Source organism: Halobellus ruber, assembly GCF_014212355.1.
GTDB classification, from domain to species: Archaea; Halobacteriota; Halobacteria; order Halobacteriales; family Haloferacaceae; genus Haloquadratum; species Haloquadratum rubrum.
Genome location: NZ_JACKXD010000003.1, coordinates 337,872 through 395,542, shown reverse-complemented (window position 1 = coordinate 395,542; position 57,671 = coordinate 337,872). Strand labels below are relative to the sequence as shown.

General features: G+C 67.6%; 45 protein-coding genes, 1 tRNA gene and 1 pseudogene (2 of these 47 cut by a window edge). 19 read left to right on the top strand and 28 right to left on the bottom strand.

The annotated features are described in order from the left end of the window. A protein-coding gene (locus H5V44_RS10335) for a hypothetical protein (RefSeq protein WP_185193035.1) crosses the window boundary here: on the bottom strand, positions 1-991 show its 5' portion. It extends 212 nt beyond the left edge of the window; only the first 991 of its 1,203 coding nucleotides appear in the window; its start codon is at positions 989-991; its stop codon lies off the left edge, out of view. A gap of 182 nt (positions 992-1,173) precedes the next feature. Here H5V44_RS10335 and H5V44_RS10330 point away from each other — a divergent pair, with 182 nt between their 5' ends. Further along, on the top strand, positions 1,174-1,356 hold the full coding sequence (locus H5V44_RS10330; protein ID WP_185193034.1) for a hypothetical protein: 183 nt from the start codon (positions 1,174-1,176) through the stop codon (positions 1,354-1,356). Positions 1,357-1,456: 100 nt separating this feature from the next. On the opposite strand, the gene H5V44_RS10325 is transcribed toward H5V44_RS10330, so the two are convergent. Beyond that, positions 1,457-2,407, bottom strand: a complete 951-nt coding sequence (locus H5V44_RS10325; protein WP_185193033.1) for a succinylglutamate desuccinylase/aspartoacylase family protein — start codon at positions 2,405-2,407, stop codon at positions 1,457-1,459. Between the two features lie 72 nt (positions 2,408-2,479). Continuing rightward, positions 2,480-3,217, bottom strand: coding sequence for a creatininase family protein (locus H5V44_RS10320; RefSeq protein WP_185193032.1), 738 nt, complete (start codon positions 3,215-3,217; stop codon positions 2,480-2,482). A gap of 350 nt (positions 3,218-3,567) precedes the next feature. On the opposite strand from H5V44_RS10320, the gene H5V44_RS10315 reads away from it, so the two are divergent. The 3 genes from H5V44_RS10315 (at position 3,568) to ilvA (ending at position 10,452) form a co-directional block, all read left to right on the top strand. Then, positions 3,568-6,201: a GcvT family protein gene (locus tag H5V44_RS10315; protein ID WP_185193031.1), complete on the top strand. Its 2,634-nt coding sequence runs from the start codon at positions 3,568-3,570 to the stop codon at positions 6,199-6,201. A 419-nt stretch (positions 6,202-6,620) separates the two neighbouring features. Continuing rightward, positions 6,621-9,176 (top strand): GcvT family protein, encoded by a 2,556-nt coding sequence (locus tag H5V44_RS10310; RefSeq protein WP_185193030.1) that lies wholly within the window; start codon positions 6,621-6,623, stop codon positions 9,174-9,176. Between the two features lie 10 nt (positions 9,177-9,186). Continuing rightward, positions 9,187-10,452, top strand: a complete 1,266-nt coding sequence (ilvA, locus tag H5V44_RS10305) for a threonine ammonia-lyase (protein ID WP_185193029.1) — start codon at positions 9,187-9,189, stop codon at positions 10,450-10,452. A gap of 69 nt (positions 10,453-10,521) precedes the next feature. Here the strand turns inward: ilvA and H5V44_RS17990 are convergent, their stop codons facing one another. The 5 genes from H5V44_RS17990 to H5V44_RS17830 form a co-directional block, all read right to left on the bottom strand. Beyond that, positions 10,522-12,786 carry a PAS domain-containing protein gene (locus H5V44_RS17990; protein ID WP_185193028.1) on the bottom strand — a complete coding sequence of 755 codons (2,265 nt, stop codon included), beginning with the start codon at positions 12,784-12,786 and terminating at the stop codon, positions 10,522-10,524. 109 nt (positions 12,787-12,895) lie between these two features. Next, positions 12,896-13,867, bottom strand: coding sequence for an electron transfer flavoprotein subunit alpha/FixB family protein (locus H5V44_RS10295; RefSeq protein WP_185193027.1), 972 nt, complete (start codon positions 13,865-13,867; stop codon positions 12,896-12,898). A gap of 1 nt (position 13,868) precedes the next feature. Further along, complete coding sequence (locus tag H5V44_RS10290) at positions 13,869-14,624, bottom strand: electron transfer flavoprotein subunit beta/FixA family protein (protein ID WP_185193026.1); 756 nt, start codon at positions 14,622-14,624, stop codon at positions 13,869-13,871. Between the two features lie 9 nt (positions 14,625-14,633). Then, a complete protein-coding gene (locus H5V44_RS10285; protein ID WP_185193025.1) occupies positions 14,634-17,171 on the bottom strand; it encodes a GcvT family protein in 2,538 nt (845 codons plus the stop codon). Between the two features lie 206 nt (positions 17,172-17,377). Continuing rightward, positions 17,378-17,512 (bottom strand): hypothetical protein, encoded by a 135-nt coding sequence (locus H5V44_RS17830; protein ID WP_281381256.1) that lies wholly within the window; start codon positions 17,510-17,512, stop codon positions 17,378-17,380. A 343-nt stretch (positions 17,513-17,855) separates the two neighbouring features. On the opposite strand from H5V44_RS17830, the gene H5V44_RS10280 reads away from it, so the two are divergent. Both H5V44_RS10280 and H5V44_RS10275 read left to right on the top strand, forming a co-directional pair. After that, entirely contained in the window at positions 17,856-20,033 is a 2,178-nt protein-coding gene (locus H5V44_RS10280; protein ID WP_185193024.1) for a heterodisulfide reductase-related iron-sulfur binding cluster, read from the top strand. A gap of 202 nt (positions 20,034-20,235) precedes the next feature. After that, positions 20,236-20,679 (top strand): universal stress protein, encoded by a 444-nt coding sequence (locus tag H5V44_RS10275; protein ID WP_185193023.1) that lies wholly within the window; start codon positions 20,236-20,238, stop codon positions 20,677-20,679. A gap of 81 nt (positions 20,680-20,760) precedes the next feature. Here the strand turns inward: H5V44_RS10275 and H5V44_RS10270 are convergent, their stop codons facing one another. Further along, positions 20,761-20,916 carry a hypothetical protein gene (locus H5V44_RS10270; RefSeq protein ID WP_185193022.1) on the bottom strand — a complete coding sequence of 52 codons (156 nt, stop codon included), beginning with the start codon at positions 20,914-20,916 and terminating at the stop codon, positions 20,761-20,763. Positions 20,917-21,017: 101 nt separating this feature from the next. Next, positions 21,018-21,413, bottom strand: a complete 396-nt coding sequence (locus H5V44_RS10265; protein WP_221625675.1) for a hypothetical protein — start codon at positions 21,411-21,413, stop codon at positions 21,018-21,020. A gap of 518 nt (positions 21,414-21,931) precedes the next feature. Here H5V44_RS10265 and H5V44_RS10260 point away from each other — a divergent pair. Next, positions 21,932-23,725, top strand: a complete 1,794-nt coding sequence (locus H5V44_RS10260) for a BCCT family transporter (RefSeq protein WP_185193020.1) — start codon at positions 21,932-21,934, stop codon at positions 23,723-23,725. Between the two features lie 233 nt (positions 23,726-23,958). Here the strand turns inward: H5V44_RS10260 and H5V44_RS10255 are convergent, their stop codons facing one another. From H5V44_RS10255 to folP, 3 genes are read right to left on the bottom strand one after another with little or no spacing between them, the layout of a single operon-like run. Then, the gene (locus H5V44_RS10255) at positions 23,959-24,171 is read right to left on the bottom strand and encodes a hypothetical protein (protein WP_185193019.1); all 213 of its coding nucleotides are present in this window, start codon (positions 24,169-24,171) and stop codon (positions 23,959-23,961) included. 26 nt (positions 24,172-24,197) lie between these two features. After that, the gene (locus H5V44_RS10250) at positions 24,198-24,779 is read right to left on the bottom strand and encodes a hypothetical protein (RefSeq protein ID WP_185193018.1); all 582 of its coding nucleotides are present in this window, start codon (positions 24,777-24,779) and stop codon (positions 24,198-24,200) included. A 45-nt stretch (positions 24,780-24,824) separates the two neighbouring features. After that, positions 24,825-27,299, bottom strand: a complete 2,475-nt coding sequence (gene folP, locus H5V44_RS10245; RefSeq protein WP_185193017.1) for a dihydropteroate synthase — start codon at positions 27,297-27,299, stop codon at positions 24,825-24,827. A gap of 269 nt (positions 27,300-27,568) precedes the next feature. On the opposite strand from folP, the gene H5V44_RS10240 reads away from it, so the two are divergent. Continuing rightward, on the top strand, positions 27,569-29,284 hold the full coding sequence (locus H5V44_RS10240) for a formate--tetrahydrofolate ligase (RefSeq protein ID WP_185193016.1): 1,716 nt from the start codon (positions 27,569-27,571) through the stop codon (positions 29,282-29,284). A 44-nt stretch (positions 29,285-29,328) separates the two neighbouring features. Here the strand turns inward: H5V44_RS10240 and H5V44_RS10235 are convergent, their stop codons facing one another. After that, a complete protein-coding gene (locus H5V44_RS10235) occupies positions 29,329-29,886 on the bottom strand; it encodes a hypothetical protein (RefSeq protein WP_185193015.1) in 558 nt (185 codons plus the stop codon). Between the two features lie 216 nt (positions 29,887-30,102). Here H5V44_RS10235 and fdhF point away from each other — a divergent pair, with 216 nt between their 5' ends. Continuing rightward, positions 30,103-32,253 carry a formate dehydrogenase subunit alpha gene (gene fdhF, locus H5V44_RS10230; protein ID WP_185193014.1) on the top strand — a complete coding sequence of 717 codons (2,151 nt, stop codon included), beginning with the start codon at positions 30,103-30,105 and terminating at the stop codon, positions 32,251-32,253. Positions 32,254-32,281: 28 nt separating this feature from the next. Here the strand turns inward: fdhF and H5V44_RS10225 are convergent, their stop codons facing one another. Together H5V44_RS10225 and H5V44_RS10220 are read right to left on the bottom strand one after the other, a co-directional pair. After that, positions 32,282-34,096 (bottom strand): aldehyde ferredoxin oxidoreductase family protein, encoded by a 1,815-nt coding sequence (locus H5V44_RS10225; RefSeq protein WP_185193013.1) that lies wholly within the window; start codon positions 34,094-34,096, stop codon positions 32,282-32,284. Positions 34,097-34,179: 83 nt separating this feature from the next. Further along, the gene (locus tag H5V44_RS10220) at positions 34,180-34,560 is read right to left on the bottom strand and encodes a Rid family detoxifying hydrolase (protein ID WP_185193012.1); all 381 of its coding nucleotides are present in this window, start codon (positions 34,558-34,560) and stop codon (positions 34,180-34,182) included. Between the two features lie 188 nt (positions 34,561-34,748). Between H5V44_RS10220 and H5V44_RS10215 the strand changes: the two genes are divergently transcribed. From H5V44_RS10215 to H5V44_RS10195, 5 genes are all read left to right on the top strand, one after another. Beyond that, on the top strand, positions 34,749-36,056 hold the full coding sequence (locus H5V44_RS10215) for an NAD-binding protein (RefSeq protein ID WP_221625674.1): 1,308 nt from the start codon (positions 34,749-34,751) through the stop codon (positions 36,054-36,056). Between the two features lie 111 nt (positions 36,057-36,167). Further along, positions 36,168-38,033 carry a BCCT family transporter gene (locus tag H5V44_RS10210; RefSeq protein WP_185193010.1) on the top strand — a complete coding sequence of 622 codons (1,866 nt, stop codon included), beginning with the start codon at positions 36,168-36,170 and terminating at the stop codon, positions 38,031-38,033. A gap of 44 nt (positions 38,034-38,077) precedes the next feature. Next, the gene (gene ddh / locus H5V44_RS10205) at positions 38,078-39,007 is read left to right on the top strand and encodes a D-2-hydroxyacid dehydrogenase (RefSeq protein WP_185193009.1); all 930 of its coding nucleotides are present in this window, start codon (positions 38,078-38,080) and stop codon (positions 39,005-39,007) included. Positions 39,008-39,107: 100 nt separating this feature from the next. Beyond that, complete coding sequence (locus H5V44_RS10200; RefSeq protein ID WP_185193008.1) at positions 39,108-40,043, top strand: tetrahydrofolate dehydrogenase/cyclohydrolase catalytic domain-containing protein; 936 nt, start codon at positions 39,108-39,110, stop codon at positions 40,041-40,043. A gap of 320 nt (positions 40,044-40,363) precedes the next feature. Then, a complete protein-coding gene (locus tag H5V44_RS10195; protein WP_185193007.1) occupies positions 40,364-40,528 on the top strand; it encodes a hypothetical protein in 165 nt (54 codons plus the stop codon). Positions 40,529-40,781: 253 nt separating this feature from the next. Here the strand turns inward: H5V44_RS10195 and H5V44_RS10190 are convergent, their stop codons facing one another. Continuing rightward, on the bottom strand, positions 40,782-41,438 hold the full coding sequence (locus H5V44_RS10190) for a potassium channel family protein (protein WP_185193006.1): 657 nt from the start codon (positions 41,436-41,438) through the stop codon (positions 40,782-40,784). Positions 41,439-41,622: 184 nt separating this feature from the next. Between H5V44_RS10190 and H5V44_RS10185 the strand changes: the two genes are divergently transcribed. From H5V44_RS10185 to H5V44_RS17570, 4 genes are all read left to right on the top strand, one after another. Beyond that, the gene (locus tag H5V44_RS10185; RefSeq protein WP_185193005.1) at positions 41,623-42,318 is read left to right on the top strand and encodes a DUF7114 family protein; all 696 of its coding nucleotides are present in this window, start codon (positions 41,623-41,625) and stop codon (positions 42,316-42,318) included. Between the two features lie 72 nt (positions 42,319-42,390). Continuing rightward, a tRNA-Thr gene (locus tag H5V44_RS10180) sits at positions 42,391-42,462 on the top strand. A 196-nt stretch (positions 42,463-42,658) separates the two neighbouring features. After that, positions 42,659-43,147, top strand: a complete 489-nt coding sequence (locus H5V44_RS10175) for a site-specific integrase (RefSeq protein WP_221625673.1) — start codon at positions 42,659-42,661, stop codon at positions 43,145-43,147. A gap of 162 nt (positions 43,148-43,309) precedes the next feature. Then, a complete protein-coding gene (locus H5V44_RS17570; protein WP_246403927.1) occupies positions 43,310-43,576 on the top strand; it encodes a ribbon-helix-helix domain-containing protein in 267 nt (88 codons plus the stop codon). Here H5V44_RS17570 and H5V44_RS10165 read toward each other — a convergent pair. From H5V44_RS10165 to H5V44_RS10140, 5 genes and pseudogenes are all read right to left on the bottom strand, one after another. Further along, complete coding sequence (locus H5V44_RS10165; protein ID WP_185193004.1) at positions 43,569-44,144, bottom strand: hypothetical protein; 576 nt, start codon at positions 44,142-44,144, stop codon at positions 43,569-43,571. The genes H5V44_RS17570 and H5V44_RS10165 overlap by 8 nt on opposite strands. 354 nt (positions 44,145-44,498) lie before the next feature. Next, the gene (locus H5V44_RS10160) at positions 44,499-45,761 is read right to left on the bottom strand and encodes a DUF5305 domain-containing protein (RefSeq protein WP_185193003.1); all 1,263 of its coding nucleotides are present in this window, start codon (positions 45,759-45,761) and stop codon (positions 44,499-44,501) included. 4 nt (positions 45,762-45,765) lie between these two features. Next, the gene (locus tag H5V44_RS10155; protein ID WP_185193002.1) at positions 45,766-46,929 is read right to left on the bottom strand and encodes a signal peptidase I; all 1,164 of its coding nucleotides are present in this window, start codon (positions 46,927-46,929) and stop codon (positions 45,766-45,768) included. Positions 46,930-47,093: 164 nt separating this feature from the next. Further along, a pseudogene (locus H5V44_RS17985) lies at positions 47,094-47,852 on the bottom strand (hypothetical protein); the annotation flags it as partial. Continuing rightward, positions 47,849-49,357, bottom strand: coding sequence for a DUF1102 domain-containing protein (locus H5V44_RS10140; protein WP_185192999.1), 1,509 nt, complete (start codon positions 49,355-49,357; stop codon positions 47,849-47,851). The pseudogene H5V44_RS17985 and the gene H5V44_RS10140, both read right to left, overlap by 4 nt. 199 nt (positions 49,358-49,556) lie before the next feature. On the opposite strand from H5V44_RS10140, the gene H5V44_RS10135 reads away from it, so the two are divergent. Then, positions 49,557-49,982 carry a hypothetical protein gene (locus H5V44_RS10135; protein WP_185192998.1) on the top strand — a complete coding sequence of 142 codons (426 nt, stop codon included), beginning with the start codon at positions 49,557-49,559 and terminating at the stop codon, positions 49,980-49,982. A gap of 19 nt (positions 49,983-50,001) precedes the next feature. Here H5V44_RS10135 and H5V44_RS10130 read toward each other — a convergent pair whose 3' ends face one another. From H5V44_RS10130 to H5V44_RS10105, 6 genes are all read right to left on the bottom strand, one after another. Beyond that, positions 50,002-51,612, bottom strand: coding sequence for a right-handed parallel beta-helix repeat-containing protein (locus H5V44_RS10130; RefSeq protein ID WP_185192997.1), 1,611 nt, complete (start codon positions 51,610-51,612; stop codon positions 50,002-50,004). 106 nt (positions 51,613-51,718) lie between these two features. Then, positions 51,719-52,996, bottom strand: a complete 1,278-nt coding sequence (locus H5V44_RS10125) for a right-handed parallel beta-helix repeat-containing protein (protein ID WP_185192996.1) — start codon at positions 52,994-52,996, stop codon at positions 51,719-51,721. 181 nt (positions 52,997-53,177) lie between these two features. Continuing rightward, on the bottom strand, positions 53,178-55,133 hold the full coding sequence (locus H5V44_RS10120; protein ID WP_185192995.1) for a hypothetical protein: 1,956 nt from the start codon (positions 55,131-55,133) through the stop codon (positions 53,178-53,180). Further along, positions 55,133-55,543, bottom strand: a complete 411-nt coding sequence (locus tag H5V44_RS10115) for a hypothetical protein (RefSeq protein ID WP_343067711.1) — start codon at positions 55,541-55,543, stop codon at positions 55,133-55,135. Before H5V44_RS10115 ends, H5V44_RS10120 begins: the two co-directional genes overlap by 1 nt. Before the next feature lie 239 nt (positions 55,544-55,782). After that, a complete protein-coding gene (locus H5V44_RS10110) occupies positions 55,783-57,018 on the bottom strand; it encodes a LamG domain-containing protein (protein WP_185192993.1) in 1,236 nt (411 codons plus the stop codon). Further along, positions 57,015-57,671, bottom strand: partial view of a DUF1102 domain-containing protein gene (locus H5V44_RS10105; protein ID WP_185192992.1) — the 3' portion only. Its footprint extends 462 nt past the window's final position; only the last 657 of its 1,119 coding nucleotides appear in the window; its start codon lies off the right edge, out of view; the stop codon is at positions 57,015-57,017. Before H5V44_RS10105 ends, H5V44_RS10110 begins: the two co-directional genes overlap by 4 nt.

Below are 57,671 nucleotides of genomic sequence, written 5' to 3'. Positions count from 1 at the left end.
GCGACTCGGGCAGCCCGATCCCGTCGGCGACCAGCTGCTCGTCCGGGAGGGACGCGGCGGGATCGTGCTCGCCGGCCCCTCCGCGGTCCGCGCCATCCGTGGACGCCGCCCCGTCTTCCGTCGGCGGTTCGGAGCCGTCGACCGTCCCGGCACCGGACGCCGCCCCGTCTTCCGTCGGCGGTTCGGAGCCGTCAGCCCTCCCGGCACCGGACGCCGCCCCCCCGCCGGTCTCGTAGGAGGTCGGCGAGTGGACGTCAGCCTCGATCATATACCGGCGGACGGTCTCCGCGGAGACGTCCATCTCGATCCGCTCGCTCATTTCGGCGAACGTCCCGCAGGTCTCGTAGAGCCGACGGAGGTACGGCGTGTCGTCGTACGGCGGGACCGACTCGTCGCGGACGGCGTCGAGCGGCGATACGACCTCCGCGGCGGGCTCGTCGTCCTCCGCACTGGTTTGGTCCGCGTCGGCTTCGTGAGCGTCCTCCGAACCGGTCTCGGTGGCGTCCGCCGTGACAGCTCCCGCGCCGTCGGCTGCCGCGCTCCCGAACGTCGACGCGGCGCTTCCGGGCGCGCCCTCGTCTCCCGACGCGCCGTCGGCTCCGTCGTTCGCCGTCGTATCCTCCGCCCCGATCGAGCGGTCGGCGCCGCCGATCGTCACCGCAAGCGTTACCACCACTGCCCCGTCTTCGACCCACACGTCGGTGGGGTCGACCGAAACTCCGGGATACGCCCCCGAGAGCGCCTCTGCGGGGTCCGGGAACGCCGGCGCGCGGAACGTCACCGAGAGCGCGCCGTCGACTGCGGCGTCGGTCGGCTCGAAGCCGGCGTCGTCCCCTGAGAGTGCCCCGACCGACACGTCGACCGTGGCGCGCAGCGCCCCGTCTCCACCGCCCCCCGCCGCTTCGGTCCGACGGACCGTCCGTCCGTCGTCGTCGAGGTGCTCGATCACGCGGGCGAGGGTCTCGAACGGGGAGTGTGTCTGCGTCACCATATCACTATCGTGGATTAACATATTGTGGTTGGTTAACGATGTGTGTGGAATGATGAGGGTCTTCAAGTAACGGCCGTCGTAATGCCCGTGTCCGGGCACTGTGTGGCAACGCCCCACGGGCGTAACGATCGGTGCGATCACCCCGCCAGGGACGGAAGCGACAAGCGAAACCACCCCCGAGGATGAACGCGACCCGGAAGGCAATCGCGGCGTTCGTCGCGGCGACGGCGGTCGGACTGCTGACCCGCCTGTACCCGTTCGTGTCGATTCCGGCCGACGGTGTCGTCGTCACCGGCGGCTTGCTCCTCGGCGCCGGCCTGTGGCTACTCGGGTGCTACTACGGGTACGTGTCGACTCGAAACTGATCCGGCGCCGAACGGCCTCATACGGATTACTGTAACTACTTACCGGTCATCGCCAGAGACGGGGTCGGCGATGACCGGCAATTGACTACAATAATCCGTATCAGGGAACCGTCGCGATGCTCGCGACGCGTTCGCCCGTCACGACGACCCCGCCGCGGGCCGCCGAGTAGATCACCCCGTCGGCGCTCGCAACCACCGTCTCCAGCCGCTCGAACGACGAGGGGTCGAACACGCCGCCGAGCTCCTCGCCCTCGCCGACCTCGTCGCCGACCGACAGCCCCGCCCGGAGCTCGAACAGTCCGGAGGCGCCCGCGATCACCCGCGGCGCGTCGTCCCGGAGGAACTGCCGGTCCGGCGTCGCCGCCGGCGCGCCCGCGATCACGTCGAGCTCCCGGAGCACGTTCCGGACGCCCTCGACCCCCGACTCCACCGCGGACCGCTGGACGGTTCGGCTGTTCGAGAGCTCCGCGGTGATCGCCGGGACCCCCGCCTCGGCCGCCGCCAGCCGGAACTTCCCCGCGAAGTCGTCGCCCGCGGTGTCGGTGTCCGAAAGCAGGAACCCGGTCCCGAACGCCTCCGCGATCGCGCGGGCGTCGTCGTCGTTCGCGTCGAACCGGACGTGTTCGAGCATCTCCGGCATCCCGGTGTGGAGGTCGACCGCGGCGTCGGCAGACTCGACGAGCGGCCAGACGTTCGCGACCAGCCGCTCCTGGAAGCTCCCCTCGTCGTCGCCGGGCCAGATCCGGTTGAAGTTGGAGTTGAAGGCGTCGTAGGCCTCCGGCGTCAGGTACGACCGGTGGTCGAACGCCAGCGGGTTCGCCACCGGGACCACGACGACTGTCCCCGCGATCTCGGCGTCGAGCAGGCGGGCGTGGAGCCGGCGGAGCGCCGCCGGCCCGTTGAGTTCGATCCCGTGCTGTGCCGCCTGCACGAACACCGTCGGCCCCGCGCCGCCCTCGTAGCTGTGCACCGTCACGGAGACGTCGCGTCCGGACGGGAAGCGGCCGAGCTCCCGGTCGGTCGCGGTGTGCGTCACGGGTTCGCGGTCCATACCGCGTGGGGGGTGCCGCGGCGTAAAAACCCCGTGGCAGCCGACGGGGCCGGTCCGCGGGGATCCGCCCCGTCAGCCGTCGATCCGCGGGCCCGGGTCGCGGTCGCGAACGGCGTCGAGGAGGTCACACAGCGCGTCTGCGGACTTGGCCAGGAGTTCCTCGCCGAGTTCAGCGCTCGACTCTCGGGGGTCGCCGACGACGCCGTTGTCGGTGAACTCGTCGGAGTCGACCGCGAGGTTGACGCGGCCCTGCCACTCGCCCCAGCGGTCGGCGCCGTCCGCGGCGGCGGCCTCCAGCCGGTCCTCGTGGACCGACTCGGGGTCGGTGTGGCGGAGCAGCGAGGTCTCCAGCGGCCCGGCGTGGCCCATCTCCGAGGTGTGTTCGCCGACCTCGTCGAACCAGGTGAACGGGACGGCGTAGGCGTCGTCGTGGCGGACGATCCGCGCGGTGACCTCCTTCAGCGCCGCGATGTTGCCGCCGTGGCCGTTGACGACGATTACCCGGTCCCACCCGTGGGACGCGAGGCTCCCGACCACGTCGCGGACGTAGGCGCGGAACGTCGACTCCGACGTCCACAGCGTCCCCGCAAAGCGACGGTGTTCCTCGGCGATCCCGACCGGGACCGCGGGCGCGACCACCACGGGGTCGTCGTACCGGTCGGCGCCCGCCTCGGCCACCGCCTCGGCGGTGAGCACGTCCGTCCCGAGGGGTGCGTGCGGGCCGTGCTGTTCGGTGCTCCCGACGGGGAGTACGGCGAGGTTCGCGTCGGCCGCGTCGGCGTCGGTCCAGCTTTCGCGGGTCAGCTCCATACCGGCACGTCACCCGGCGGCCGGATATACCGGTTGCCATCCGGCGGCCGACTGTCGGCGCTCAGGCCACGTTGCGGCCAGTGCCGGGCTGGACGAACCACAACTAATATTTCAGCTGTCATTTCGACGCCCCGCTCGCTCCGCCGGATCCGGATCCGGGCGCCCCGTGATCCGTCCCTCGGCTCGGGACGGCCCGGGGACCGACGCCCTCGGCGAAATAAACACCCGTATCAGTACACCCGCCGCGTCCGGATTCCCCCCGCACGTCGGTAGGACGGACTCTCCGGGGGGTTTCGAGTCGCTCGGACGGCACCTATTTGTGCGCGCAACCGCTACCGACTGCCAGTCATATGCAAACCACAGACAGCGTGCCCGACCGGGCCGGCACCGTGATCGTCGGCGCCGGGATCGTCGGGTGTAACGTCGCCTACCAGCTGACGAAACTCGGCCGCGACGACGTCGTCGTCGTGGACCAGGGGCCGATGCCGACCACCGGCGGGTCGTCGACCCACGCGCCGGGAATCATGTTCCAGACGGCCGAACCCAAGGAGCTCTCGCAGTTCGCCGATTACAGCCGCCGGGTCTACTCCGATCTGGAGGGCGCCGACGGCCAGCAGGCGTACAACGAGACCGGCGGGATCGAGGTCGCCCGCAGCGAAGAGCGGATGGACTTCCTCCAGCGCCGCGTCGAGCACGCGAAGGCGTGGGGGATCGACGACCCGGAGATCCTCTCGCCGGCGGAGGTCGAAGAGAAGCTCCCGCTCGTCGACAAAGAGGAGATCCTGGGCGGCTACTACTCCCCGACCGACGGCCAGGTGTCGGGCGTCGTGGCGTGTGACGCCCTCGCCCGCGAGGCGATGGAGCGCGGCGCGGAGTTCGTCCCCCACACCCGGACCGAGGACGTCGAGGTCGAGGGTGGCGAAATCACCGCGGTCGTCACCGAGAACGGCACCATCGAGGCCGACGAGGTGGTGCTTGCGACCAACATCTGGGCCCGCCAACTCGGCGAGAAGCTGGGCGTCCACCTCCCGGTGACGCCGGTCGAACACCAGTACACGATGACGGAGTCGCTCGACGAACTCTCGGAGGCGGCGGTCGACGTCACCGACCACCCCCTCTTCGAGAACTACGAGAACGTCTCCGGCGAGAAGGCAAAGCGCCTCCTCGTGGGGCCTGACCGCCCGATCCTCCGCGATCAGGACAACGCGATGTACTTCCGGACCCACGGCGACGCCTACGGGATCGGGTCGTACAACCACGATCCGATCGTCCCGGACCCCCAGGAGCTGGGCGGCAACGACCCCGACGGCGAGCAGGGGTCGGTCCACGAGTTCACCGACTACCACATGGACAACGCCACCCACCCGGACCGCCCGGACAAGGCGCCGCGGCAGGCCAGCAACGAACTGCTGCCCGCCACGGAGGGGAAGGAGCTGGAGTTCAAGTACAACGGGATGTTCGCGGAGTCGCCCAACGGGCTTCCGGTCCTCGGGCCGGTCCAGGAGTACGACGGGCTGTGGACCGCCTTAGCGACCTGGGTCACCCACGCCGGCGGCGCGGCTCGCGCGCTCGCCACCTGGATGGAGGACGGCGTCCCGAAGCTCGACGGCGAGCCGATGGACGTCGCCCACTGCGACGTCAACCGCTTCGACGACCACGAGGGGAGTTGGGACTTCGCCCGCGACATCGGCGCCGAGGAGTACCGGATCGTCTACAACATTATGCACCCCAAGTGGGTGTGGACGGAGACCCAGCGGGACATCCGTCGGACGCCGATGTACCACTCCCACAAGGAGCTCGACGCCGAACTGTGGGCCGAGGCCGGCTGGGAGGAGCCCCAGTGGTTCGAGTCGAACGCCGACCTGCTCGCGGAGTACGGCGACCGGATCCCCGACCGCGACGAGTGGACCGGCAAATACTGGTCGCCGATCGAGGGCGCCGAAGCGCTGAACGTCCGCGAGAACGCCGGCCTCCACGACATGACCTCCTTCAACAAGATGGAGGTCGTCGGCGCCGACGCCGGCGAGTTCATCCAGCATCTCTGTACGAACGATATGGACCTCGGCGTCGGCGACGTGAAGTACACGCTGATGTGCAACGAGGCCGGCGGCGTCCGCGCCGACATCACCGTCACCCGGACCGACGAGAACCGGTACCTGCTGCTCACCACGGGCCGGGAGGTCGGAAACAACCACGTCGCGTGGGTGCGGGAGCACTCGCCCGACGACGTCGTTGTCAACGACGTCACCTCCAGCCTGGCGGCGATGGTCTGCACCGGACCGAACGCCCGGAAGATCCTCTCGGAGGTCACCGACGTCGACCTCTCCGACGACGCGTTCCCGTTCTTCACCAGCCAGGAGTTCTTCGTGAAGAACGTGCCCGTCACCGCCCTTCGGGTGTCCTACGCCGGCGAACTCGGGTGGGAGCTGTACACCCCCTCCGAGTACGGCGAGCGGCTCTGGGAGCTCCTGCTCGACGCCGGCGAGGAGTACGGCCTCCGGCCGTACGGCAACGGCGCTTTGAACGCCCTCCGCATCGAGAAGGGCTTCCGGCTGTGGGGCGCGGACCTCCACACCGAGCACACCCCCTACGAGGCCGGCCTCGGGTGGGCGGTCGACCTCGACACCGACTTCATCGGGAAGGACGCACTCGCCGGCGCGGAGACGCCGGCAGCGGCGGCTGACGGCGGCGAGCCACGCCACGAGGTCGCGTGTCTGACCCTCGACGACACCGAGGAGACGATCCTCCCGCACCGCCCGGTGTTCGCGCCGGGCGAGGGACGAAGTCCCTCGAACAGTGCGGCGGAGCCGCACGACGACGACACTCTCGGCTACGTCCACAGCGCGGAGTACGGCTACTCCGTGGGCGCGTGTGTGGCGTACACCTACCTCCCGCCGGAGTTCGCGGAACCCGGCACCGACGTGGAGATCCTCTACGAGGGCGACCGCTACGAGGCGACCGTGCGCGAGGAACCGCTGATATAACTCGATAAAGAATCCGTTCGTTTCGGATACCGCCAACGGTATCGAGACGATTACGGAAGCCCCCGCGGTCTCGCTGGCTGCGACTCGCTGCGGTCCTCGTCGTTCGCTTCGCTCACTCCTGCGGTCCTTGCATCGTCTCGCTCAGCGAGACCGCGGCCCCTTCCATTCCCGCCCGGCGGTGGATTCTCGGGATGCCATCGATCCCGAAACACGATAGCCAGCGCCCCGCGAGATCAACCGCCGCCCCGCCGCCGTCCCCCGACGCCCCGTCACATCGTCAGTCTGTCAGGCTGTGGTTCGCGCCTGCGTGCGCGACCCGCCGGGCGCCCCCGAGCACCGCTCGACCGGCGATTTCCGCCCGAAACGCGGGCTCACCGTTGTCTTTATGCCCGTGACAGGACCACCGGCGGACGAGAACGATGAGCACAGCCGAACTTCCATCGCAGGCCGAAACCGTCGTCATCGGGGCGGGTGCCGTGGGCTGTAGCGTGGCCTACCACCTCTCCGAGTTGGGCGCCGAGAACGTCGTCGTGATCGATCAGGGACCGCTGCCGGTCACCGGCGGCTCCTCGGTGCACGCGCCGGGGATCATGTTCCAGACCTCCCCCTCGAAGGTCCAGACCAAAACCGCGTACTACACCAGCCGCCTCCTCTCCGACGCCGGCGTCTACGACGAGGTCGGCGGGATCGAACTCGCCCGCAGCGAGGAGCGGATGGACTTCCTCCGGCGCCGCGTCGAGTGGGCCGAATCATACGGGCTCCCCGAACCGCAGCTCCTCTCGCCGGAGGAAGTCACCGACCACCTCCCGATGGTGAACGAAGAGGAGATCCTGGGCGGCTACTACTCCCCCACCGACGGCCGGGTCGACGGGATCGCCGCCCTCCAGTGGTACATCGCCAACGCCGACGCCGCCGACTTCCACGGCAACACCGAGGTGACCGACCTCGACGTCGCGGGCGGGCAGGTCAACGCCGTCGAGACCGACCGCGGGACGATCGAGTGCGAGCGGGCCGTGATGGCCACCAACAACTGGGGCTATCAGACCGCCCGGATGGCCGGGCTCGACCTCCCGATCGCGCCGGTCGAACACCAGTACGTCGTGACCGAGCCGATGGAAGACCTCGCGGACGTGGGCGCCTCGATCGGCGACAACACGACCGGGCTCGACGTCCCCGGCCAGCGGGAGATCGCCGAGGCGATGAGCCAGGGCCCGACCCAGCCGGTCGGCCGCGATCAGGACAACTCGCTGTACTTCCGCAACCACGGCGACTCCCTCGGACTGGGGTCGTACAACCACGAGACGCTCTCGGTGGACCCCGACGAGATGGGGACGAACACCGACGAGTCCCAGGCGTCGGTCCGCGGGTTCACGACGAAACACTGGGAGCAGCCGACCCACCCCGACCGCGAGAAGTCGCCGAAGCAGGCGTTCGACGAACTCCTGCCGGCGACCCAGGACGCCGACTACCTGGCGACAGAGAACGGCATCTTCGTGTTCACCCCCGACGGGATGCCCGCGGTCGGCCCGACGGCGTCGGTCGACGGCCTCTGGTCGGCGCTTGCGATCTGGTGGACCCACTCCGGCGGCTACGGCCGGATCGTCGCCGAGTGGATGGAGAACGGCGTCCCCCGGCTGCCCTCCGGCCCGGTCGACACCGGCGGGATCCACGTCCGGCGGTTCGAGCCACACGCCGGCGAGAAGGAGTACTTCGTCGACAAGGGCGCAAAGCGGTACCAGCAGGTCTACAGCATCGTCGAACCGCGGTGGCAGCCCGACGAGCACCGCGGGCTCCGAACCAGCCCGTTCCACGACCGCCAGCAGGAACTGGGCGCGGAGTTCTACCAGTCCGGCGGGTGGGAGTCCGCCCAGTGGTACGACTCGAACGCGGACCTCGTCGAGGAGTACGACGAGCAGATCCCCGAGCAGGAGGGGTGGACCGGGATCAACCGCTCGCCGATCGAGGCCGCCGAACACCTCCACACCCGCGATGCGGTGTCGATGTTCGACATGACCTCGTTCAGCTCGATCATCGTGGAGGGGCCGGACGCGACCGACTTCCTCCAGCGGATGTGCAGTAACGACGTCGACAGCGAGGTCGGCAAGGTCCGCTACTCCCTGCTCTGTAACGAGGGCGGCGGCATCCTCGCGGACGTGACCGTCGTCCGGCTCGACGACGACCGGTATATGGTCACTACCGGCGGCGGGTCGTCGCCGGGCATCCACGGCGGGTGGCTGAAGGACCACGCCCCCGACACCGTGTCGGTACGGATCCAGGAGGGCGGCAAGTCCACCATCGGGCTGTGGGGGCCGAAGTCCCGGCTCCTGCTCCAGCGGTGTACCGACGCCGACGTCTCAAACAGCGGGTTCCCGTACTTCACCGCCAAACGGATCTACGTCGGCGAGGTGCCAGCGGTTGCGCTGCGGGTCTCCTACGTCGGCGAACTCGGGTGGGAGCTGTGGGCGCCCGTCGAGTACGGTCGGCGGCTCTGGGAGGTCTTAGAGGACGCCGGCGAGGACCTCGACGTGCGGCCGATGGGCGGCGGCGCGCTGTCGTCGATGCGGCTGGAGAAGGGCTACCGACTGTGGGGCACCGACATCGACACCGACTCGAACCCCTACGAGGCCGGACTCGGGTTCGCGGTCGACCTCGACACCGACTTCGTCGGGAAGGAGGCCCTGGCAGCGGCCAAAGCCGAGGGCGTCGACGCGGAGATCACGCCCATCACGCTGGACGATTCCACCGACATCCTCCGGACGGGCGCTCCGGTCCTCGTCGACGGCGAGGCCCGGGGGTACGTCCAGGCCGCGGACTTCGGCTACTCCATCGGCGAGTCGATCGCGTACACCTACCTCCCCACCGAGTACACCGACGCCGGCACCGGCGTCCAGGTGCGCTCGGAGGGCGAACTGTACGACGCCACCGTCCGGAACGAGCCGCTGTTCGACCCCGGACGCGACAGGATAATCCGGTGACAGTGCCAGGATGACCACATCGGACACCGACGGCGGCGCGGCCGGGGGGCTCCCGGTCCGGTACGTCGACATCGAGCGGGCCCGCGAGCGGCTCGACGACGACACCGTGGTCAAACAGACGCCGGTCGAGCGGAGCACGTCGCTCGGCGACTTCGTCGACGCGGAGGTCCACCTGAAGATGGAACACCTCCAGTGGACGGGGTCGTTCAAGACCCGCGGGGCGTACAACAAGATCAGCCAGGACGTCGCAAACGGCGTGACCGAGTTCATCGCCGCCAGCGCGGGCAACCACGCCCAAGGCGTCGCCTTGGCGGCGACGAAGTGCGGTGCCGACTCAACGATCTACATGCCCGAGGACGCCCCGCAGACGAAGGTCGACGCCACGCGGGACTACGGCGCCACGGTCGAACTCGTCGGCAAGGACTTCCAGGAGACGATGGCCCACGCCCAGTCGGCGGTCGAGGACAGCGACGCCGCCTTCGTCCACGCCTACGACGACGTCGACATCATCGCCGGCCAAGGTACGCTCGGGACCGAGATGTACCACGACTGCCCGGACGTCGACACCGTGATCGTCCCGATCGGCGGCGGCGGCCTCATCAGCGGGGTCTCGACCGCGATCAAACACCTCTCGCCGGACACCCGCATCGTTGGCGTCCAGGCCACCGGCGCGGAGACGGTCCACGAGAGCCTCGATAAGGGGATGCCGGTCACCTTAGAGGAGGTCGACACCATCGCCGACGGCATCGCGACCGGCGGGATCTCCGAGACGACCCTCCGGATGATCCAGGCCAACGTCGACGAGGTCGTCACCGTCTCCGACACCGAGATCGCCCGCGCGATCCTGCTGGTGATGGAGCGGGCGAAACAGGTCGTCGAGGGCGCGGGCGCGGCGTCGGTCGCGGCGCTGCTCAGCGACGACCTTGACGTCGAAGGCGAGACCGTGATGCCGCTGCTCTGCGGCGGCAACCTGGACATGACCCAGCTACAGACCGTGCTGGTCCACGCGCTGACCCAGCGACAACAGCGGATCCAGCTCCGGGTCCACATCGACGACCGCCCGGGGAAGATGGCGGAGCTCTCGGGGATCATCGCCGAGCAGGAGGCCAACATCTTCGACGTCCGCCACGACCGTGCCGTCGAGAACCTGGAGGTCGGCGACGCGTACCTGGTGTTCACCGTCGAAACCAGCGGCGCCGAACACGCGGCGTCGATCGTCGACGCCATCGAGGACCGCGGCTACAGCGTCGCGGACGTGACGCGGACACAGCGGTAGCTCCCGATCCAGCCTGGCGTCGTTCGCGGCCGGGACCGCCCGTTCAGGACGGCTGTGCCCCGAGAATACTCAATCTGCGAACGACACGCCGGTGAACTCGAAGCGCGCGCCGCCGTCGGCCCCCTCGGTCGCGGTGATCGTCCACCCGTGTGCCTCGACGATCTCCCCGACGATGCTCAGCCCGAAGCCGGTCCCCTCGTCGGTCGTCGAGTAGCCCGCCTCGAACACGTCCTCGCGTGCGTCTTCCGGGATCCCCGGCCCGTCGTCCTCGACGTAGAAGCCGCCGTCGAGTGCATCGACAGTGACTGTCACGTCCGAACCGGCGTGCTCGACGGCATTACGGTAGAGGTTCTCGAACAGCTGCCGCAGGCGGCCCGGATCCGCGCAGATCGCGCTGTCGGTCTCGACACGCAGCGTCGCGTCGCCCGTCGCAACCGTCTCCCAACAGCGTTCGGGAACGGTGCCGAGGTCCACCGGCTCCGTCTCGCCGACCGGGTCGCCCTGCCGGGCCAGTCTCAGCAGGTCGTCGATGAGATCCTCCATCCGGCCGTGTGCGTCGGCGACGGCGTCGAGGTGCCGGCTATCACACTCCGTTGTGGCGAGTTCCAGCCGCCCCGTGGCGACGCTCAACGGGCTCCGAAGGTCGTGACTGACTACGCTCGCGAACTCGTCGAGCCGTTCGTTCTGCCGTTTCAACTCCCGTTCGCGCTCCTTCTGTTCGGTGATGTCGGTCCCGATGACGTACACCCGCGAGTAGTCGTCGGCGCTGTCCTCCGGCACGAACACGTCGACGAGTTCCCGGTGTTCGTCGCCCGAGAGCGTGCGTGAGACGACCTCGTTTCTGAACCGCGTCCGCCCCGCGGCGATGCCGGCCCACTCGGCCGCCATCGCCTCGACTGCCTCCCCGCCGAACAGTTCATCGACGTTGTCGATCAGCGCCTCCTTCGACGGCGCGTCGTAGTACTCGACGGCGTTCTGGTTGACGTCGATGATCTCGACACGCTCCCGCAACTCGGTGATCTCCTCGGGGTGCTCGAGCAGGTACGTCTCGACGTCGTCGACATCGACAGTGAGTTCCTCCAGGTAGGCCACCGCCTCGGAGAAGTCCTCCTCCCAGATGATCAGCGGGTTGTTCTCGAACAGCGACTGGTAGCGGTCGCGCTCGCGCTGGAGCGCTTGCTCCCGGTCCCTGTGTTCGGTGATGTCCTGGACCGTCCCCCGGACCCGAACCCGCGACCCGTCCTCGGTCTGTGGGTCCCCGCGGGTTCTGACCCACCGGCACTCGCCGGCCGGCGTGCGGATCCGCGCCTCGACGTCGTAGGACTCCCCGTGCTCGATCGCGTCGGTCAGCGCGTCCCGAACGGTCGACCGATCCTCGGGGTGGTAGTTCCCGATTGCCGACTCGACGGTTACCTCGGCGTCCGTCGAACGGCCGTGTATCTCGTACATCTGCTCGGACCAGGTTAGCTCGTCGGCGACGATATCGTACTCCCAGGCGCCGACGTCCGCGATCGCTTGTGCCTTCCTGAACAGATCGTTCTGTCGCTCTAACTCCCGCTCGCGGCGCTTGCGCTCCGTGATGTCGATGTAGACCCCGAACGCCCCCGCCCCGTCGCCGTAGGTCGCGGTCTGCAGGAGGAACTTTCGGGTCCCGTCGGCTGTCAGCCGCGTGACCTCCTCGGAGTAGAGCCCGCTCTCGGTCCGGATCTGCCGGTTGAGCCGGTCGAGTTCGTCGGCCTCCTCCTCCGGGACGACGTACGCGTCGAGTGACTCGCTGACGATCTCGTCGGGTTCGTACCCGAACACCTCCGTGAAAGTCGGGTTGACGTGCTCGACGATCGGCGTCTCGCCGTCCCATTCGACCTCGACGACCGCCTGCGAGAGGTTCTCGAAGAGGGCCTGGAAGCGCCGCCGCTCCTCGTCGAGTTGGCGCTCGGCCCGGACCTGCCTCACGACGTTGGTGATCCGGTTGGCCAGAAGCTCGTACTGGTCCGTCCCCGATCCCTTCTGGAGGTAGTCGGTGACGCCGGCGGAGATCGCGTCGCTGGCGATGTTCTCGCTTCCCTGGCCGGTGAACAGGATGAACGGGAGGTCCGGATACTCCTCGCGGACGGCCGTGAGGAACTCGATCCCGTTCGTTCCCGGCATATCGTAGTCGGACACCACACAGTCGAAGTCGGCGGCGGCGAGCCGGTCGCGGCCCTCGCTGGCGTCTTCGGCGGTCTCAACGACGAACCGATCGTCCTGTCGTTCGAGGAACTCCGCGACCAGTTCCGAAAAGCCCTGCTCGTCGTCCACGTGAAGGACGCGAACCGTGTCCGAACTGCGACTCACACCTGTGAGAGGCCCGTACCCCTAATTAAAACTACGTTTTCACCTACGGGGCGGTTCGTGCGGGCCCCGCGGTCGCCTGCCACGTGCCTCGAATACCGTACTGCGCCGCCTACTCCGCGTGGCCGCGAGCTTCCAACTCCTCGGCGATCGCGGGCGCGGTTTCGTGGAGGTCCGCGACGATCGCGTAGTCGGCCTTCTGCATGATCGCCGCCTCGGGATCGGTGTTGATCGCGAGGATGTTCTCGGCGCCCTTACACCCGACCATGTGCTGGACGGCGCCGCTGATCCCACAGGGAACGTACAGTTCGGGGGCGATCTTGTTTCCGGTCTGGCCGATCTGGTCGTCGTGGGGGCGCCACCCCTCGTTGACCGCCGCCCGCGAGGAGCCGACCGCGGCGTTGGGGACCCGCTCGGCCAGCGCGTCGATCTCCGAGAAGTCGCCGTCGGTGCCGCGACCCCCGGAGACGACGACGCGGGCCTCCGCCAGCGGGATGCCCTCGGCGTCGGACTCCTCGACGCGGTCGAGTTTGACCCGGAGGTCCGACGGTTGGAGGTCGGGCGTGAACGTCGACACCGCGGCCGGGTCGCCCCCGGTGTCGGCGGCCGACAGCTCGTTTGCGGCGACCGTGAGCAGGTTGGTGTCGGCGTGGAGTTCGGCGTGTTCGATCAGCGTGCCGCCCCACCGCTGGCGGGTGATCTCGTAGGCGTCGCCGACGTCGACGTCGGTGACCTCCGCGGCCATCGTCTCGTCGAGCTTCGCGGCGACGTGCGACAGCGTCTCCGCCCCGCGGTCGGTCCCGGGGGCGATCACGGTCCCCGCGCCGGACTCCTCGGCGTACTGGACGATCGCCCGGGCGTACCCCTCCGGCGCGTACCCGTCCAGGTCGCCGTGGTCGACAGTCGTCAGCGACGCAACCCCGTGTGCGCCGAGTTCCGCGGCGACGCCCTCGGCGTCGGCGCCGAACGCGATCGCCTCCAGCGACTCGCCCTCGGCGTCGGCGACGTCGCGGGCGAGCGTCAGCGCCTCCAGGGAGACGTCGTCGACGCCGCCGTCGTCGTATTCGACGTAGGTGAGCACCATCTCAGACCACCTCCAGTTCCTCGAGGACGTCGACCGCCTCGCCGGCGGCCTCGGGGCTGTCGCCGAGGATCTCGGCGGCGCTGTCGTCGGTCTCGGGGACTTCGAGTTCGACCAACTCGAGGCCGTCGTCGTACGATTCGGCCGCGACGGTGTCGACGGAGGCCTTCCGGGCCTGCATCTTCGCCCGCATCGAGGGGTATCGCGGATCGTTCAGCCCCTCCTTGACCGTCACGACGGCTGGCAGGTCCACCTCGAACACCTCCGCGCCGCCGGGGATCTCGCGTTCCGCCACGAGGGTGTTGCCGTCGAGGTCCAACTCCTTGATCCCGGTGACCGCGGGGAGGCCGAGCTCCTCGGCAACCCGGACGCCGACGTGGTGGTTCGCGGAGTCGGCGGACTCGTTGCCGAAAACCAGGAGATCGAAGTCGGCGTCGGCGGCGTCGACCTCGTCGGCGATCGCCTTCGCGGTCGCGACCGGTCCCCGCTTCTCGCCGTCGGTCTCGACGAGGATGCCGTCGTCGGCGCCCATCGCGATGGCTTCTCGGAGCTGTTCGGTCGCCTCCGGGCTCCCCATCGTGAGCGCGGTGACGTTGCCGCCCTGCTCTTCGACCAGTTGGACGCCCTCCTCGACGGCACACTCCTCGTGGGGGCTGATGGTGAACCCAAGCGAGGTGGTGTCGATGTCCGTTCTGTCCTCCGTCAGGCTGACTTTTGCGCCCGTTTCCGGCACGCGTTTGATTGCGGTGAGTATCTCCATTGTGTGTGCTCAGTACTCGTTGCGGAACAGCCGCGCGTTGTCCGGGTCGAACACGCCGCCGTAGCCGGCGACCTCGACCTCGACGGGGTACTGCTGGCCGAAGTACTCGACCTGTAGCTCCCGGCCCTCCGTGGCGTACTCCCGCGGCAGGTACGCCATCAGGAGGTGCTTGCCCACTGACGGGCCGGTGCCGGCGGAGGTGACGTAGGACCGCCGCCCCTCGTCGTCGATCAGGACGTTGCCGTCCCCGTCGAGGATCGGCTCGCCGCCCGTCATGAACCGGGGCTCGCCGCCGTCGGGGGCGTGGTCGGTGACCGACATCGTACACAGGGTTGCGGCGGTCTCCGAATCGAGCGCCTCGGCGTAGGCCTCCTTGCCGACGAAGTCTTCCTCTTTGACCCCGTGGAGCGTCAGGCCGGCCTCGGCGGGGTTGTAGTCGATCTCCAGTTCCGCGCCCATCAGCCGGTAGCCCTTCTCCATCCGGCCGGTCTCGCCGTAGACGCCGGTGCCGACCGGGCGGATGTCGTACTCCTGGCCGGCCTCGTAGACGGTGTCCCAGAGGCGCTGGCCCTTCTCCATCGGGCAGTACAGCTCCCACCCGAACTCGCCGACGTAGGAGATGCGGAACGCCTTGACCTCCACCGGACCGACGGTGACGTCCTTCATCTCGGCGAAGTCGAAGCTCTCGGCGCTCATCTCCTCCTCGGTGATCTCGTCCAGCAGGGCCTCGGCGTTCGGGCCCCACACGCCCAGCGTACACAGCTCCGAGGACCGGCCGATCAGTTCTGCGTCGCCCTCCAGATGCCGGCCGAACCAGGTCTTGTCCTGGCCGGCGTGGGCGCCGCCGGTGATGACGCGGTAGTGGTTGTTTCCGAGCCGCGCCACCGTCAGGTCGGAGACGAAGCCGGCGTTGGGCGCCAAGACCGGAGTATACACCGACTCGCCGGGATCGAGCGACTGCATCTCCGCAACGCAGATCCGCTCCATATTCTCCGCGGCGTCGCCGCCGACGACGTCGAAGATCCCGAACCCGGTGTCGCCGATCATCCCGACGTTGTCACGCAGATGGAGGTGCTCGGCGAGCGTGATCTCCGACCACCACCGGCTGTCCCACTCGTTGGGACGGCGCAGCCCCTCGATCTCCTCGTCGTACTCCTCGACGAGGTCCTCGTTGGACTCGAACCACCGGGGGCGCTCCCACCCGCCGGCCTCGAAGAACTCGGCGTCGAGCTCCTGTTGGCGGTGGTAGAAGCCGCTGGTCCGGAGCGGCCGGGTGGACTGCCACTGCTCGCGGGGGTGGACGATGCCGTAGATCTTCTGGAACCCCTCGTGGGCACGGCTCTCGACGAACGCATCGGTCTCGCCGTACTCGTCGAACCGGGCGACGTGGTCGTGGGCAACGATGTCGATGTCGGGGTGGCCCTTCGTCATCCACTTCGAGACCTCCCGCGCGATCGCGGGCGCCTCCTTGATCCAGATGGCGGCACACGACCACAGCCCATCGACCTCCGGGATCGGGCCGAGAAGCGGGTGGCCGTCGGGCGTCACCGACAGCAGCCCGTCGATGGAGTGACGGATCCCCGCGCCGGGGTCGTCGAGGACCTCCGGCACGATCTCTAAGGCGTGCTCCATCGACTGCTCGAAGGCGTCCTCGGTGAGCGGCGGCTGGGTCGGCGACAGCGGCGACTCCTCGATCGAGGGGACGTCCTCGACGTCCCAGAGGATCGGGCGGTGCTCGTAGGAGCCGACCTCGAGGTCGTTGCCGTGTTGGCGCTCGTACATCCGCGAGTCCATATCCCGGACGACGGGGTAGTTGATCTCGCCTTCGGTGTCCTCGAAGAACTCGATCGGCCCGACCGAAACAAGCTGGTGGACGGCGGGCGTCAGCGGGATGTCGACGCCGGCCATCTCGGCGATCTTGGGGCTCCACAGCCCGGCGGCGATCACGACCTCGTCGGCCCGGACCGTTCCGCGGTCGGTCTCGACGGCGGCGATCTCGCCGTCCTCGACGTGGAGGTCGGTCACCTCGGTGTTGGGGGCGGTCCGGAGCGCACCCGCGTCTTTGGCCTGCTGTCGGTACAGCTCGCCGGCGCGGAGCGGGTCACAGGTGCCCGCGCCCTTGCTGTAGAAGCCGCCCTCGACGATGTCGGTGTTGACGAAGGGGACGAGTTCCCCGACCTCCTCGGCGGTGAGGAGTTCGGCCTCCTCGCCGAACGCCTTCGCCGAGACGACGCGGCGCTTCAGCTCCTCCATCCGCTCTTCGGTCCGGGCGACCTCGATCCCCCCGGAGTTCTCGAAGACGCCGAACTCCCGGTAGATGTCCCGGCTCTCGGAGGTGATTTGGGTCATATCCTTGCTGTGCTCGACCGGGAAGATGAAGTTCGAGGCGTGGCCGGTCGAGCCGCCGGGATCGGAGAGGGGGCCCTTGTCGATCAGGAGGATGTCGTCGCGTCCCCGCTCGGCGAGCTCCCCGACGAGGGAGCTGCCGACGATACCAGATCCGATGACTACCGTACCCGCGTTCGACGGGAAGTCGTTCGTGCTCATTGGTTTCGGTTGCGTTGGGTTCCCTCACTGTGGCGCTATCCGGTCGCGAGTCCCGTGCGTTGCGCCGAACGTGTTCCCCGTCCGGCGCATACGCTATGCTTCCCGAATCTCGCATATTTAATCACGTGATCAAAAATCAACCCTATTTTATACGCGCGGCTGGCGACCGCGGCGGGCTCGAACACCCAGACCGGCCCGAGAGGCGGCTACAGCCCCGCGAACACCAGGAACGGGAGTACGAACAGCAGCACGAACATCGCGACCAGTCCGACCCCGTAGCTGACGGCGGTCGCGGCGCCGGCGACCCACGCGGGGTGGTCGAAACGGGCGGGCACGTTCATCTGCCTGTTTTGGATTGAGGGCCACGCGAACAAAACAGTACTGCCCACACCGGTGCGGCGACGAAACCGATACTCGTTGCGTCGGTGCGGACGTCCCCCGCGTCGGCCGGTATCTTCGGTGGCCCGGTCACGATCCGGACACCGGATGGCGAACCACAATATAACAGTAAAAAGACACGATGAGGTTCGTGCGTCCCGGCCGGCCGGTACCGGCGTGCCGTGGACGCGGGTCCCTCCGTCCGGCCGAAATCGGGGATGTCGGCGACGTGTGCGGCCGTCACGCTGCCGGGTTTGCCCCCCGTTCGTGGCAACTTTTATTCCGAGATTCGAGAATCACGGACGTATGGTCGCAGACGGAACCGTCACCAGGGAGACGTTCTGGCAGATCAGCCACGCGGGCAAGATACTGTTCTACGTCCTTGCGGCCGTTGCGATCCTGATCTTCGTCTACGGCGTCTACCGGCGGGTCGCCCGCTACACAGAGGGGACCGACGACTGGTTCGACCGGCTCGACGACCTCCCGACCCGGATCGTCGAGGCGACGCGGATCACCCTCTCGAACCGGAAGCTGTTCGACCGCGACACCGCCGGCGGCGTGATGCACGCGTTCATTATGTGGGGGTTTCTCACGCTCCTGATCGGGACCACCATCCTCGCGATCGATATGGACGTCTACCGGCCGCTCACCGGCCTGACGGGCCGGGAGCAGTCCTTCTTCGTGGGTGATTTCTACCTGTCGTACTCGCTGGTGATGGACGCGATGGGGCTGCTGTTCGTCGTCGGCGTCGGCGTCGCGCTCTACCGCCGGTACGCCGCGCGGAAGTGGCGGCTCCGGGGCAAACACACCACCGTCGAGGACGACCTCTTCGTGTGGACGCTGTTCCTCCTGGGCGTCGGCGGCTACCTCGCGGAGGGCGTCCGCATTCTCGGGACCGGTTTCCCCGCCTTCGAGACGGTGAGCTTCGTCGGATGGTTCGTCGCGGACGTGCTCGCGCTCGCGGGGATGAGCCAGTCGACGGCGGCGGCGATCTACCCCGCCGTCTGGTGGTCCCACTCGCTTTTGGCGCTGGCGTTCGTCGCGGCGATCCCTTACAGCAAGCCGTTCCACATGCTCTCGTCGTACGCCAACATCGTGACCCGCGACGAGAAGGCGGGCGCGCGGCTGCCCGGGATCCCGGCGGATCTCGACGCCGACACGGGTGCCGAGAGCATCGACGACTTCTCCTGGAAGGAGCTGCTCGACCAGGACGCCTGTACCAAGTGTGGCCGGTGTTCGGCGGCGTGTCCCGCCGAGTCGTCGGGCCGAAACCTCGACCCGCGGGACGTGATTCTCGACCTGAAACAGTACCGCGAGCGGCGCGATGCTGGCGAGGCCGAGGCGATCGACATCGTCGCCGACGGCGGCGAGAGCGTGGTCGACGCGGAGACGATGGAGTCGTGTATGGCGTGTATGGCGTGTATGGACGCCTGTCCCGTCGATATCGAGCATTTGAAGTCGTTCACCCGGATGAACCGCCAGCTCACCGACACCGGCCAGGTCGACTCCAACGTCCAGGACACCTTCGACAACGTGATGATGATGGGCAACACCTTCGGCGACCCGCCGGACGAGCGCGCCGACTGGGCCGACGAACTCGAGTTCGACATCACCGACGCCCGCGAGGAGGACGTCGAGTACCTCTGGTACGTCGGCGACTACCCCAGCTACGACGAGCGCAACAAGAAAGTCGCCCGGTCGCTGGCGAAGCTGCTGGAGCGCGCCGACGTGGAGTACGGCATCCTCTTCGAAGAGGAGAAGTACGACGGCAACGACATCCGCCGGCTGGGCGAGGAGTTCCTCTACGTCGACCTCGCGGGCCAGCACGTCGAGCAGTTCGAGGACGTCGACCCCGAGCGGATCATCTGTACGGATCCCCACTCCTACAACACGTTCACAAACGAGTATCCGGAGGTCGACTACGAGGCGTTCGCCGACGAGCCGCTGCTCGACTTCGAGTACGACGGCGAGTGGAACCAGGATGGCGAGATCGAGGTGCTCCACTGGACCCAGGCGGTCGAGGAACTGGTCGACGACGGCCGACTCGGGCTCTCCGGCGACGAACTCGACTACACCGTCACCTACCACGATCCGTGCCACCTCGGGCGGTACAACGACGAGTACGAGGCCCCGCGGGAGCTCATCCGCGCCACCGGCGCGACGCTCTCGGAGATGCCCCGGAACCGCAACGAATCGTTCTGCTGTGGCGGCGGGGGCGGCGGTCTCTGGATGGACATCGACGAGGAGACCAAACCCAGCGAGGAGCGGATGCGTGAAGCCTTGGAGGACACCGACGCCGGCGACGCGGTCGAGAAGTTCGTGGTCGCCTGCCCGATGTGTATGACGATGTACGAGGACGGCCGGAAGACCGGCGGCTACGAGGACGACATCGAGATCGTCGACGTCGCGGAGCTCCTGGTCGAGGCGATCGAGAGCCGCCCCGACCCCGATGCGGCGGCGGGTGCGACCGCTGCCGCCGACTGACAGGCGCTCGCCCCGCCGGTTCGAGCGCCCCGCCCGCCGGTCCGGCGTCTCCGTCCGCCGACCCCTCCCACGACATATCGGGGATCCGAGACCCGGGGAGCGGGTGGAAACCCGCCGATCACCCCGGTTCAGCCATCGTTTCCCGCCGTGGCTCGGAAAACTATTTCCCAGTGGATCGTGTCAATCTCATTGCTCCAGGCCGATGTACCAGACAATACTCATTCCGTACGACGGGAGCGACGAATCGGAGAAAGGCGCGACACACGGGCTCGAACTCGCGGCCGCGCTCGACGCCGACGTTCAGGGCATCTACGTCATCGACCTCCCCGGCGCCCCGCGGGCGCTGTCGCTCCGGGACGACGAAGAGCGGATGCGCGAGGAGTACCGTGAGTACGGCGAGAACATCCTCGACTCCCTCGGCGACCGGGCCGCCGAACACGGCGTCGGGTACTCCTCAACGATCCGCACGGGCACTCCCAGCGAGGAGATCGTCGACTACGCCGAAGCCGAGGGAATCGACGCCATCGTGATGGGATCGGCCTACCGGGGGAAGATCGGCGGGATCCTCGGCAGCACGATGGACAAGGTGGTCCGGACCGCGGCGGTGCCGGTGATCACCCAGCGGATGCAGATGGACGAGGTGTAACCGTACGCGACGGGCTTCGCCCGTCGATCACCACTCCGTCGACCCGCATAGATGCCCGCGAACCCGCCACAGCCGCCGGACTCACACCAGCCGGCTTTCGCGAAAGTAGATCACGAGACTGGCGCTGAAGAAGCTCACGCCCGCGGCGGTGTACCGCCCCACCGACAGCGCGTAGAGCGCAACCCCGAAGAGCACGACCACGAGGACCGCAGCGACGGTGGCGAGGTAGTTGACCATACCCCGGTGCCGGCGTGAATCGGTATAATACTGTCGTCATACTGTCAGCGACGCTCGCGTGACGGCATCCGACAGCAGCGGGTACCGGCACGCCGACATCGTCAGAAGTCGTGTCTGAACTCCCAGTGGTACCGGCAGGAGTGACACGTCGCCCACTCCGGCACGTCGATGGACTCGGGGTGGCGCTGGCCGTGCTCCATCTCGTCGCCGCAGACCGGACACCGGAGGTACTGCAGTTCGAGGTCGGTGAACTCCTCGTGGGAGTGCTCCGCAACGCACCGGGGACAGTCGATGTCGTCGTGTGGATGTCGCTGTACCACGTCGCTGTCGCACCGGGAACACCGGAGCATCGCCGGCGGCCGGGAGCCCCACCCCACGTCGCCGTCGATCGTCGTCGTGCTGGTCTCGGGACTCGACAGACGAAACCCGGCGTTGTCGGGGTTCTTCTGTAACGGTGCGAGGATCCGGAGCCCGGCCCGCCGGAGCCACCGAACCACAACAAGTAACGATTCGATCACTGTGTGTCCGTATGGGCCGTGTCTACCTTAATGCCACGCAGGTGTGCACTCCGGCTCCGCGAGCAGACACTCTATGTGACGCGTACGCGCACTCGGTGTGCGTGTGCGCTTCCTACATACCAGTACATATCCTGGTTTCCCGTCCCGTAGCCGGCCAGAACCGCGAGGCGTTCGATATGATAAAACTACCCGCCAGTCGCTGTCCGGCAACGCTCAATTCCTTCCTAACGGGAGTTTCAGACCCTGGAGACCATCTCCCTGCCCAACCTTTATTATAATATAGCGATTGCTATGTTGTGAGGTAGTGTACCATCCCACTCAGGAGTGAGCCAATCACACCACACGGTAACGGGGCACGCCCCCGAGACGACGTACAGTTCGACGACCGGAAACGGGGAGCGGACCACTCCGAGGGGGTAAGCGAACGGAAGCGTCCGTTGCGGCAGCAGCACATATGATCACGAACAAACACCGGAGAAGCGAAACGGAGGTACCGTATGTCAGGTAGCGACGACACCACCGGCGAGATGTCCGACGGACTGCAGGTGGAGCTGTTCCACCCCGACTCCGACCGGGAGCCGGGTGACACCAACATCCAGAAGTTCGGGTTCGACGTTCACCCGATCGTCTTCCCGATTGCGCTGGTAATCATCGTCGCGTTCGTCGCGGCGACGATCCTGCTCGGCGACGCGGCGGCGTCGGTGTACAGCGACATCTTCACGTTCATCAACAGCACGTTCGGGTGGTTCTACATCCTGGCGGTGAACCTGTTCATCCTCACGATCGTGTACTTCGCCGCCAGCAAGTACGGGTCCATCCGTATCGGCGGCGTAGAGGCCGAAAAGGAGTTCAGCGACTTCTCGTGGATGGCGATGCTGTTCAGCGCCGGGATGGGGATCGGCCTGATGTTCTTCAGCGTCGCCGAGCCGATGTGGCACTTCGGTAGCAGCGCGTCGGACTTCATGGTCGTCCCGCCGGCGTTCGAGGCCTCGGGCGGCACGGCGGCCGCGGCGTCGGCCGCGATGGCCCAGACGTTCTTCCACTGGGGCTTCCACCCGTGGGCGATCTACGGGCTGGTCGCGCTGGGGCTGGCGTTCTTCTCGTTCAACCGCGGCCTGCCGCTGACCTTCCGGTCGATCTTCTGGCCGCTGCTCGGCGAGCGGATCTACGGGTGGCCGGGCCACCTGATCGACCTGGTCACGGTGTTCGCGACGCTGTTCGGCCTGGCGACGTCGCTCGGTCTCGGCGTCGCACAGGTCAACACCGGACTCAACTACGTCTTCGGGAACCTGCTCGGGGTCGCGAGCGTCCCCACGGGAACGATTCCGCAGGTGCTTCTGATCGCCGGCATCACCGGAATCGCGACGCTGTCGGTCGCAGCCGGCCTCGATGGCGGCGTCAAACGGCTCAGCACCGCGAACCTCTACATCATGTTCGCGATGCTGGCGTTCCTGTTCATCGTGGGACCGACCCTCTACATCCTGGGCACGCTGTCCGGCGGGCTCGGCGCCTACCTCCAGAACTTCCTGGAGCTCAGCTTCTTCACCGGCATCGTCGGTGGCGGCGCCGCCCTCGGCGGCTACACCGTCCAGGGCTGGATGGGGTCGTGGACCGTCTTCTATTGGGGCTGGTGGATCGCGTGGTCGCCGTTCGTCGGGATGTTCATCGCGCGGATCTCGAAGGGCCGGACCGTTCGTGAGTTCGTCCTCGGGGTCCTCGTGCTCCCGTCGATGTTCTCGTTCGTGTGGCTCTCGACCTTCGGCGGCTCCGCGCTGTTCGTCGAGCTTCAGGGCGGCGCCGGCATCGCGTCGGCGGTCGCAGAACAGGGCCAGACCGTCGCGATGTTCGCGATGCTGAGCAACTTCCCGCTTGCTCCGGTCTCGGGGCTGCTCGCGACGCTTCTGGTCATCACGTTCTTCGTCACGTCGTCGGACTCGGGGTCGCTGGTCATCGACCACCTGACCTCGGGCGGCAAGCACGACGTGCCGAAGGTCCAGCGCATCTTCTGGGCGGTCACCGAGGGCGCGGTCGCGGCGGTCCTGCTCGTCGGCGGCGGCCTCAGCGCGCTCCAGACGGCCGCGATCACGACCGGGCTCCCCTTCGGGGTCATCCTGGTCCTGATGTGTTACACGGTGTATCTCGGGCTCCAAAACGAGTACGAGATCCTCGAATCCGAGGAGTTCGCGGATCGGATCGAGGACCTCACCGATCAGGACGAAGTCGACATCGTCACCACCGGCGACGAGACGGTCACCGAAATCAGAGGCGGCGAGACGGAGGGCGGCGACTGAGCAGCCGACCCTCGCCGCGACGCTCCGACGTACGGAACTGAACAACTGATTCGTTTTCGCCGACCGCCCGTTCCCGGGGGGTCGGTGCTTCCGCACTCCCACACCGAGCGGCTGCGCCGTCGCGCATCTACGCTACGAACCGTGGCGTCAATGCTTTCACACAGGGCAGCCGCGTCGTCGACCGCGACTCCCGTCGAACGGTGCTCCCGGCCCCCGGCCGGCGTCGGTGTCGCTCAGTAGTACTTCCACTCGTCGTCGTCGTCGCCGTCGGCCCGCCGCTGGACGCCCTCCCCGCCCGCGTCGTCGTCGGGCCACTCGATGCCGTCGCCGGTCAGGCTCTGGTAGGCGAACCCGACCAAGGCGGCGAGCATCACCGCGAGCATCACCGCCCCCGCGATGGTCACGAGCTGGGTGAGCATCTCGACGGGGAGCTGGAGTACGACCATACACCCACGTACGCTCCCGTCCCCTATCAGCCTTCCCTGGCCTGGCGTTTCGCGTTGTCCTCGTGGACCCAGCGTTTCACCGGTCCGCCGAGCCCGATCGCCGCGACGACGAACCACGCGACGGTGCCGGGCAGTGTGGGCAACGCCAGGACGGCCACCGCGCCGACCAGTCCGGCGGCGGCCACGCCGAGGAACGGATCCCGGAAGCCGGCGGCGTCGGCGAGCCACGTCCCCAAGACGGCGTACCCGACCCCGCCGAGCGACAGCAGGATGCCGATCAAGGCGAGGCCGCTGACGGTTGCCACCGCCGTCGCCCCGACGCCGACCCTGGAGAGCTGGCTGAACGCGTACGCGCCGAAGAAGGCCACCAGGCCGTACGCCATCACACCGTAGACCGCAGACACGAGCGGGTTCGCCGTCGACGCCTCGACCGCGTCGTCGACGCGGCCGCCGTACCGGTACACCACGAACCCCCCGACGAGCGTGCTCGCGAGGAACGCGGCCATCGCCCGGGTCGGCGGCGAGGACCCGAGTCGGGCGACCGGCTCGAACGCTTGCAGCGGGAGCGCCGTCGCCGGTCCTACCGTGGCCGCGGTCTGACACAACACACCGGACCGTAGTGCGGCCGGGTGTGAAAGCCTATCGGAGCCGGCTCACTCCCCGCCGATCCCGCCGGTCACGGTCCGGATCGCCGCGACGTTCTCGGCGACGTCGTGGACTCGGACCACGTCGGCACCCCGGTCGGCCGCGATCGAAGTCGCGGCGATCGTCGGCGTCAGCCGGTCGTCGCCGGCGACGTCGGCCCCCGCGAACATCGACTTCCGGGAGTGGCCGATCATCACCGGACAGCCCAGCGCCGAAAACTCCCCGGCGCGGTCGATCAGCTCGTGGGACTCGGCGGCGACCTTCCCGAAGCCACAGCCCGGGTCGACCACGATGCTGTCGCGGTCGACGCCCGCGCGCTCGGCCCGGAGGATCTGCTCGGTCAGTTCCTCGAGGATGTCCTCGACGACGTCGTCGTAGACCGGATCGTTGTCGGGATCGACCGGGACGGAGTGGCTGTGCATCAGGATCAGGCCGGCGTCGTGCTCCGCGACCACCCCGGGCATTGCCGGGTCCGCGAGTTCGGAGACGTCGTTGACGATGTCGGCGCCCGCTTCCAGGGCGGCGTCGGCGACGGCCGCCTTCCGGGTGTCGACCGAGATGGGGGCGTCGAGGTGGTCGAGCCGCTCGATCACCGGCACCACCCGGTCGATCTCGGTGTCGATCGGGACGGGCTCGGCGCCCGGCCGGGTGCTCTCGCCGCCGACGTCGATCACGTCGGCGCCCGCGTCGAGCATCGCCTCCGCGCGGTCGACCGCGGCCTCGACGGCCTCGTACTTCCCGCCGTCGTGGAAGCTGTCGGGCGTGACGTTGAGGATCCCCATCACCGCGGTGCCGTCGTCGGCGATCGGCCCCAGCCGCGCGTCGGCGGTCCGGCCGTTCGGATCGAGTTGTTCCGCCAGCTGTTCGGCCACGCGGCGGAGCCCCAGCCCCTCCGCCGACAGCGTCCGCGCGAGTTCGCGGAACTGCGTGGTCGTCCCCGAAAGCACCGTCGCGACCAGCTTCTCGGGGCTGCCGGCGTCCGAGCGGTGGCACTGGCCGCCGATCGACGACAGGTGCTCGGCCACGCGCTCGGCTTGGTCCGGGCGGAGGTGGGTTCGGAACAGCCGGCGATCGACGTCGGCGGCGGTCACGGGGCCGTCGCGTTCGGGGCGCTCCGGTCCCCCGGTACCGGTTCCGGTGGCCGCGTCGGCGCCGAACGCGGCGCCGACGAACGAGTTTCCGGTGTGTGTCGTTCGCGTGCGGGCGGTGGGCACGAGCAGCCGCGTCCACCGGTCCCGCGCCTCCGCGACGGCGTACAGCGACCCGGTGACGAGCACGAAGTCGTCGGGGCCGGCGGCGGCGATCGCGCGCTCTGTCGCCTCCGGCACCGACGGGACGGTCTCGACGCCGTCGGCGTACCCCGAGAGCGCGTCGGCCAGGACCGCGGGGTCCTCGGCGCGGTCGAGATCCGGCCGGGTGGCGTACGCTGCCGTGATCTCCGGGTACGACTCGATCATCCGCTCGTAGTCCTTGTCGGACATCGCCGCGAAGACCAGATGGAGGTCGTCGTAGTCGTACCGTCCGACGAGGTCGGCGATCGTGGCCGCCGCGCCGGGGTTGTGCGACCCGTCGAGGACGATCATCGGGTCCCGGCTCATGATCTCGAAGCGGCCGGGCCAGGTCACCGACCGGAGGCCGGCAGCGATCGCGTCGCGGTCGGCGTCGGCGACCTGGCGGGCGAGCGTCGCGGCCACGCCCGCGTTGGTGGCCTGGTGGGAGCCTAAGAGTGGGAGGTTGGCGTCGACCGACCACCCCGGGCCGCGGATCGAGACCTCGCTTTCCACCGGCGACCGCATCCCCGTCTCGACCGCGACCACGTCGGGGTCGGCGTCGTCCGGGCCGACGGTGACGACGTCGGTGAGCTCCCGGATCGCCGCCAGGGCGTCGCCGTCGGCGCCGGTGACGAGCGGCGCGTTCTTCGGCGCGACCTGGGCCTTGTCGCGGGCGATCTCCTCGACGGTCTCGCCCAGGAGTTCGGTGTGCTCGAGGCTGACGCTCGTGACCGCGCTGGCGACCGGGTCGACCGCGCTGGTGGCGTCGTACCGGCCGCCGATCCCGACCTCCAGGATCGCCACGTCGACGTCCAGTTCGCTGAAGTGTCGGAGCGCGACCGCGGTCAACACCTCGAAGTGTGTGGGCTCGTCGTCGTCCGCCCGGAGCCGGTCGATGCAGGGGACCAGTTCCTCGGCGTACTGCGACAGCAGCGATTTCGGGATCTTCCGTCCGTCGACGCGGAGTTGCTCCCGGAAGTCGTTCAGCCCCGGCGAGGTGAACAGCCCGACGCTCACGCCAGCGTTGCGGAGGACGCCGTCGAGCATCCGCGCGGTGCTGCCCTTCCCGTTCGAGCCCGCGATCTGCACGCAGTCGACGTCGAGGTGGGGGTCGCCGAGGTGCGACAGCATCCGGGCCGTCGTGTCGATCCCGAGTTTCGGCCGGCGCTGTTGAAACGAGGTGAGATAGTCCGCGGCCGCGTGGTAGTCCATACGCCGTACTCGGCGTTGGTCACCTGATTAAGGTGTCGGGGACGGGCCGTCGCGGGGGCCGGTCGCGCCCCCGCTCGGGGTCGATCCCGGTCCGCGCCCGCGCGATCCTTCACGCGCACCTCATCCTCACGCCGAGTGAGCGCGTCGCGCGCGCCGGCCGCACCCGCCGGGCTCCGGAAACGCGTCGTATCGGCGCGTTGGTACGTTCGCGACCGCTCCGTGGTGACTTCGGTACCCTTAGGTGATCCCCTGCGGGACTGGCGGGTATAATGTCAGACGACGACGGCGGGTTCCCGACAGACTACGAGATCGCGAAATCGGCCGAAAAAGAGCACATCACGGACGTTCTGGACTCGTGGGGCATCGGGAGCGAGGACCTCGAACTGTTCGGCGATTACAAGGCCAAACTGAGCCACGACGCGGTCACTCGGCTCCGCGACAACGCCGAGAACAAGGAGGGCAACCTCATCCTCGTGACGGGGATGACGCCGACCCCGATGGGCGAGGGCAAGACCGTCACCACGGTCGGCCTCGGCCAGACGCTCAACCACGTCGGCGAGGACGCGATGATCGCGATCCGCGAACCGTCGCTCGGGCCGGTCTTCGGCGTAAAGGGCGGTGCGGCGGGCGGCGGCTACTCCCAGGTGCTGCCGATGGAGGACATCAACCTCCACTTCACGGGCGACCTCCACGCGCTGACGTCGGCGCACAACCTCATCTCGGCGATGCTGGACGCGAAGATCTCACAGAGCGACGAGTTCGACCTCGACGTCAACGACGTCTCCTGGCCGCGCTCGATGGATATGAACGACCGCGCGCTCCGGAACATGGTCGTCGGCCTCGGGGAGAGCGGCGGCACGCCCCGCGAGGATCGCTTCCTCCTGACGGCGGCGTCGGAACTGATGGCGGTGCTGTGTCTCGCCGAGGACCTCGGCGACCTCAAGGAGCGCGTCGCCCGGATCATCGTCGCCTACGAGAAGGACGGCGGCGTGATCACCGTCGACGACTTAGACGCCACGGGCCCGGTCACGATGCTCCTGAAGGACGCGATCAAGCCGAACCTCGTCCAGACGATCGAGGGCACGCCCGCGTTCGTCCACGGCGGTCCGTTCGCGAACATCGCCCACGGCACCAACTCCCTGATCGCCGACAAGACGGCGTTCGGGATGGGCGATTATCTGGTTACGGAGGCCGGGTTCGGCTCCGACCTCGGCGCCGAGAAGTTCATGAACATCGTCTGCCGGCTGGGCGATATGACCCCGAACGCGGTCGTGCTCGTCTCGACCGTCCGCGCCCTGAAGTACCACGGGATGGGGATGTGGCCCGCCGACCTCGACGCGGTCACGGAGGCCGGCGTCGAGGAACTCGAAGCCGGCTTCGAGAACCTCGACAAACACGTCGCGAACCTCCAGAAGTTCGGCGTACCCGTCGTGGTCGCGTTGAACCGCTTCCCCGACGACTCCGACGAGGAGGTCCAGGCCGTCCTCGACCACTGCCGGGAGGACCTCGGCGTCCGGATCGCCGAGTCCAACGTCTTCGCGGAGGGCAGCGAGGGCGGCGTCGACCTCGCGGAGCACGTGATCGAGGCGGCCGACGAGGCCGACGAGGACGACTTCGACCACCTCTACCCCGACGAGGCGTCGATCAAGGAGAAGATCGAGACGGTCGCAACCGAGGTCTACGGCGCGGAAAGCGTCAACTACGTCGGTAGCGCCGAGGACGACATCGCGCGGATGGAAGAACTCGGCTTCGGCGACATGCCGGTGTGTCTCTCGAAGACGTTCCACTCGTTGAGCGATGACGCCTCGAAGAAGGGCGCGCCCTCGGGGTGGGAACTTGACGTGCGCGAGCTGTACCCCTCCGCCGGCGCGGGCTTCCTGGTCGTGCTGACGGGTGACGTGCTGGATATGCCCGGCCTGCCCGCCGAACCTGCCGCGGCCGGGATGGACATCGACGAGGACGGCAACATCAGCGGCCTGTTCTAAGCCGGACGGGGCGGTCGCGACGCGGTCTTTTGCCGCTGCTCACGCTACTCCTGACCGAGCACCCACAGCGTCTTGTAGAGGTCCCACAGCGAACAGTCACACCGTTCGGCGACCGCCCGATAAGTTTCCAGATACCGTTCGTAATCCTCAAGTGTCGGCGGGTCCGGGTAGTCGGCGTCGAGTTCCCCGGCTGCCCGGAGCACTCCCCACTGCCGGTCGTCGACGACCACGTACCGTTCGGGGTCGATGAACTGGCAGAACGCCGACCCGATGGGGACGTCGACGCCGGCGAGCTCGGTCAGGTGCGCCAGCATCTCCGCGGCGTCCTCGGCGTCGACGGCCGCGGAGATAGCGTCGTGGACGTCCTCGTAGTCGTTGTCGCCGTAGGCGTCCTCCAGCGCCCGGCGGTCGCGGTTCGGGAACCCGCCCAGGAACCGGCGGCCGTACCACTGGACGACCCACTCGGCGTCGCGCCACCCGTAGTCGCCCCCCTCGAACGTTTCCGGGAGGAGCTCGCGGTGCTCCTCCTCGACGGTCGACAGCGCCTGTACCTCCGGGTATTTCTCCGACTGCTCGGCGACGACGTCGGCGGTGAGGTCCATACCTCGACTACTCCCGCCGCGCGCCTCAACGTTTCCCTCCGTCGCGGCCGGGCGACCGCAGTCCGCGGCTCCCTGGACTCAACCCATCGCACGCCCGACAGTTCCACGGCCCGAATCCGCCGAACAGCCCGCCGCCGCCGGGTGTGAGGAAAGATTCATACTCGTGGCCGGGGTCGTCTCTAGACGAGATGACCGAACACGCGGAGGCAAAACACTATGTCAAGTGAAGAACAGGAACCAGTCAAGACGATCTGTCCGTACTGCGGTGTGGGTTGTGGCATCAAGATCGCACAGGACGACGAGGGCGAAGTCTCGTTCCGTCCGTGGGGTGATGCGCCGGTCAACGACGGTAGCATCTGCATCAAGGGCGGCGCGGCGACGCAATCGGTCAACCACGAGGACCGCTTGACCGACCCCCTGGTCCGCGACGACGACGGTGAACTCCGCGAGGCGTCGTGGGACGAGGCCTACGAGGTGGTCGTCGAGAACATGGAGCGCATCCGCGAGGACCACTCCGCGCAGGGCGTGGGCTTCTACGGGTGTTCGAAGGCGATGAACGAGGAGAACTACCTCATCCAGAAACTGGCCCGACGCTACGGCACCAACAGCGTCGACACCTGCACCCGGATGTGCCACTCCTCGACGGTGTACGCCCTCAAGAACAGCCTCGGCGAGGGCGCGATGACGAACAGTATGGCCGACCTCGAAGAAGCGGCCGACGTGTTCTGGATTCAGGGCGCAAACCCCGGCGAGCAACATCCCATCGCCAACAGCCAGTACTTCCGGCAGGCCGTCCTCGAAGGGGCGACGGTCATCCAGGTCGACCCCCACGCCAACAAGACCACGCGGTCGTTCAAGATCGACGAAACCGACCGCCACATGCACCTCCAGCTCGAACCGGGGACCGACATCCCCCTGCTGAACGTCGTCATCAAGACCATCCTCGAAAAGCACGAGGAGAACCCCGACGAGGGCTGGATCGACGAGGAATTCATCGAGGAGCGCACCGAGGGCTTCGAGCACCTCACGGAGACCCTCGCGGACTTCGACAAGGAAGCGGCGGCCGAGGAAGCCGGCGTCCCGCTGGAGGACATCGAACGCGCCGCCGAGAAGTACGCGATGGCGAACAACGCCGCCATCTTCACCGGGATGGGGATGAGCCAGCACACCTGCGGCGTCGACAACGTCCAAAACGAGATCAACCTCGCGCTGATCACGGGCAACCTGGGTCGACCGGGGACGGGCGTCAACCCCCTGCGCGGCCAGAACAACGTCCAGGGCGCGTCGGACGTCGGTGCGATGCCGAACGTCCTCCCGGGGTACCGTGACGTCTCCGATCCCGAGGTCCGTGCGGACGTCGAGGAGGTCTGGGACTTCGAGATCCCCTCGGAACCCGGCCTGACGAACGTCGAGGTCTCCCACGAGATCGGCGACACGATCCACGGACTCTACATCATGGGGGAAAACCCCGTGATGAGCGAACCCGACACCAACCGGGTCGAGGAGCGCCTCGACGAACTCGACTTCATGGTGGTACAGGACATCTACAAGACCGAGACCGCCGAGTACGCCGACGTGATCCTTCCCGCAACGTCGTGGGCGGAACGCGACGGGACGGTGGTCAACACGGACCGCCGGACCCAGCGGATGCGCGGCGTCGACAAGGTCCACCCGAACACCAAAGACGACCTCGAGATCCTCTGTGACGTCGGCAACCGCTTGTTCGGCGACGGCTCCTTCGACTTCGACGGCCCCGAGGCGGTCTTCGAGGAACTCCGGCAGGTCGCCCCCATCTTCCACGGGATGACCTACGATCGCCTCGGCGAGGAGGGGATCCACTGGCCCTGCTACGAGCCCGGCGACGAGGGCGCTGACTACCTCTACGACGACGGGTTCACCACCGAGAGCGGTCTCGGCCGGATCGAAGGCGTGAGACACCAGCCGCCCAAGGAGACCCCCGACGAGGAGTACCCGCTCATCCTCACGACGGGCCGCATCATCGAACACTACAACACCGGGACGATGAGCCGACGCTCCGAGACGCTCAACCGCGTCGAACCGGAGAACTTCGTCGACGTCCACCCGAACGACGCCGACCGCTACGGCATCGAGGACGGCGACTACGTGACGCTCAAATCCCGGCGCGGCGAGATCGAGGTCGAGGCGCGGGTCACCGAGGACACGAAGGAGGGCACCGTCTGGACGACGCCGCACTTCGCCGACGCCGCGGGCAACCGCCTCACCAACGACGTCCTGGACGAACGCGCGAAGATCCCCGAGTACAAGGCCGCAGCCGTGGAGATCGAGGTCAGCGTCACGACCGACGACGCCGAGGCCGACGCCGCCGACGCGCCCGCGGACGACTGACCCACCGCCGGAGCCCGATTCCGACTTTTTACTGCGTCACCGGTTCCCGCGCCACCGGCGTCTCGCCGTCGACGACGTCCAGGAGGTCCAGCCGGTCGAGCAGCCCCTGCGAGGGCACGCCGTTTTCGTCCCACTCCCGGGCCGCGTAGTAGCGCCGCCGGAGCCGGTCGAACCACCCCGCGTCGATCCCGCGGCCGTCCGCGGGCCCGCCGCTGACGGGGCGCTCGAAGGCCGCCGGCAGGGTCTCGTCGGCGGCGTCGAACCCCTCGCGGACGTTGAACAGTCGGGTCAGCGTCCAGATCCGCTCGCCCGCGCGGAGCAGTTCCGCCGGATCCGTCGGGGCGACGGCGTCGACCGCGGCGAGCCACTCGGCGCCGAGGTCGTCCTCCAGGACGGCCCCCGCGAAGTCGTCGGCGATCAGGCTCCAGAGCGTGGCCGTGATCGTCTGTTCGCGGAGCACCACCTCGACGCGGTCGGCGTCGTCCCACTCCTCGCCGAACACCTCGGTTTCGGCCGGCAGCGACCGGCGGTGACACGCCCCGCGGTCGCTCGTGGCGTACGCCAGCGCCATCGTCGGCGACCCGCGGGGGTCGTAGGCGGGGACCTCCATCGACTTGATCGTGGGGACCAGGTCGGCGCCGCCCAGCCGGTCGGCGGCGGCCTCGACGCCGTCGGCCAAGGCGTCGGGTACCCCCGGCTCCCGGGCCGCGATCGCCTCGATAGTCTCCCGGGCGGCCTCGCGGTCGCCGAAAGCCGGGCGCGCGTCGGCGTCGAGCCCCATCTCCGCGGGGTCGACGACGCCCTCCTCGGCCGCGCGGATCGCCCACGCGACGGCGTTGCCCGCGCTGATGACGTCGAGCCCGAGGCGGTCGCAGGTCCCGCCCAGCGCCGCCACGGCGTCGAAGTCGTCGATGCCGAGCCCCGCGCCCAGCGACATCGGGGTCCCGCCCCGCGGCACCGACTCCCCGGCGTCGGTCTCGACGCGGAACCCGCCGACGACCCCCTCGCCGTCGCGCTCGCGGTCGATCGCGGCCTCCCTGACGGCCTCGATCCCGATGTCGCTGGCGCCGTCGAAGGAGCCCTCCTGCCACCCGCGGGTCGAGAGCACGCCGACCTCGTCGGCGAAGTCGACGGTCTCCAAGGTCGCGCTCGCGGCGTGCCACCGTCCGACGTCGGTTTCGCGGTAGCGCCGCTTGTAGGTCTCCTGGAGGGCCGCGATCTCGGGGTCCGGTTCCGGAGGCGTGCCGCGCGCGACGACCGCCTTCAGCCGCTTTGCGCCCATCACCGCCCCCGCACCGCCGCGGCCGGCGTGGTGGTCGCCGCCGTCGGAGGCGATTGTGGCGTAGGTGACCCGGTTTTCCCCCGCCGGGCCGACGCAGGCGACCGCGCCTTCGAGCGCCTCGCAGGTCTCGACGACGTCCCGGCCCCAGAGGTCCGCCGCCGGCGAGAGCGTCGCCTCGCCGTCGTCGAGTTCGAGGACGACCGGCTCGTCGGCCCGCCCGGTGATCGCGATCCCGAGCGCGCCGTCGACCGCGCCAACGAGCGCGTCGGCGAAGTCGCCGCCGCTGTAGGAGTCGAGGAAGGTGCCGGTCAACGGCGAGCGGGTGATCGCCGCGAACTGCGTCTCGCCGGGGAGCAGGCCGGAGAGCGGTCCCAGGGCGAAGAGGAGGTGGTTGTCGGGGCCCAGCGGGTCGGTCCCGGCGTCGAGCCGGTCGTAGAGGTACCGGGCGCCGAGGCCCTTGCCGCCGATGTAGTCGGCCAGCCACCGCTCCGGAACGGGCTCGCGCTCGACCGTGCGGTCGGTCAGATCGACCTCAAGGAGGTGGGCGGCCGCGTCGGTCATACCGGAGTTTGCGAGCGAAGATTCATTAACCGTTTGTTACGGTCCCGTCGGCCGATACGCGACTTAACGACGCGGAACGGCGCTCACTCGGTCGTCGCGATGGCCTCGATCTCGACGGCGGCACCCTTCGGGACCGCGCCGGCGCCGACCGCGCTTCTGGCGGGCGGCGCCTCCTCGAAGAACTCGCTGTAGGCCTCGTTGAACGCGTCGAAGTCGTCGATGTCGTCGAGGAAGACGGTCGTCTTCAACACGTCCGACAGCGACAGCCCCTCGGATTCGAGGATGGCCTCGACGTTCCGGAGGCACTGTCTGGTCTGTTCGGCGACCGGCTCGTCGTCCAGCAGTTCGCCGTCGACGGTCAGCGGGAGCTGGCCGGCGGTGATGAGGAGGCTGCCGTTCGTCGTCGCCTGGCTGTACGCGCCGACCGCGGCGGGTGCGTCGTCGGTGCTGATAGTCCGTTTCATACGCTCCGTAGTTCCCCGGCTGCGGGGTTAAAAACCGGCGGGACGGCTACGGTCCGGGCTCAACCTGATACGTATCTTAGGTGATGTGCCGGCCCCGGCGCCGAGTCCGGGGGTGGCGCGGGCAAACCCTCCCGTGCGTGCCGCGGGGCGGCAGTACTGTTATGTTCCGGATCCGCGAACGGGTGATAGTGGTTGACTCACAGAGCGGGGCGGACGAGCGTCCGTTCGAGCGGATGTTCTACCCGGTCGACCGGATCCCGTTCGTCGAGTGGCGGGAGTTCTCCGGCGCCAAGCCCACGGTAGCGCTGGTAGCCGCGGTGACCGTGCTCGCTTTCGTCACCGGGCTCTCGAACCTGAGCCAGCCGCAGGTCGTCGTCGGGGGGCCGCTGGGGGGCGTTCTCCCCGGCGCACGCGTCTTCGTCCGGTTTGCGGGGGTGTTGTTCGCGTTCCCGCTGGCGCTCGTGACGTTCGGGCTCAGCCGGCGGCGGCGGGCCGCGTGGGTCGCTGCGGTCGCCCTGGTGCCGCTGCTCGCGGCCTTCCCGTTCCTCACGGGACGACCGACGGAGATCCCGCTGTTCTTCATCGTCCTCGTGACAGTGCCCTTGCTCGTCGCCAACCGCGAGGAGTTCGACACCGCCCTGGCGCTGTCGTCGCTCCAGATCGCGTCGTTGACCTCGATCCTCGGGGTCGTCCTCTACGGCACCATCGGCTCCTACGGCCTCCGCGAGCAGTTCGTCGAGCTCGAAAGCTGGGGCGACGCGTTCTACTACGTCATCGTCACCATCGCGACCGTCGGCTACGGCGACATCACCCCCCGGACGACGGAGGCGGAGCTGTTCTCGCTGTCGGTGATCCTGCTCGGGACCGGCGCGTTCACCGTCGCGGTCGGCGCCCTCGTCGGTCCCGCGATCGAATCCCGGATGGCAGCTGCGTTCGGAACCATGACCGCATCAGAACTCGCGCTTCTCGAGGACCACCTGGTGGTGCTCGGCTACGGCGACGTGACCGAATCGTTCCTCGATCAGGTCGACGACGGCACCGACCTGGTCGTGGTGACAACAGACACCGACGCCGCCGCGCGGCTGTCGGACGCCGGAATCGAGGTGCTGACCGACGACCCCACCGACGAGTCGGCGCTCGCGGACGCGCGGGTCGACGCCGCACGCGGGGTCGCGGTCGCGAGCGACGACGACGCCACCAACGTGCTCGCGGTGCTCGCAACCCGGAACGTCAACCCCGAGGTCCGGATCGTCGCGGTCGCGAACGGCGACACCCACGTCGACAAACTGGAGACTGTCGGCGCCGACGAGGTGATCGACCTCCGGTCGATCGGCGGCCGACTCCTCGGGGCGACGGTGCTGGAATCCGACGCCGACGACGCCAGTTCCCCCCTCGACGACCTGCTCGGGTCGGCGGAGGGCAGTCACCCCGAGGGCGCCGACTCGACGATCGACCCGGAGGGCGCGCCGATCGACCCCGACGATGTCGAGTCCTGATCCCCGCGAGGCGTCCGTCCTCGCCGGCCGCACCCGCCCGCGAGGTGCCCCGACCGCGCTCGCCGCCGCCGCGCCGACAGTAAAATACCGTTCCTCGACAACATACCGCGTATGAGCACAGTCGAAGCGGAGGGGGGACGCCGGACAGCCGCCGGCGCCCTCCTGTCGGCGTTCGTCGCCTCCGGCGCGGTCGTCCTCGTGGGGTTCTTCTTCCCGGGGCTGGTCGGCGGCCTCCTCGGCGGCCAGACGTGGCTGGTGGTGGCGCTGTCGTTCTTCGGCTCCGGTTTGGGCTACCTCGCGGTGTTACCCCACGACACGGACGCGCCCGCCGAGTCCTCGGGGTCGACGCTGCTCGCCATCCGCCGGGGGTCGGTCCGGTCGGTCCTCTCCGACGTCGTCGCCGCCCACGACCCGGTGATCCTGGGGCTCCCGATCGTGGTCTTTACGACGTACTTCGCGCTCCAACTGGCCTTCCCCGCCGGCACGACCGCCGCGATCGACGGGCTCTCCCGGGGCGTCCTCCGGGGGATGGGGCCGGCGTTGCTCGGGGTGGCGCTGCTCGCGGTGCTGTACTGTGGGGCGCTGCTCCTCGGGCCGTGGGGCGACATCAAACTCGGCGGCGAGGACGCGACGCCGGCCTACACCTACCCGACGTACTTCTCGCTGATCTTCACCGCGGGGATCGCCGCCGGGATCGTCTTCTGGGGCCCCGCGGAGGCGCTGTTCCACTACCAGCAACCGCCGCCGTACTTCGACGCCGCACCGGGCTCGTCGGCCGCAGTGAACGCCGCCCTGGTGTACTCGCTGTTCCACTGGGGCGTGTCGGCGTGGGCCGCCTACGCCGCGGTCGGGATCCCCATCGCGTACTTCGTGTTCCAGCGCGGCGCCCCGCTCAGAGTGTCGTCGATCCTGACGCCGTTTCTGGGCGCCGACGGGCTGGACTCGCCGTGGAGCCGGCTGGTCGACACCCTGGCGGTGTTCGCGACGATCGGCGGGATCGCCACCTCGCTGGGGCTCATCTCCCAGCAGTTCCTCGTGGGCGTGGCGTTCCAGTGGGGCGTCCCGCCCAGCAACGTCGGGCCGGTTCTGCTGGTCGGCGGGCTGGCGGCGGTGTTCGTGCTCTCGGCGGTCTCGGGGCTCCACCGCGGGATCCGGCGGATCTCCGGGCTCACGCTCGTCCTGTTCGGGCTGTTTGCGGCCCTGCTTTTGACGGTCGGCCCCCGGGGGTTCGTCGTCGACCGCGGCACCGCGGCACTCGGGGCGTACGCGATCAACTTCCTGCCGATGAGCCTCTTTTCGTCGGGCGCGTGGGTGACCGAGTGGACCGTCTGGAACTGGGCGTGGTGGTTCTCGTGGGCCCCCTTCGCGGGGACGTTCATCGCGGCGCTGTCCCGCGGACGGCGGATCCGGACCGTGGTGTTCACGAGCGTGGTCGCCACCTCCGCGGCAACGAGCGCGTGGTTTCTGATCTTCGGGGGGACAGCGCTGTCGCTGCAGCGTAACGGGGCGGCCGACGCGCTGGCGGCCATCTCCGACCGGGGCGGCTCCGAGGCGGTCGCGGGCTTCCCGCTGCTGTCGGCGCTGCCGCTGGGGGAGCTGCTCCTGTTTCTCTTTCTGTCGCTCATCGTCGTGTTCATCGTCACCTCCGCGGACACCTCGACGCTCGTCGCCGCCGTTCTGGCGTCGAAACGCGGGATCGCCCCCTCCCGGGGGAGTATCGTCCTTTGGGGGACCTTCCAGGCGGCCGTCGCGCTGTCGGTCCTGCTCGTCGGCGGCGGCGAGACGCTCCAGGCGCTGGCCGTCCTCACGGGCGCCCCCTTCGCCGTGTTGACCGTCCTCGCGCTGATCGGCCTGTCGACGGCGCTGTACCGCGACGAGCGCGGTCAGGGCCACACCTCGATCGTCCGGCAGGCCCTTGATCGCCTCCCCACGATCCGGACCCACCACGACGTCGACCCCCCGGACCGGGAGTCGTGATCCGGTTCGGAAAACCATTAGACAATCCGCGGGGTGGATCCCGTATGCGACTCGACACGCTCGGGGTCGACGAGTCGGTCTCGATCCTGTTCCCGCCGGCGGCACTGGCCGACGAACTCGCTTTCCTCCCGGTCTCGACGACCGTCGTCGACGGCTCCGGGGGCGAACTCCACGGCTGCCAGGCCGTGGTCACGTTCCGGCACTGGGACGCCTACGACGACCTCGCGTGGGTCCACTCGATCCAGTCGGGGGTCGATCAGTTCCCGTTCGACCGGCTGCGGGCGGCCGACGTGGCGCTCACCAACAGCACCGGGATCCACGGCGACGCCATCGGCGAGGCCGTCGCGAGCTACGCCCTGGCGTTCTCCCGTCGCCTCCACGAACACGTCGCGAACCAGCAGGACGCGACGTGGTCGCCGCCCGAGTGGGACGAGGCGTGGACGGTCCACGGCGAACGGGCGTGCGTGCTCGGACTCGGTACCCTCGGCCGGGGGGTCGTCGACCGGCTCACCGGACTCGGGGTCGAGGTCACCGGCGTCCGGCGGACGGCCACGCCCGAACCCGGCGTCGAGACGGTGTACACGCCCGCGAAGTTGGAGACGGCCGTCTCCGACGCCCGGTTCGTCGTGGCTGCCGTCCCGCTGACCGACGACACCCGCGGGCTGATCGACGCCGACGTGTTGGCGGCGATGCGCGAGGACGCCTACCTCATCAACGTCGCCCGCGGCGCCGTCGTCGACCAGTCGGCCCTGATCGACGCCGTGAACGGGGGATCGATCGCGGGCGCCGCCCTCGACGTCTTCGAGACCGAGCCGTTGCCGGAGTCGTCGCCGCTGTGGGGAATGGACGAGGTGATCGTCTCCCCGCACTGTGCGGGGTTCACCGATCGGTACCACGAACACGTGGGGTCGATCGTCGCGGAGAACGTCGACCGGATTCGGGCGGACGAGGACCTCCTCAACCGGGTGGTGTAGGGTCCGCGACCGGGCCGGCACCCCCCGGAGCACTTCAAGACGGTGACTATTAACCGGGATGAAATATCCTGGACGGTGCCGTCCGTACGTCCAACATCAGATGGATCCACCCTCCGGCACACGGGCGGCAGCCGCCGACCCAGCGACGACGCTGCTCGACGGCAACGCGGTCGCCGACCGGATCCGCGATGGGCTCGAATCGTCGGTCGGGACGCTCCGCGAGGTAGGTGTCACGCCCACGCTGGCGCTCGTCTCGATGACGGAGTCCGGCGCGGCCCGGACCTACGTGTCCATGAAACAGCAGGCGTGCGACGCCGTCGGGATCGAGACCGAGATCCACGAACTCGACCCCGACAAGCCCGCCGCGACCCTCTTCGACCGCCTCGCCGACCTGAACGACGACCCGGGAGTCCACGGCGTTTCGGTCCAGTCGCCCTTGGCAGAGCACGTCGATCCGCGCGCGGCGGCCCGCCGGATCGCCCCCCGGAAGGACGTCGAGGCGACCCACCCGGAGAACCTCGGCCGCCTGCAAGCCGGCACGCTGCGGTACAAGCCGCCGACGCCCGCGGGGATCCAGCGGCTGCTCGATGCCTACGGGATCGACCCTGCGGGGAAACGCGCGGTCGTGATCGGCCGCTCGGAGACCGTCGGCCGCCCGACGGCGACGCTGCTCTCCGGGCGGGGGCCGGGCGGCGACGCCACGACGACGCTGTGTCACTCCCGGACCGAGGACCTCGCTGCGGTCACCCGGTCGGCGGAGCTGCTGGTGGCCGCCGCGGGACAGCCGGGGCTCGTCGACGGCGGAATGCTCTCGGAGGGGGTGGTCGTGGTCGATGTCGGCATCAACCGGGTCGACGCCGGCGACGCCGCCGCGGGGCAGGTCGTCGGCGATGTCGACTTCGAGAGCGCCCGGGGAAAAGCCGCCGCGATCACACCGGTCCCCGGCGGCGTCGGGCCGCTCACCGTCGAGATGCTGCTTTACAACGCTGTCGACGCCGCGGGCCGCCACTCCGGGGTCGGCGTCGACCTTCCGTAGGGAGCACCGACCACCCGCGGGGAGCCGACACCCGAGCCTCGCCTTTTCGTTCCGTCCACGGGCTCCGTTCTCGTGTTCCGTTCCACGGGCTCCGTTCTCGTGTTCCGTTCCACGGGCTTCGCGTTCCGTATTAAACAGCCCGCGTCGCGAGTGCCCTGCCGCCCCGCCCGGATCGTCGCGAGCGACATCGAGATATTCGATCCAACCTCGATATCTCGAACTGTATTCGATTATCGAAGTGTTATCTGAAGGGAGAATAAAAATACCTGAACAAGTACTAACGAAGTCTGATACGGGTGTGGTCCCTCCATACAAATACAATGGCTACCGCACCCGAACCACCCGCAGGCCGCACCGACGCCGAAACCGACTTCTACCTTCCCGCCGCGTCAATCTCGTCGGCGCTGGGGACGACCGAGTCCGTGTTGACCCGCCTGTTCGGCGGTCACGGCCGGGTTCTCATCCCCGACACGTACAACAAGTAGTCCGTCCGCTCCGGGTTTTCCCCACGTATTATTCGCTTTCACCCCGACCGGTTGCCGGGTTTCGCAGGACGGCGCCGGGGCCGCCCGACGCTCGTCTGACGCAATTTTAAGTGGCTCTCGGGGGTGTTCTCCATCGGGCGTGCACCGACGACCGCGGCGGTGACGACCGGATCGAAACCGCCCGTGCGCCCGACACGCGACCGTTGCCCCCCGGCTCGGCGCCGTCGCCCCCCGGCGACGGTGCACTTCGACGTTACTCGCCGAGCATCGTCGCCTTCGCACGGTCGAGTCCGTCCCGCTGCACCACCACGGCGAGTTGGTCGCCGGCCTCGATCGTGGTGCCCGGGAGGGGGATCGTCATCGGCTCCCGCCCGCGGCCGTGGGCGTAGATCCGTCCGAAGTCGCCGAGGTCGACGTCGCTGACCTTCCGGCCGACCACCGGCGCACCCTCCGGGATCCGCACCGTCGTGAGCCGGAGTCCCTCGGTGAGTTCGCCGATCGCGTTGAAGTTCCCCCCGAGCAGTGCGGTCTTCGCGCCCGCGGCCCCGAGGCGCTCGGGGTAGATGACCTCGTCGACGTCCTCGGCGTAGCGATCGTAGATCTCCTCGCGGTAGTCCTCGCTGATCCGCATCACGAGCCGGCAGCCGTACTCCTTGCCGACCATACACGCCGCGAAGTTCACGTTGGGGTCGCCGGTGAGCCCCCCGACCGCGGCCGCGTTCTCGACGCCGGCCCGCTTCAGCACCGACTCGTTGCTGCCGTCGCCCTCGACGACCTCGAACCCGGCCTCACGGGCGCGTTCGGCCTTGTCCGGATCGTTCTCCACGACGACGACCGCGTGCCCCTCCTCGTGGAGGATCCGGGCCGTCCGCGCGCCGACCCGTCCGTACCCGACGATAATGAACGTCATACGACATCGTAGCACACGCGGGTACAAAAACGTGGACCCGCGGTCCTCGCCGGGTCGGTCGCCGGACGGCGGCAAGGTCGTCCGGCATGCCGGCCGCTCGTTCCCCGACGGCGTCGGCCCGGTGCGGCAGTTGTCGCCCCGGGTTTCCAAAGGTCTTTGCCGTTCCCGCCGTTACCTGGTGTCGATGGACGACGCCGTGCGGGTCCGTGCGGCCGCGCGTGAGGCGGTCGAGGACATCGAACCCGACCGACTCCGCGAGGTTCTGTTCGACCGGCTCTCGGACGCGCCGATGACACCGGCCGTACTGACGCTCGTGAGCGCCCGCGCTCCCGAGACGGGCGTGGACACGGACACTGACGGGATCGCCGAACGCGCCGCCGGGGTCCAGTTGATCTACGAGGGGCTCCGGCTCACCCGGGCGCTCGCGTGGGCGGAACCCTGGACGGCGACCGTCGATGCCGAGGAGGGGGACATCGACGCGGATCTCGACGTGCTCGCGGCCGACGTGCTGGTCTCTCGGGGGTTCTACCTGCTGGCGCGCACCGACGCCGCGGGCCGGGCGGTCGAGGTGGTCCGGGCGTTCGGCCGCGACCAGACGCTCGCACGGGGCGACGGCGCCGATATCGAGGCGCTGGACCGGAACCTCGAAGCCGACGTCTTCGCGCTCGCCCTCGTCGCGGGGATGACCGCCGTCGGCGCGGCCCCGTCGCCGGCCGCAGTCGAGTACGCCGCCGAACTCGGTCGGAACTGCGACGTCGACGGCGAACTCCAGCCGGCGGACGTGGCCTTTTCCGAGGCCACCGCCGACCGGATCGCGTCGCTGTCGGCGGTCGGCGGGGCGTCCGACGATCGGGTTCCGTCGTCGGCGACCGACCCCTGAACGGTGGCCTCGCGGCTGGCGGTGGCGCCGAATCGAAACCACTAAAGACGACTCAAGGCTACGGCAAGACGCGCCTGGGTAGCTTAGCGGTAAAGCGCGTCCTTGGTAAGGACGAGACCCCGGGTTCAAATCCCGGCCTAGGCTCTCTTTCCCTGTCACGTCCGGTAGTTATCGGGCTCTTCGTCGGTGAAACAATGTCCGCCGCGCAAGGACGAGTACCCGGGTGGAAAAGCCGCGGGTCCACGCCGTCACGCGTTTTCGTGGAAAAGACAGGCATATTACATCATATATTTAAAAATTGTCCGCGTCTAGTTCCAGGTTCTAAACAGGAGATCGACCAATGACGTACAGCTCTGAAAACAAGGTTGACGGGATCGTACTCGTCACAGACGACGCGAAAGAATACCTAAACCCGAGACAAGAAGTCACATACCGCGAGCACCGCCGCGAACTCGCGGAATGGATGCTGGCCCTCGGCAAAAACCCGGACAAAGCCGAAGGCTACAGCCACAGCACCGCGAAAAACAGGATGAACCGGCTTGACCTCTTCTACCGGTTCGTCTGGGACAGGAAAGGCCGCTTCGTCCAGGACTTGACTACGGACGACGCCGACGACTGGATGAGACACCTCGCGACCGAGGAGATGAAAGAGTCCACGAAGAACCACTACCAGAAAGCCGCGAAGACGTTGTTCAAGTGGAAACGCGAAGCCCGCAACAAGGATGTCGAGTGGGACCCCGAGATCGAATACAGCGACCCCAGCACGACTTACACGCCTCGGGACTACCCAAGATCACGCCAAGATAGTCCAAACTCAGCATCGAACTGAGCGTCGGCTATAATAAAAACCCGTTCAAGAGTCGCCTCTCTCGCTACACAGGGTCTCCCTCGCCGTGTTACGATTCACTGAAATGTCAGCACAAGGAAAACAACGCACAGACAGCGGCGGCAGATCCGAAATCGACCGGGGCGCGTCCGTTCAGTGGACGATATGGATTTCGCCAATCCACGCTCACAGAGGGACGAATGGGGTTTCGTCAGGAACATAACAGACGATACGTGGCAGGGGCGTGGATTCAACAGTCGAAGCGAGTTCGTTCGGGACACGCTTCGGGACGCCGTCGAGCTCCCGACAGTCGACCGCGACGAACTCGCCGCCGTTGCCCCGGATTCCGGGTCGCTCTTTCTTCCTCCCGATGTGTTCTCAACGGCTCCGTTGCGCATCGCGGCGCTCGTAATCCGTTTCGATATCAGGTGAGTCGCGCGAGTCCGGCCGACGCGAGACCGAGTGTCAGTACCGCTACCCCTGTTTCCACCGCTCGTCTCTTCAGGCTGTCAGTGAAGACGAACACCCGAAATGAAAAGAGGAGAGCGATGACCGCTGACCCGATGGTTACCAGTACGATCGGATACACCGACACGAAGACGAGTACTCCAACGAACAGCCCCTTGAGAATAACAAAACGTGTCTCGTCTTCGCGTGAGGAGTAAGCCCACGTGTGGTCGACAAGACCAAACCACGCGATCGTCGCTATCACCGTGAAAAACGAAGTCCCGAACGGTTCCGAGTCCAACAATCGGGCAAGCCGTTCTACGATGCGATGATCAAACCCGATCAAGGACGCGCCGGCAACGACAGCGAGGCCGGAGCCCAAGATCGTACTGATTGCAACGTACTGGTCTCTCCAGTCGAGCGGCACTCCCTCTTCGAGCCGCTGTTCACTGACCGTGGCGTTCCTGCGGACGTATAGCAGTCCTGTGGGAAGCAGCAGAATACCCGGCCAAGTAAAGAACAAGGCAAAGGCGATATCCCCGAAACTGACCATCCACTCTACCGTGTCCGAGCGGGTTGATGTATCGTTTTTGAAAGAAATCCGAAACGACGAACGGCGAGGTCAGCGTTGGGATCCAGGGAGCCGGCGGTCGGGGTCGGGGAGCGCAAACCGTTCGGATCCGCTTTTCGGGGGCCCGAAGCTGGCTCCGGTACCACCTACGGCAACACCCGGCTGTCTGTCCGTCGTGTCTACAGGCTCAGCCGGATCCGGCCGATTCGTGGCAAGCGCCTCACCGTGGCGCAACTCAGCCGGATCCCGCGCTCCGGAACGGCCGTCGAAGGATACGCGTCGAGAGTCGAGGTTCCGGCCGTCAGACCGTCGAGCAGCGGCCTGCCGTTGCACGTCTCACTCCACGGAGTGGTCGTCGGTCGCCGGTTTGGACCCGTCCGATTGGTCGGTATCAGCCGTCGATTCAGGATCCGCTGTCGGCTCGGCGTCCAATGTGCGGTCACCGTCGTGCGCGCCACCGGGGTCGTCTGTCGGCCCGTCAGCGTCGGGTTCTGCAGCGGCCTCGTCACCCGAAGCGCCGCCCGCTGGATCGGGCGGCCGGTACGTGTACAACAGATCTCCGGTCACAGCGTAGAACACGCCCGTCTCGGGATCCTCGACGACGCCGGTGTCGTTGTCGATCGCGAAGTCAACGAGGTCTTCGAGGCTCGACGCCTCCGCCTGCGGGCGCTCGAACACCGGGTCGGGCAGGCGGATCCGCGTGATCCACTCGGCGAACTCCGAGCGGTCGTCGCGGTACGAGAGGTACGCCTCCTCCTCGGGCGTGAGCGGGAGTCGAACCTGAATACGGACGTACAGCAGCGCGCCGGTACCGACAATCCCGACGAGGAAGACCAACGGGCCGCCGATCGACCGGAGTGGGCCGTAGCTCCGCTGGACGGTGACCCGTTCGGTCCGCTCGGGCCCTCCCGACTGGAGCCCCGGTTCGGACACCGAGTACGTGCCGTCACCGGGCTCTACGGTCATCCGGATCGTTCGCGTGTACGTCGCGGGCTCGCCGCCGAACCTCCCGTCCACGGCGACCTCCGAGACGACGAATACCTCCGTCGTTCCGGGCGACGCGCCGAGTTCCTCCTCGATCGACGCCACGGTCGCGTCGATCGCCGAGGTGTTGAGGACGAACGACGCGGCGACCGACTGCCCGGCGTCGACGCCCGAGAACTGCCTGCTCGCCAGCGGTTCCCGATCGCTCCAGTAGACCACCTCGCCGTCCTCGCCGACGTTCCGGATGACGAGTTCGGACGCGATATCGACGGTGACGTTGCTGGCGGCGGCTGCGGTGTACCGGGCCTCGACATCGACATCGAGTTCTGGCGCGATCCGCGTGAAGTACGTGTTCCGGTTGTCGAGGACCGTTCCGGTCTCGAACACGGAGTTCGGTTGGGTCACCTCCGCACTGTGGAGGTACTCCGTCTCGACGGTGAACGGGGAGGTCGTCCGTGTTTCCGTCGTTGTTCCGGGCTCGACGTGGGTCGTGTACACCAGCCCGGCACCGGCCGCGGCGGCGAGCAGGCAGACGACGGCGATCACGGTAAACTGTGCGTGCAGTAGCGCCCGAACACGGAGTCGAGTTTCGCTGGGTTGTGTCGAGGAACTCATTCGGTCACCTGTATAGTTCACGGAGGAGACGACGGTACGACGAGGATTTCGAGCGCGACTCCCGCGAGCGGATCCGCGCGGGCTCGCCACGGAAGAGGACGATGCCGAGCGCGACGATGCTGCCGCCCAGCAGCCCGTTGATCGCGAGCAGCGGCGCCCACGGGTGGACGCCGTAGAGTTCGTCGATCACGCTGGGTGGCAGCACCGCGAGGTAGCGGTGTTCGGCGACGAACAGTCGGTAGTACCCGGTCTCGTCGGGCGCCGACAGCGTCACCGTGGTGGCCGTCTCGCCGCGGCTCCCGACGAACACCCGCTGGGGATCGACGTCGACGCCCGGACTCGCCGGGGTGACGTAGGCGTACACCGGAACGAGTCCGGCGTTGGGGACGACGTACTCGATCTCCTGGCTCGTGCCACGCTCGATGACGGTTGGGTTTTCGGACTCGAACTCGGCGCTCACGACCCCGTACTCCTGGGTGCCCCCGGGGACGACCATCGCGGCGGTCGCGGCCCCCATCAACACGAGCGCCAAGACGAGCACGATCGCGAACACCGACGTGCCGTCGTTGCGGGAGCGGTCGCGTTCGGGGCGGTCGCGACTCCCGCGGTCGGTGTACCAGTCGACCGCGTACGCGGCCGCCGAGAGCCCGAAGAGGACGTACGCGAGCCCTTGGGTGCCCTGGAGCGCCCGGACGCCGAGCGTGACCGCGAGCCACGTCTGCACCGACCCGAACGCGGACTGCAAGCCCATCGCGACCGTTCCCAGGTGTGGAATGACGACGACGCTCCCGCCGACGGTGAGCGCCTTCGCGACGATCTCGGCGTCCTGGACGACCGGCTCGCCGCCGTCCTGATCGGTGAAGGGGTTGTTGTCCCCCCGGGTGATGTACCCGCGTTCGGTCTCCTCGACCACGCGGTGGGTCGTCAGCCCGCCGCCCTGGATCTCCTGGGCCTCGAAGGTCACGACGTCGCCGGGGCCGATGTCGCCCGCGATTGCGGTGGGAACGGCGACGAAGCCGTCGCCGGGGTCGAGTGTCGGCTGCATGCTCCCGGTTTCGACGAAACTGAGAAGCACCGGCTGGCCCAGGAACTGCCCGGCCACCAACGAGAGAACCACGACGACGACGGCTACCTGGAGCGTGATGGACAGGAGTCGTTTGGGGGACATATCGGGTCTTGTACCGCCGGTAGGGACGGCTGTCGGCGCGCGTGGGGTCGATCCGACGACCTCGGTCCGATGCTGTCGTCGAATCACCATAAATTCGTGGTTCGGTTCCAGCCGCCGACCCGTGTGTCCCTCGGGGACGGCCGCAACCTCGGACGGGCAGCCTCTCACTCGTCACCTATGCCGCCGACGAGCGGGACGAAGAACCCGATGAAGGCGAGCGAACACCCGAGCAGGCGGACAGGAAAGTTCACGACGCGTCCGGTGCCAGCGGGATCAGCGGGGAATCCGACGACCGGATACCCGACGAACAGGACGGATCCGACCACGAACAGGTCGCCGTACCCCGGCTGTGACATCACGGCTCGGAGCCACTCGCGGGTCGGTAGCCGGAGGCCCACCCCGGTGCTCATACTGTCGGCTATAGTCCCGTGACGGGTTTCGACACCCCGGGGTGTCGAAAATCTTCACGTAGTTATAGCCAACAGTATCAACGCGTAAACGACCGCGATCGAGACCCCGGCAACCGCCGTCGCGAGTCCTGCGAGCCCGACGCCGGTCGGGGACACCGGCAGCGCCAGGAGCGCGATCCACCCGACGAACAGGAAGAACACCGCGGGGAGCGGTCGGACGGACGCGTCGGGGACGAACCGCTCGCGGGCGTACGCCCAGAGCAAAACCGGGAGGAGTCCGAGGAGCGCCATATCGATCCCCGAGAACCCGAACCCGAGCGCGTTCCGCGGCACGGCCAGGTTCAGCGCCGAGAGCGCGAGCAGAAACGTCGCGAGCGCGATCAGGAAGAACCGCTGCCGGCCGCCCAGCACGGCGAGGGCGTAGCCGACGCCCGCGAGCAGCCCGTACCCGGCCAGGTTCCCCGCGAGGTGACCGGCCTGCAGGTGGACGTAGCGGGCGGTGAACGAGGTTACCGGGGCATCCGTCGGACGAGCGAGACGGTTGCGATGACGATTGCGAGGAGTACCGCCAGTCCGGCGAGGTCACCGATGCCGACTCCGCCCGGTTCCAGAACCGGGTCGCCGGACGTAGCGCCCTCCGAGCCCGTAGCGCTCCCGGAGATCTCGTCCGTCGGTTCGGTGCCGTTGTCGGGTTGTTCAACGAGCAGCGTCCCCACCTCCGCGCCGTCGACGGCGAGGACGACCTCGCCGCTCGTTTCCACCTGCCCGGTGAGTTCGACCGTCGTCGAGGCGTTCGGATCGAGCGTCACCCGCCGGGTCGCGATCGTCGCTCCGTCAGCGGTGAGCGCGATCGTGCGGTCGCCGGTCACGCCGCCGCCGTTCGTGACGGTCGTGCGCACGGTGACCGACCCGCCGGGCGCGACGGTCGACGCGTCGGTCGCCGTGTCGGTGACGTCCAACCGCGGGACTTCCTCGGCCACGGCGAAGGTGGAGAAGTCGTCGGTGTGCGCGCGGAAGTGGACGCGGTCGTCGGGGAGTCCCGGCTCGCGGACGGCGTCCTCGTCGAGGGGTTCGGTCGGCAGCCGCTCCCAGCCGCCGGCGTCGGTCCGGCGGTAGAGCACCACGTTCTCGGCGGCGATGCCCGCGCGGTCGAGGTACGCGGGATCGGCGCTGAACCGCAGCGTCATCCCGTCGACTGCTTCGGAGTCGAAGCTGTGCTGCAGCGAGAGGTACGCCAGCGACCGCGGCCGCGTCGCGGCGTCGAGCGCGCCCGCCCCGTCGAACGCGTCGGGGCTCCCGGTGGCGTCGAGTTGGAGGTCCCCGCCCGGGACGCCGACGAGTTTGAGCTGGTCCATCGTGACATTCTCGCCGTCCATCTCCATCCCGCTGGCGTCGAACGTGACGTTTTCGCCGGGTCGGGTGTCGGTCGCGGTGAACTCCCGCTGGTTGGCGGCCGGCGACATCACGCTCGTCGACAGCGTGTCGTCCTCGTCGGTGTCCGACGACCCCGACACGTCCTCGGCGAGTTCCGCCCGGATCGAGAACTCGTCGGCGCCGAGTTGCGTGCCCGCGACCTCGCCGCGGGTGTCGATCCGGAGGCCGACCGTGACCGTCTCGTTCGGCCCGAGCGTGACGTTGTTGACCTTGCCCTCGATGGCGTCGCTGTCGGCGACGAAAGTGACGTTCTCGCTCCCGTGGTCGATCCAGACACGCGCGGACTCGTCGGCGGTGTAGGTGATGGTGAAAACGTCCTCGGCCGACGCGAGCGTGTCGGGGGTGACGCCCTCGAAGTCGCGGCCGAGGTTCGGGTTCGACGCCGAGATGTCGATTACGATCTCCCCGTCGTCGTTCAGGTAGGCGTACTCGCCGTTCGACCCCTCTGCGGGCTGGACCACGAGGCGGTCCTCGGCGAAGGTGTCGGCTGGCCCGTCGACGATCGCCGCGCCCGTGGTGAGAACGAGCGACGCCGCCGCTACGAGGGCGACGGCGAGGATCGCGGTGCGGCGGTGGGACACCATCCGTGGCTCCGTTGGATCTTGTACGGGTAGGGATTTGATTATGGGGTGATTGAACGCACTGACGGGGTCGCCTGACGGGGGCTCTCGCCCGCCGGCTCGAACTGTACTCGTCTCGAATCTCCTGCCCTTGGCTCAACCCTGCCGGATGTTAAATAATTTTGTTACTTCGTCGTCCGAGAGGGGGCGGTTGTAGCAACGGATGTCGTCGAACTCGCAGACGGTGGCGGTGTCGAGGCCGTCCCCACCCTCGTCGGTCCCGGTGTCGTTCGGAGTGATAATTCCGTCGCCGGCCGTCGTCGCGCACTCGCCGTCGGGGCCGTTCGACGGCGTCACCGGTATCGCGGCGACCCGGGCGCCGACGCTCCGATCGGCGCTCAAGCTCGTGAACGCACCTGTGTCGACTGTCGCTGGGGTACCCCCTGTCGTCGTGCCGCGCGTGGTGATGCACTTCGGTCGGTTCATACTCGAGTTCCGTGTCGACTCCAACCGCCGGAGTCGACCCGCCGCAGCAGGGTTCGGCCACCGAACCCTCCGCGCAGCCGTCGGTCGTGTCGGCATCGACCTCATACGAAGTATTGTGACGAACTACCGGTCGTCGCCTACACCGCCCGGCGATGACCGGTAACTGACCACAATAATCCGTCTCAGTCGGCCCGATCCGGGCCCTCCGGCGGCTTCGGCCCCTCCCAGTTCGACTCGCCGCCCCCTGTTTCGACGGAGAACGACGAGATCCCGGCGGACATTCCGTCGGCGTTCCAGTTCGGCCCGGGCGCCGTCGACCACGGGTCGCTGTCGACCGGCCCCTGTGTTCCGATCGTGTTCGTGCTGGCGGAAGCCCCGGGACCGTCGGCGCTCCCCCACCAATTTCCGGTCGCGTCGACCGGCGTCGACCCGCTGCTCGCCTCGTTTGCGACGCCGACGCGGTTGTTGACGATGTCGTTTCGGGTTGCGGTCACGGTCCCGGCGTCGGGTCCGGCGAGGAAGACCCCGTCGTCGTTGTTCTCGACGGTGTTCTCCTGAATGGCCGCGTTCGCGCCGGAGAAGTGCGCGATCCCGGCGCCGTCATCGCCCGTGAACTCGTTGCCGGTCACCACGCTTTCGCGGACCTCGGCCGCGGTCTCGACGATGCCGACGCCGACGGCACCGCCGCCGGACGCGCCGTCGAAGGTCGTGCCCGTGATCGTCGGCGTCGCGCCGCCGAACTCACCTCGTCCGGACACCACCGCCCCGTAGAACGAGTAGTTCTCGACGGTGCAGTCCTCGACGCGCACGTCCTCCGCCGACGGCACGAACAGCCCGTTCGTCACGCCGCTGACCGTGACGTTGCGGATCGTCACGCCCGGTTCGAACGCCGCGAGGCCATAATTGAACACCTCGCCGGTGACCTCGAACCCCTCGAAGGTGATCCCGGGATCGAGGATCTGCACCCACCCGCCGATCGTCGGCTGCCCCCGCCCGATGAGCCTGAGGCCGCCGACGGGGGCGGAGGCGGGGTCCGTGCCGGCGTCCTGGCTCCCGATCTGGAGGCCGATGTTGCTCCCGAACGACCCCAGTTCGGCTTCGGTGTCGTAGGTCCCCGATTCGACGACGATGGTGCTTCCGCTCACGCTGTCGATCGCGTTCCTGATGCTCGTGAAGTCGCCGCTACCATCCTGTGCGACGACGATGAACTCCTCACCTTCGAGGTCGACGGAGTCGGAGCCGTCGCTCGGTCCCTCGTCGACGTCGGCGCGGACGGTTGCGGTGATGCTGTCGGACCCGGTCGGCACGCTCCCGGTGTCGATGTGAACGCCGATCTCGGCGCTCTCACCCGGGGCGAGTCCGAGCACCTCGTCGCCCGACCCCGCGCCGTCGTTCAGCGGCGTCGACCGCGCGCCGTTGGGGTAGAAGTAGAGGGTGTCGTCGTCGAACTGCGACCCGCCCGAGAGCGTCGCCCAGACGTAGACGGTCTGTGTCCCTTGATTGGCGATCCGGAACACGTCGTCGAACTCGTAGATCGAGTCCGTTCCGACGCCGCTTCCGCCCGCGTCTGTGTCGGTGAGCGCCAGGGCGATCGTTCCGTCGCCGGTTGTCTCTGCGAACTCGCCGTTCGGGCCGTCCGACGGCGTCATCGCGAGGAACGCGTCGGCGTCGTCGGCGACGGCGACGCTGATGCTTCGATCGGCGCTCACGCTGGTGAACGCACCAGTACCTACCACCCCCGAGGTGCCCGCCGTCGCCGCGCCGAGCGTGGCGAGGAATTTTCGTCGATTCATATTTGATTGTCGCTCCGAAGACCCACCAGCGGGATCGAACCGCCGAAATGCCGTGCGTGGGCTAATTTATTTTAAATTGCAACGTCCAGCGTGGAACTCATACTGCTCAACTGCCGTTCTCCCCCGCTCCGGACACCAACTTCGACCGCAGTCCAGTCGTCGTGATACTACTTCCACTCTCGACGCCGCCGTCCGTGTTTCCGTCGAGATACGAGTCGACGACCGACAGACTGGTTACAGTGGCGCCAGACCCAATCTCCACGCCGAAATCCCCGCTGTTCGTGATGTTGCTTCGCTCGATGGTGGAGTCGGTGACCTCACCGTCGTCGAAGAAGACTCCCGAGTCACCGCTGTTGTCTACCACCGACTCGGTGATCGTGAGATTCCCGACGTCGGTGAAGTCGAATTCGATCCCGTTTCCGCCGTTATTCCGAACCGTACACTGCTCGATGGTGAGGTTATTGCCGCCGTCGATGTCGATCCCTTCGGTATCGTTGTCTTCGATCAGGCAGTTCCGTATCGTCCCATTGTTCACGTTGTTACCGAAGACCCCGTCGCTATCGTTGCTGGCAATCGTCGAGTCGGTCACGGTGAGATCCACTGCGTCGCCGTCGAACTCGACGCCATCGTCATTATTACGGATCGTACATCCGTCGATTACGAGCGAGTCGACAGCATTGAAATCGATCGCCTCCCCGTCGTTGTTTTTGATCGTACAGTCCGAGACGACTGCGTTCGTGATGTCCTCCCCCTCGATACCGTTGTCACCGTTATTTTCGATCAGGCAGTCCCGCACCGCGAGGTCTTCGGCCGGGTCCTGGATGTCCAATCCCTCGAAGTCGTTGTTCACAAACGTGACGTTCTCGACGCCGATCTCGCGCAGCGCACTCCCACCGAACGCGGCGGTAGCATCGATCGCGGCGCCGTCGTCATCGACACCCTCTATTCGGAGGTCTCGCATCGTGACGCCGTTGCCAGCGGCCTCCTCGACTAAGACCTTGAGTTGCCCTTCGAGTACCGTGTTTGAGGCCGGGTCGCTCCCGCTGCCGGACCCGACCAACCGAAGTTCTCCGGGGTCGGTAACTTCGACTTCGTCACCCGTGGCGTACGTTCCGGGCCTGATGAGGATGGTGTTGCCGGGTTCCGTATCGGGGTCGTCGACCGCGTCTTGTATACTGGTGAAATCACCCCCGCCCTCTTTATCCACCACGACGACATCGGGATCCCCCGGCGAAGGTCCCGTGCTCGGTTCGCCCTGCGGCCCCGTGATCCCGTTCGTCAGGTCCGCGAGTTCCTCGTCGATCCGGGCGCGCAGTTCGGGCGGTGCGTCCTCGATGGAGAGTCCGTCCACCTGTTCGAAGAAGTCGGCGATCGTCAGGGGCATATGTGCGTGTGTGTTCCGCAGGCCCACCGGCGGAGTCGAACCGCCGCGCCACGGAGTGAACGTGGCCACCACCTACATCCGGTGGTCGTGTGTACCATCGTGGGGCGTCTCGTTTGAGTGTCAGGCCGTTTCGCATCGCGATTCGTCCCTGTTCAGTGTGTCAGGTTCCAAACGGGCCTCGTTAAGATAGATTTGACAAACCTCTGATGTTATCGTTCACACTGGTGAACGTATTATTCTCCTCGTATGCATCTGATGGGAATGCCGTGTCGCCGCCGACGATCCCGACCGCGGCGTTCTGGATGGTGTTATCCACCACCTCTGCAGCAGCCGGGAAATCATCGCCCGGCACGCTGTTGTCGTCGAGCGGCTGGATCCCGATCCCGTAGTTCGTGATTTTGTTGCTGCCGCTGTCGGTCGCAGTGCCGCGCATATTCCGCACGGTGTTGCCGTCGACAATCGCGCCGAAAGGAGGGCCGGCGCTGTCCCCGGTCGGCGGGCCAATCTCCTCGAGTTGCATCCCGAATCCAGGGACGCCGTCCTGCCCGTCGACATCGGGGGCGTTCGTCCGACCGATGTTCTCGACGACGTTTCCTCCAACGAACAGCCTCGTCAGCCGCTGGTCGCCGAACGAGAGAATCCCGAAGCTCACGCCGACATCGCCACCGCCGCCGGCACCGGTGATATTCCTGATAACGTTATCTACAATGACGACATCATTGGTCGCCCCCTTGCTGGTCCGGACCGAGATTCCCGCGACGGTGCTATTATCCCCGGTAATCTCGAATCCATCGACCACCGTGAACGACGCTTCGATGGCGATTCCAGGATTCGACCCGCTCGCGTCGATCGTCGGTCTGTCGTCAAACGACTCGAGGATCAGGGACTTGTCTATCGTGACCGGATCGTACGCAGACGCTCCGTCTATAACTTCGACTATTGGTACGTCTGCAAATGGACTATCCATATCGTCAGTTGACATTTCCGTGTCTTCTGTTGACACAGCAGGGACGAAGTCGAGCGCGAGCTGGATACTGTCGAAGATGACGTTTCGCACTGGGGCACCGCCAGGAACGCCCTCGAAGTCTCCGTTTTCGAGAAGTGCCCCCCGGTTGAGCTGATTGTCGTTGGCAAAACTGCGCAGGTCGATCGTCGCCGTCTTGTCCTCGAGCAGGAACGTCGCGTTTCTGATACTATTGCTGAAGAACGTCACGTCATCCGCGTCACCAGCTTCGAGACCGACACCAACGCCGACGGTCGGGCTCTCGGGGTCCGAAAGGACGTTCCTGATACCGTTGTTCCTGATCGTAACGCCGGTCGGGGTCTCCTCGGTAGGGTTCCCGGTGCCACGGACGACGATGCCGAACCCGAAGTTCGTGACCTCCTGTCCGATATCCCTGACGAAGTTCCCTTCGACGGTCGGGTTCGTGACGTTCCCCTGGATGCTGATGCCGGCGGCGCCGCCGGGGAACTCGGCTTCTGGCCCCCCCGTGTTCTGTAGCCGCTGTACCAGATTGTTCTTGACAGTGGCGTTCTTTATTTCATCGTCGCCGCTGCCGCCGAAGACGTTGATTCCGTCGACGCCGGTGAACTCCGTCCCGGTGTTTCGTGCAAAGTCCTCAACCACGTTGTCCACGATAGTGACGTCGTCGGCACCGCCGGCGACCCGGATCGCCTCGTCTGCGCCCTGCGTGTCGCCGGGGTCCGGCGGCGAAACCCTGAGCCCGTCGATCGTCACTCCGGTACCGGTCGCGATGACCTGTCCTGTGACCAGCGGTGCACCCGAGTTGACGGCTCTAATCGTCAGGTCCTCCAAGCCGGCGGTCACCGTCTCGTCGTACCGTCCTGACTCGACGAAGATCGTATCGCCCGCGTCAGCACCGGAGTCGGACGCGCCGTTCTGCCGATTGTTCCCGTCGATCGCGTCCTGAATACTGGTGAATCCGGCGCGACCGTCGAGGCTCTTACTGACGAGAATTGCGTCCTCATTGATCGGGCCGGCAGTGCCGTCACCGCCGTCCGTCCCACTGGTGAGCCCGGCGAGGCCGTCGTTGATTCGCTGTCGCGTTTGCGGCGGGATGTCCTCGATGGTCACCCCGTCGACTTGCTCGACGAAGTCGGTGATCGTGAGCGTCATCAGTTCGTTGCCTCCCCAGTCACGGTGATGGTATCGCTAATCTCCAGATTCCCCCCGCCGGGGAAGGAGTCGACTAGCAGGCTATACGTCTCGGTGTCGCCGACGCCGAGCGTCACCGACGGGAAGTTCGTCTGCGGGACGACGAGCACAATCAGCGTGTCTCCACTGCCACTGTCGACAAATGCCAGCGGCGTCACCTCAACGTCGATTTCCTGAGTCCCCTGATTTTGAATTTCGAACAGGTCTGCGATGACTGTCGTCGCGTTGGCATTAACGCCCTGACCGCCCGCATTAGTCGGATTGCTGCTCGTCAGATCGATTCCGAGTTCGCCGCCGTTGGTCGTGATGTACTCGTCGTTGCCCTCGCCCGCGGCTGCCATACGCAGGAAAGCGTCCGTGTCGTCGGCCACTTGGACTGCGACATCTCGATTCGCCTCTACACTGGTGAATGCACCCGTACCGGTGACGACTGCGCCCCCACCGCTGAGTGCTCCTATCGCCGCCAGGACCTGTCTTCGGTTCATATGTATTATGTGCCCTTTCAGGCGAAGCCCACCGGCGGAGTCGAACCGCCGTACGCCAGCGTGGGACGCTGTGATGTCGCGTCAGTCACCTGACCCGCGTCCGACACTGGAGTGACGCCGTCGGATCAGTTCGTGTCGCCGTAGAGATCGCTCACCTCCGTGGCTGAGAGAGCCCGGTCGTAGATCCGAACGTCGTCGATCCGGCCAGTGAAGAAGTCTTTACCCGGCAGATGGGCTGGCGCGCCGAACTTCACTGTTGACGATCGGCTCACCAGCGGGGCGTTCACCGGTGTGGAGTCTTCCTCCGTGCCGTCGATGTACAGCCGAACCGCGTCCGACGTGTCGAACGTGAGCGCGGCGTGGTGCCAGCTGTCATCGGTGAACGTGACCGTCGCCGACACTTCTACGCCGTTGGCTCCTGCTGTGTCGACGACTGTCCGCGGGTCGGTGGCGTCCGCATCGACGCCGAGGTTGTACTGCCGGTTTCCTGCACCGCTCTGCTCGCGCGAGAGGATTCGAGCGTAGTTGTCCTGATCGCTCGACGGTTTCACCCACGCGGCCAGCGTAAGCGCCCCGGTGAGGTCCAAACTCGGGTCGTCCGGGACGTTCACGTAGTCGTCGCTCCCGTCGAAGGCCGCTGCACCATCTACCTCCCCGGAGACGGCTGACACGCCGCCGTTCAGCGCCCCGTCGTTGGTTCCCACGATATCCTCGGCGGTCCCGTCGCCAACACTGTCGAGCGGCCAGTAACTCACTAGGCCGTTCGTCGGGCCGGGGATCGTGGTGCCGCCACCGCCGACGGTGGCCCCGCTCGCCGGGTTCTCGACGTCGGCATTGACCGTCATCGTCAGGTCCTGATCGGTGGTTACGTCTGTGGTATCAACGTAGACTCCGATCTGTGCCGACTGCCCGACCCCGAGGTAGAGCACGTCCTCGTCGCTGTCCTGGAGCTGGTCGTCAGAGTCACCGTTCGGGTACAGGTAGATGTCGGTGTTCGTTCCGTTGGGAGTGAAGTCCCCGCTCGCGCCCGCAAAGGTGGCCCAGGCGTAGACCGGCTGGGTGCCCTGGTTGGTGATCCGGAACACGTCGTCGAACTCGTAAACGGAGTCCGTGCCGAGACCGCTTCCACCCGCGTCGGTGTCGGTGAGAGCCAGGGCGATCGTTCCGTCGCCGGTCGTCTCGGCAAACTCGCCGTTGGGCCCGTTCGACGGCGTCATCGCCAGGAACGCGTCGGCGTCGTCAGCAACTTGGACGCTGACGCTGCGGTCGGCGCTCACACTCGTGAACGCACCCGTGCCGACTGTCGCCGAGGCGCCTGCCGCCGCCGTGCCGATCGTGGCGATGAATTTTCGTCGGTTCATTCGAGCCTCGCTGCGACTAGTAGACCTGTCGGATTACCATCCGCACCGGGGTTGTTGAGCACCTCGGCACGGAGTGTGTGCTCTCCGGCGTCGATATCCTGAGCTGGAACGTTCGACCGTAGCGATTTGAACGCGTTTTTGCCGTTGCTTCCGCCGATGTTCGATCCGTCGAGGAAGAACTCGACGGGATTGTCGGAGCCGTACTCCTCTATCGTCAGTGTTCGTTCGCCGGTCGTCTCGAAGTTCAGTTCGTACACGAAGGGGACGCTCTCGTCTGCGGGGTCGTCCTCCCGACCGCCGTCGTCGAAGGGATCGATCCACTCTGCTTCCCCAGAGGTTGCCCACACGTCCGGCGGATCGACGGTGAACGCCTCGTATGGAGGCTCCGCCGGGGCTTCGGCTCTCGCCTCCGGCGGGAGCGCGATGACCGTCCAATCCTGCTCGCCGGTGTCCAGACGCGTTGGATCGGGAGCGGTCGCTCCGCCGCTCCCACCGGGCGCACCACAGGCGACATCCACATCGCCGTTGACGACCAACTCCTCCCCGTTCGACCCCGGAAGCGTCCCGGTGTCGAACAGGTCGGTCTCGTCTTCGTCGTCGCTTTCGGTCCGGATCCTGAACCCGATACAGAGCCGCTCACCGACGTCGAGGCA

Bases quoted from the DNA above. Each gene is read 5' to 3' on its own strand.
- H5V44_RS10330 (WP_185193034.1), top strand. From the start codon at position 1,174: ATGAACGCGACCCGGAAGGCAATCGCGGCGTTCGTCGCGGCGACGGCG.
- H5V44_RS10325 (WP_185193033.1), bottom strand. From the start codon at position 2,407: ATGGACCGCGAACCCGTGACGCACACCGCGACCGACCGGGAGCTCGGC.
- H5V44_RS10320 (WP_185193032.1), bottom strand. From the start codon at position 3,217: ATGGAGCTGACCCGCGAAAGCTGGACCGACGCCGACGCGGCCGACGCG.
- H5V44_RS10315 (WP_185193031.1), top strand. From the start codon at position 3,568: ATGCAAACCACAGACAGCGTGCCCGACCGGGCCGGCACCGTGATCGTC.
- H5V44_RS10310 (WP_185193030.1), top strand. From the start codon at position 6,621: ATGAGCACAGCCGAACTTCCATCGCAGGCCGAAACCGTCGTCATCGGG.
- ilvA (WP_185193029.1), top strand. From the start codon at position 9,187: ATGACCACATCGGACACCGACGGCGGCGCGGCCGGGGGGCTCCCGGTC.
- H5V44_RS10295 (WP_185193027.1), bottom strand. From the start codon at position 13,867: ATGGTGCTCACCTACGTCGAATACGACGACGGCGGCGTCGACGACGTC.
- H5V44_RS10290 (WP_185193026.1), bottom strand. From the start codon at position 14,624: ATGGAGATACTCACCGCAATCAAACGCGTGCCGGAAACGGGCGCAAAA.
- H5V44_RS10285 (WP_185193025.1), bottom strand. From the start codon at position 17,171: ATGAGCACGAACGACTTCCCGTCGAACGCGGGTACGGTAGTCATCGGA.
- H5V44_RS17830 (WP_281381256.1), bottom strand. From the start codon at position 17,512: ATGAACGTGCCCGCCCGTTTCGACCACCCCGCGTGGGTCGCCGGCGCC.
- H5V44_RS10280 (WP_185193024.1), top strand. From the start codon at position 17,856: ATGGTCGCAGACGGAACCGTCACCAGGGAGACGTTCTGGCAGATCAGC.
- H5V44_RS10275 (WP_185193023.1), top strand. From the start codon at position 20,236: ATGTACCAGACAATACTCATTCCGTACGACGGGAGCGACGAATCGGAG.
- H5V44_RS10270 (WP_185193022.1), bottom strand. From the start codon at position 20,916: ATGGTCAACTACCTCGCCACCGTCGCTGCGGTCCTCGTGGTCGTGCTC.
- H5V44_RS10260 (WP_185193020.1), top strand. From the start codon at position 21,932: ATGTCAGGTAGCGACGACACCACCGGCGAGATGTCCGACGGACTGCAG.
- H5V44_RS10255 (WP_185193019.1), bottom strand. From the start codon at position 24,171: ATGGTCGTACTCCAGCTCCCCGTCGAGATGCTCACCCAGCTCGTGACC.
- folP (WP_185193017.1), bottom strand. From the start codon at position 27,299: ATGGACTACCACGCGGCCGCGGACTATCTCACCTCGTTTCAACAGCGC.
- H5V44_RS10240 (WP_185193016.1), top strand. From the start codon at position 27,569: ATGTCAGACGACGACGGCGGGTTCCCGACAGACTACGAGATCGCGAAA.
- H5V44_RS10235 (WP_185193015.1), bottom strand. From the start codon at position 29,886: ATGGACCTCACCGCCGACGTCGTCGCCGAGCAGTCGGAGAAATACCCG.
- fdhF (WP_185193014.1), top strand. From the start codon at position 30,103: ATGTCAAGTGAAGAACAGGAACCAGTCAAGACGATCTGTCCGTACTGC.
- H5V44_RS10225 (WP_185193013.1), bottom strand. From the start codon at position 34,096: ATGACCGACGCGGCCGCCCACCTCCTTGAGGTCGATCTGACCGACCGC.
- H5V44_RS10220 (WP_185193012.1), bottom strand. From the start codon at position 34,560: ATGAAACGGACTATCAGCACCGACGACGCACCCGCCGCGGTCGGCGCG.
- H5V44_RS10210 (WP_185193010.1), top strand. From the start codon at position 36,168: ATGAGCACAGTCGAAGCGGAGGGGGGACGCCGGACAGCCGCCGGCGCC.
- ddh (WP_185193009.1), top strand. From the start codon at position 38,078: ATGCGACTCGACACGCTCGGGGTCGACGAGTCGGTCTCGATCCTGTTC.
- H5V44_RS10200 (WP_185193008.1), top strand. From the start codon at position 39,108: ATGGATCCACCCTCCGGCACACGGGCGGCAGCCGCCGACCCAGCGACG.
- H5V44_RS10195 (WP_185193007.1), top strand. From the start codon at position 40,364: ATGGCTACCGCACCCGAACCACCCGCAGGCCGCACCGACGCCGAAACC.
- H5V44_RS10190 (WP_185193006.1), bottom strand. From the start codon at position 41,438: ATGACGTTCATTATCGTCGGGTACGGACGGGTCGGCGCGCGGACGGCC.
- H5V44_RS10185 (WP_185193005.1), top strand. From the start codon at position 41,623: ATGGACGACGCCGTGCGGGTCCGTGCGGCCGCGCGTGAGGCGGTCGAG.
- H5V44_RS10175 (WP_221625673.1), top strand. From the start codon at position 42,659: ATGACGTACAGCTCTGAAAACAAGGTTGACGGGATCGTACTCGTCACA.
- H5V44_RS17570 (WP_246403927.1), top strand. From the start codon at position 43,310: ATGGATTTCGCCAATCCACGCTCACAGAGGGACGAATGGGGTTTCGTC.
- H5V44_RS10165 (WP_185193004.1), bottom strand. From the start codon at position 44,144: ATGGTCAGTTTCGGGGATATCGCCTTTGCCTTGTTCTTTACTTGGCCG.
- H5V44_RS10160 (WP_185193003.1), bottom strand. From the start codon at position 45,761: ATGAGTTCCTCGACACAACCCAGCGAAACTCGACTCCGTGTTCGGGCG.
- H5V44_RS10155 (WP_185193002.1), bottom strand. From the start codon at position 46,929: ATGTCCCCCAAACGACTCCTGTCCATCACGCTCCAGGTAGCCGTCGTC.
- H5V44_RS10140 (WP_185192999.1), bottom strand. From the start codon at position 49,357: ATGGTGTCCCACCGCCGCACCGCGATCCTCGCCGTCGCCCTCGTAGCG.
- H5V44_RS10135 (WP_185192998.1), top strand. From the start codon at position 49,557: ATGTCGTCGAACTCGCAGACGGTGGCGGTGTCGAGGCCGTCCCCACCC.
- H5V44_RS10130 (WP_185192997.1), bottom strand. From the start codon at position 51,612: ATGAATCGACGAAAATTCCTCGCCACGCTCGGCGCGGCGACGGCGGGC.
- H5V44_RS10125 (WP_185192996.1), bottom strand. From the start codon at position 52,996: ATGCCCCTGACGATCGCCGACTTCTTCGAACAGGTGGACGGACTCTCC.
- H5V44_RS10120 (WP_185192995.1), bottom strand. From the start codon at position 55,133: ATGACGCTCACGATCACCGACTTCGTCGAGCAAGTCGACGGGGTGACC.
- H5V44_RS10110 (WP_185192993.1), bottom strand. From the start codon at position 57,018: ATGAACCGACGAAAATTCATCGCCACGATCGGCACGGCGGCGGCAGGC.